This is a genomic window from Burkholderia sp. BCC1208 (assembly GCF_902833095.1).
Classification (GTDB): domain Bacteria; phylum Pseudomonadota; class Gammaproteobacteria; order Burkholderiales; family Burkholderiaceae; genus Burkholderia.
Window position 1 is genome coordinate 969,253 of the sequence record NZ_CADFDY010000001.1, and the last position, 55,697, is coordinate 1,024,949.

The window sequence follows — 55,697 nt, forward strand, 5'->3', positions numbered from 1 at the left end:
AGCCGCTCCGCTCGATGTCCCGCGCCACCGGCGCGCATCGTGACGGAGGCGTCCGTCAACAGACTTGGCCGTTCGGCCATGGCGGACGCAGCCACGTTGGCCTGGCGAGACCGATGGTTCACAGTGCGCCGCATCAGGGCCCGGCGCGCCGTGGATCGTCGCTCGCACGTACAACAACGGCCCGTGGAATCCCATCCGTGTCTCAAGCCTTCCTGATCTCCACCGGCGCCGTCGCCCTCGCTGAAATCGGCGACAAGACCCAACTGCTTTCCCTCGTTCTGGCCGCGCGCTATCGCAAGCCGGTACCGATCATTCTCGGCGTGCTCGTCGCGACGCTCGTGAATCACGGGTTCGCCGGCGCGCTCGGCGAATGGCTGGGCGTACTCGTCACGCCGTCGATCATGCGCTGGGCACTCGCGTTCTCGTTCATCGCGATGGGGCTGTGGATTCTCGTACCGGACAAGCTCGACGAGAACGAAGCCAATGCGACCCGCTCGCGGCTCGGCGTGTTCGGCGCGACGCTCGTCGCGTTCTTCCTCGCGGAAATGGGCGACAAGACGCAGATCGCGACCGTTGCGCTGGCCGCGCGCTTCCAGGATTACATCGGCGTGGTGGCCGGCACGACGTTCGGAATGATGCTCGCGAACGTGCCGGCGATCCTGCTCGGCGACCGCTTCGCGCACCGTCTGCCGACGAAGCTCGTACACGGGATCGCGGCCGTGCTGTTCGTCGTGCTCGGCGCGCTGGCGCTGCTGGGTATCGGGGTCTGACGGAAAGGCAGATAGCCGGCGCGGCCGGGCGGCCGCGCCGAGACGAATGCAGCGTTACTTCGCGACGGTCGGGCCCGACGAGGGCGCCGCCGGCACCGCGCGTTCATTGGCAGCCGGCGCCGCCGGCCCGCCGCGCTTGTCGACCGGCAGCCGGACCGAGCGAACCGCCCCGTTCGACAACGGGAAATCGGCGAGCGCGCTGCGCGCGAGGAACGGCATCGCGTACAGCAGCGTGCCGTTGTCGCCGGTCGTGCGCGCGGACACGTTGTAGACCTCCTTGCCCGTCGCGCGCTCGGTGATGCGAATGCCGAGCATGTAGTCGAACACCTGGTACGTCTGCGCGACATAACCGGCCGGCATCGGCCCCCAGGGCCCCCACGGGCCCCAGGGGCTCCACGGCCCGCGCCGCCAGTACGGCCCGGGCGCGAACCACGGATCGTAGTAGACCGGCTGCGGCACCGTCACGAGATCGCTGCCGACCGCGTAGGTCAGCCCGACGAGATAGCGTGCCTGCGACTGCGGCACCTGCCGGAACGCATATGCGGACAACTCGTTCGCGACGATCGGCTCGTAGGTCGACTGCTCGATGCTGTTCTTCTGCGCATCCGTACGCGTGAACGCATAGGTGCGTGTCGCGTCGCTGCCGCTCCAGTCGGAGAAGGCCGTGACCTGGGTGGTCACGTAGCTGGTGCAGCCGGTCAGCAGCGCGACGCACAGCGCCGCCGCCCAGCGCGCCCTGCCCAAAATCCATTCGCGTTTCATGTCGATCCTCGTCGATCCGTCACCCGTTCGTCGCACCGCGCGAACCACAACGGGATGTCGATAATACGCGGACTCCCGAAAGCGGTAAAAAGTTCGCCCGACACGCAGCCGCCAGCCTTTGTACAATGGCCCGGTTCGCCTGGCCCGCGCGACGGGCCCGTCCCCCACTCCACCGATCTCGACGACCATGTCCGACAACGCCTCCTCCACCGTGATCCGCCGCGCCGACTACACGCCGCCGGCCTTCCTCATCGATTCCGTCGCACTCGAATTCGATCTCGCGCCGGCCCGCACGATCGTCAGGAATACGATGCGCGTGCGCCGCAATCCGGATGCCGCGCCCGCGCCGCACCTGGAACTGATGGGCGAGGCGCTCGAATTCCTCGGCGCGCGGCTGGATGGCGCACCGCACGGCGCGGTGCGCGCGCACGAACATGGCCTGACGGTCGAGAACGTGCCCGAGGCATTCGAGCTGACGCTCGAAAGCGCATGCGCGCCCGATCAGAATACGACGCTGTCGGGCCTGTACGTGTCGAGCGGCAACTTCTTCACGCAATGCGAAGCCGAAGGCTTTCGCCGCATCACCTACTTCCTCGACCGCCCCGACGTGATGGCGTCGTACACCGTCACGCTGCGTGCCGACAAGGCCGCATACCCGGTGCTGCTGTCGAACGGCAACCTCGTCGATTCGGGCGACCTGCCCGACGGCCGCCACTTCGCGAAATGGGAAGACCCGTTCCGCAAGCCGAGCTACCTGTTCGCGCTGGTCGCAGGCAAGCTCGTCGCGATCGAGGAAACGATCACGACCGGCTCCGGCAAGGAAAAGCTGCTGCAGGTGTGGGTCGAACCGGCCGATCTCGACAAGACGCGTCATGCGATGGATTCGCTGATCCACTCGATCCGCTGGGATGAAAAGCGCTTCGGCCTCGAGCTCGATCTCGACCGCTTCATGATCGTCGCGGTCGGCGATTTCAACATGGGCGCGATGGAAAACAAGGGGCTCAACATCTTCAACACGAAGTACGTGCTGGCGAACCCCGAGACCGCGACCGACACCGATTTCGCGAACATCGAGTCGGTGGTCGGCCACGAGTACTTCCACAACTGGACCGGCAACCGCGTGACCTGCCGCGACTGGTTCCAGCTGAGCCTGAAGGAAGGCCTGACGGTGTTCCGCGACCAGGAATTCTCGGCCGACATGGCCGCGGGCGACGACGTCGAATCGGCGGCCCGCGCGGTGAAGCGCATCGAGGACGTGCGCGTGCTGCGCCAGTTGCAGTTCGCCGAGGACGCGGGCCCGATGGCGCACCCGGTGCGCCCGGAGAGCTACGTCGAGATCAACAACTTCTACACGATGACGGTCTACGAGAAAGGCTCGGAAGTCGTGCGGATGTACCAGACGCTGTTCGGCCGCGACGGCTTCCGCAAGGGAATGGATCTCTACTTCAAGCGCCACGACGGCCACGCGGTGACCTGCGACGACTTCCGTCACGCGATGGCCGACGCGAACGGGCGCGACCTCGCGCAGTTCGAGCGCTGGTACAGCCAGGCCGGCACGCCGCGCGTGTCGGTGCGCACCGCGTACGACGCGGCCGCACGCCGCTATACGGTCACCCTCGCGCAAGGCTACGGCGACGCGTCGCCGGCCGCGCGCGAAACGCAGCAGGGGCCGCTCCTGATCCCGTTCGCGATCGGCCTGATCGGCCGCGACGGCCGCGACCTGCCGCTGCGTCTCGACGGCGAAGCCGCCGCATCGGGCACGACGCGCGTGCTCGATTTCACCGATACCGAACAGACCTTCACGTTCGTCGACGTGCCGGAAGCGCCGCTGCCGTCGCTGCTGCGCAACTTCTCGTCGCCGGTGATCGTCGAGTACGACTACAGCGACGACGATCTCGCATTCCTGCTCGCGCACGACAGCGATCCGTTCAACCGCTGGGAGGCCGGCCAGCGCCTCGCGACGCGCGCGCTGCTGACGCTCGCCGCGCGTGCCGCCGCCGACGCGCCGCTCGCGCTCGGCGAGAACTTCGTCGCCGCGTTCCGCCGCGTGCTGACCGATGAAAGCCTGTCGCCGGCATTCCGCGAACTCGCGCTGACGCTGCCGTCGGAAACCTATCTCGCCGACCAGATGGCCGAGGCCGACCCGGCCGCCGTGCATCGCGCGCGCCAGTTCGTGCGCCGCCAGCTCGCGAGCGCGCTGCGCGCCGACTGGCTCGCCGCGTACGAACAGCACCAGACGCCCGGCGCCTACGAGCCGACGCCGGAGGCCTCGGGCCGCCGCGCGCTGAAGAACCTCGCGCTCGCGTATCTCGCCGAACTCGACGATCCGGCCGATGCCGTACGCCTCGCCACGGCCCAGTACGACGCGGCGAACAACATGACCGATCGCGCGGCCGCGCTCGGCGCCCTGCTGTCCGCGGCCGCCGCAGGCGCGAACGGGCCGGCCGAGCATGCGCTCGACGACTTCTACCGCCGCTTCGAGAAGGAAGCGCTCGTGATCGACAAGTGGTTCGCGATGCAGGCGGCGCAGCGCGGCACACCCGCGCAGCCGACGCTCGCGAAGGTGCGCAAGCTGCTCGCGCACCCCGCGTTCAACCTGAAGAACCCGAACCGCGCGCGCTCGCTGATCTTCAGCTTCTGCGGGGCCAACCCCGCGCAATTCCACGCGGCGGACGGTTCGGGCTACGCGTTCTGGGCCGAACAGGTGCTCGCGCTCGACGCGATCAACCCGCAGGTCGCGGCACGCCTCGCGCGCTCGCTCGAACTGTGGCGCCGCTTCACGCCGACGCTGCGCGACCGGATGCGCGAAGCGCTCGAACAAGTCGCCGCCGGTGCGAAATCGCGTGACGTGCGCGAGATCGTCGAGAAGGCGCTCGCGTAAGCCACGCGATCGACGCTGTCGCGTCCGCGCGATCGAGCCCGCGCCGCCCGACGCGGCGCCGGCTTTTTTATTGCGCGAGCGCGGCTGAAGCCACGCGCAATCGCGGGGTCGGACCGCGCAGTGTGCCTGCACCGTACTGCGCGCCCGGCCTTCGCCGCCGCCCGACATCGGCCCGATTCGGCGGCCCGGCCATGTAACCGGACGAAAAAAGCCGGTGGCTACGGAGGCTCGACGGGTAAAATTGCGGCCATTCAAGGATTCTTTGGCCTTTCGGAGTCTGTCATGTCCATTGCCCGCCGCACCACGCTGTCGAAGTTCCTGATCGAACAGCAACGTGAGACCAACAACCTCCCCGCCGACCTGCGCCTGCTGATCGAAGTCGTCGCCCGCGCGTGCAAGGCGATCAGCTACAACGTGTCGAAGGGCGCGCTCGGCGAGGCGCTCGGCACCGCCGGCAGCGAGAACGTCCAGGGCGAAGTGCAGAAGAAGCTCGACATCCTGTCGAACGAAATCCTGCTCGACGCGAACGAATGGGGCGGCAACCTCGCCGCGATGGCGTCGGAAGAAATGGAAACGTTCTTCCCGATCCCGGCGAACTACCCGCGCGGCGAATACCTGCTCGTGTTCGATCCGCTCGACGGGTCGTCGAACATCGACGTGAACGTATCGATCGGCACGATCTTCTCGGTGCTGCGCTGCCCGGACGGCAAGCAGGCGACCGAAGAATCGTTCCTGCAGCCCGGAACGGAGCAGGTCGCGGCCGGCTACGCCGTCTATGGCCCGCAGACGGTGTTCGTGCTGACGACCGGCAACGGCGTGAACTGCTTCACGCTCGACCGCGAAGTCGGCTCGTGGGTGCTCACGCAGAGCAACATGCAGATCCCGGCCGACACGCGCGAATACGCGATCAACGCATCGAACGCCCGCCACTGGTACGACCCGGTCAAGCGCTACGTCGACGAGCTGAACGCCGGCAAGGACGGCCCGCGCGGCGACAACTTCAACATGCGCTGGATCGCGTCGATGGTGGCCGACGTGCACCGGATCCTGAATCGCGGCGGCATCTTCATGTACCCGGCCGACAAGCGCACGCCCGATCGTCCGGGCAAGCTGCGCCTGATGTACGAAGCGAACCCGATGTCGTTCATCGTCGAACAGGCGGGCGGCGCCGCGACGACCGGCACGCAGCGCATCATGGAAGTGCAGCCGACCGGCCTGCACCAGCGCGTGCCCGTGTTCCTCGGCTCGAAGAACGAAGTCGAGCGCGTGACCGGCTATCACGGCGAAGCAAAATAATCGCACTGCAGCACTGGACGGAGGTGCGAGACATCAGTACAATCGCGCCTTCGCGATGTGGCCCTAAGGGGTCGCGTCACAGTGAAGTGAAAGCGGAAAATCCGCCGGATCGGTTTCGCGAAGCAGCCGCAGCAAGCTGAAAAAATTTCGCAAAACCTATTGCCAAGATCGCGGATTTCACCATATAATTTCATTTCTCTGCTGCCGGTGTAGCTCAGTTGGTAGAGCAGCGCATTCGTAATGCGAAGGTCGTAGGTTCGACTCCTATCTCCGGCACCAAGACATAAAGGTCTGACAAGCATCGCTTGTCAGACCTTTTCTCTTTTCCGGCGCCGAAATCCTGAAGTCGTTCGCTGACGCACTGCCCCATCACGCCGTGCATGACCTTCGCGTACACGTCGGCAACCGCCCGCGCATGTTGCTTTGCTCGTCACCGGTCCGTTGCGGTGGCCGTTATCCGTGCAACCTCGCCGACACATCGGCACGACATTTCTATGCCCTCGACGACCACCGGTCGATCGAATCGCCGCTCCCGATGTGCAGCGGCACGGGCCTGCGGCGGTCAAGGTGAAGATGGCCGGCGGCTCGACCTCGACGGCGCACCCAACGGCTCCCTCTATCTCGTGCCCGGCCGCTGGCACGACGCACACACCAACAACGTGGTCGGCACGGTCGATCTCCCGCTCCATCCGTACACCTTGACCGAAGTCCATCTTTCAGGATACCAAATGATGATCCACATCGGATACGACCCGCTCTACACCGAGTTGGGCCACACGATGCTCCGGATCGGCGAAGCGCTGCGTCGTGCTCCCTCGCCCGTTTCGCACCGCTGTTGATCGACGCGATCTGCGACGCCGCGCGACCGATTGCCGACCTAGCCGACAGACTTCAGCGTCGGCCAATTCTTACAAATCCATTTCGCCAAGCGTCGAGCGCGCACGAATCGTGCTGTACGCAGACAAATCCCCTGGAAAATCTGCTTAAGGGTGCATAACATTACTTAACGATCCTGACCCGTCTATCGCGTTACATTGCGTGGGCCGCGCGGCGGTCGCAGCGGCTTTCAACCCGATTGCGGCGTGCGGCAACCGACGCCGGTCATTTCGACTCAACCCAAGGAGAGGACCACCATGACTCATGGCTTGATTATGTGGCTCATCATCGGCGCGATCGCCGGCTGGCTTGCCGGCTTGCTCGTGAAGGGCGGCGGCTTCGGGCTGATCGTCGACATCATCGTCGGGATCGTCGGCGCAGTGATCGGCGGCTGGCTTGCCGGAGTGCTCGGCATCAGCATCGGCAGCGGCTTCATCGGCTCGGTGATCGTCGCGGTCATCGGCGCGGTGATCCTGCTGTTCGTGATCCGGCTATTCAGGCGAGCGGCCTGACGTTTCTCTCCACGCGCCTTCGGGCGCGGTTTCGCATCGGGCCGGCGCGCGGCCGGTTCGCCGCGCGCCGCCGGCTCCGTCAGCGCTTCGCGTGCCGCAACCAGCCGTCGAGCACGTCGGCCGTCGGCAATTCGCTGTGCGCTTTGCGCACACCGTCGCGCCCGATCCACACGGGGTGCGACATCTCCCCTCTCCATCCCGCATCGAGCGGCGTCGACCACGACACGTATCCCGCGCGCCCGTCCGGGCTCGTCGCGCGCTTCGGGCGAGTTTCGGCGCTCGTGTAGATCGGCTCCGGCAGCGCGTTGACGGCGACGGGCGGGGACAGCGTGCTCCCCGCGTTGTCGGAATGCGCGACGACGACATGCGCGCCGCCGCCCCATGCGCCCCACGCCCGGTGCCGCGCATCGAACGCGGCGCCGGGCGCATCGTGCGCGCCGGCGGGCGACAGCGCCGCGAGCGATTTCACAGCGACCATTTCAGTTCTCCATAGAACGTGCGGCCCGGATACGGGTGGAACGTGTAGTAGCGGCGGTCCGTCAGGTTGTCGATGCCGGCCGACGCGCTCCAGTGACGATCGAAGCGGTAGCGCGCCTTCAGATCGACGACCGTAAACGAACTCGTGCCGCCGTAGACGTCCGGATTCACGTCGCTGTTGTCGAGCGTGTTGAACTGGCGGCCCGAATAGCGCACGCCGACGCTCGCGAGCCAGTGCTCGTCGAAGCGATACGACGCGAGCAGGTTCGCGCGCATGCGCGGAATGCGCGGGAAGCGCGAACCGACGTAGGCCGGGTTCGCGGCGTCGGCGAGGATCTGCGCATTGCTCGCCGATACGTTCGCATCGACATTGAGCCCGCGCAGCCCGACGTTCTCGCCGCTGAACGCGAGTTCGACGCCGCGTACGCGTACCCGGTCGACGTTCGAGATATTGGTGACGGTCGTCGCGCCCGACACCGTCGTCTGGCTGTAGATCGAATCGCGCAGGTCGCTCTGGAACACGCTGGCGCGCACGACGCCGACGCCCACGTCGCGCTCGGCGGTGAAATCCCAGTCGATTGCCTTTTCCGGCCGCAGGTTCGGGTCGTTGTTGACGATCGCGTTGTTCGAAATCGTGCCCTGGAACAGTTCGCCAACCGTCGGGAATCGCGTGCCGGTCGCGAACGACAGCCGGAAGCGCCAGACTTCCGTCGCGTCCCACTGCAGCGCGACTTTCGGCGACAGCGCATTCGCGCCGCGGTCCGCATAGCCGAGCGTGCCGTTCGCATTGCCGAGCGCGCCGCCGTACGCATCCCAGCGCTCGTAGCGCAGCCCGAGCGTCGCGAGCCAGCCCGGCGCGAAGCGCCACGCGTCCTGCCCGAACAGCGCCTGCGTGCGCGTGTCGCCGCGATAGACGCTCGCGAGCGACGTGGTCGGCCCGGCGAGCCACTCGGCCGTGTTGTACGTGACGTTGCGCAGGAAGTAGTTGTCGTAGTGATAGCCGAACGTGAACGCATGCCCCCTCACTTCGGGCGCCTCGGCCTTCAGGTCGAACGTGCGCCAGCCGGTGCCGTCGCCCTGGAACAGCGTGCCCGCCCCGCCCTGCACGGTCGAGGCCGCGCGCAGCACGTCGCGCGAGACGTCGTATGCGGACACGACGCCCGACAGCCGCCAGCCGGAGTCGAGCCGGCCGTTCAGCCCGAGCGCATACAGCCAGTTCTCCTGGTCGCCGCGCTGCGGCGCGAACGCATTCGGCGCGACGGTCATGTTCCGGCCGCCGATCGACACGTTGCCGCCGTAGACCGGATTGCCGGCGGCATTGCGCAGGAAGGTCTCGCCGTGCTGCCGGTAATGGTTCTCCCAATGACCGAGCGTCAGCGTCGCATCGACATGATCGGTGAACGCATAGCCCATCCGGACCGTCTCGTTGAGCTGCTCGGTCCGCTCGATCGTCTGCGCGCCGACGATCGTCCGCGGCTTGCCGTTGGGTCCGATGTCGGTCGCCGCGCCCGTCACGGGCACGGAGGCGCCCAGTTTCGGGTTGTAGGCCGAATTGGGGCTCGCGTACTGCATCGGCTGGCCGTCGTTCTCCAGCCGGTCGAGCGACAACGCGAACCAGAACCGGCCGACACGGTTCGCGATTCGCGCGGTCTGGTGATTGCCGCCGAAGCTGTCCGCGAACCCGTAGCCGTCGTGGTAGCGCTGCGTAAAGAACTGCGTCGACAGCGACGCCTCGAGCTGTTCCGGGCGGCGCGTGGTGAGCAGCACGGTCGAGCCGATCGCGTTGCCCGGATACAGCGCGGAAAAGGGGCCATAGAGCACGTCGACGCGCGCGATATCGTCGGGCGGAATCAGCGACCAGCGCGGCGGGTACGCATAGCTCGACCCGAGCAGGTTCGACAGCAGCACGCCGTCGGCATAGACGAGCCCGCGCGCACTCTGCAATTCGTTGAAATCGCGGCCCGCGAATACGCTGTTGCGGTCGCCGATGTAGCGCTTGCGGACCATCAGATTCGGCGCGTACTTCAGCGCGTCCTCGGTGGTGACGTTGGTGTGCGCATCGATCTGCTCGCGCGTGATCGACGTGACGACGGCGGGCGTATCCGGGTCGACCGGTTGCCGTTGCGCGGTCACGCTGACGGCGGTCAGCGTATCGCCGGCCGGTGCGGCCGATGCAGCGACGCCAGCGGCAGCCGGCGCGGCGCTGGCGGGACGATCGACGCCGCCACTGCGGGCGGCCTCGGCGCGCCCATCATCCGTTGAAGCCGCGTGAGCGGCCGACCATGCGAAAGCGCCCGCGCATGCGAGCGCGAGCCGGCCGCGCGACGGTCGCGCGGCAAAGGTAGACGACATGAGGGAGTTCCTGAAAACGTGATCGGGCGCCGCCGGACACAGGCGTGCGAGTCGCGCACGAACGGCGCGACGCGCGGACCGGGGTCGCGGGCGGCTCGCGCGCCACCGGGGCGCGCGAACGACATCAATCAGACCGGAACGTTTTCAGGCGGGGCGCGCGGCTGCGCGAGGCGGATGCCCTTGCGGGGCACATCGGGAACGATCGGCGCGGCCGCCCGATACGCGAACGTGCGCACGAAGCCCGGCATCGCGGGCAGGCTCGTGCCCAGTGCGACGTTCGCCGCGAAGCCCGGGCAGTACACGCAATGTGGCACGCCGGCATGGTCGAACGACGACGTGTCGCGGCCGTCGCCCGCTTGCGCCAGCACGACCTGACGGGCGCCGGCCGCGCTGCACAACTCGAGCGTGAGCGCGCCGGAGCCGCTCGACGCGAGACGCGCGTAGCCGACGACGGGCGACAGTACGTTCAGTACCAGCGCCAGCCATACGAGGCCGATCCATCGCGTCGTTCGTCTCATCGCGGTCCGGGAAAAAGTGCGCGCAAGTATAACAAGCGGTCCGATTGTTGCCGATTGCGCAGCCTGCAATACCGGGCATCGCACCTCGCCTCGGAGCCCATGTGCCGTTAATACAACAGAGACAAAATCTAACGATTCGCCGCTGGCATAAATCCGAGCGCGAGGTTGATAATCATTGAACCTGCTGGAGAAACGATCATGGACGAAAGACCAACTCGCATGCCACCGCCCGAGCAAGTGATGAGCCCGGATCCGGAACCCGTCGGCGTGGAATTCCTCGCCGAATTGCCCGAGCACGTTCGGGCATTCTTCGACGAGCAGCACAAGCTGTACGCGCCGAAGTGAACGTCAGTTCGATTCTGTAACCGCCACGTGTCGATCATCGCTATCGTGCGGTCCATTCGTGCGCTTCGCGCGCAATTCGCCTCGCACCCGGGCCGCAACAGCCTGACGGTGCCGGATCAGCTCGCCTGCTGATTCTCCTGTCGCGACGCTGCGCCGCGCGACTGTCTTCGTCTATTCTTCTGGTTTTCCACGTCCGGCCCGCCCGGCTCTCCCGATCGTTCCGATGAAGCAAGCCATTCGTGCCAGCCTCGCTGTCGCCGTGCTCGGCGTCACCTTCTTTTCGTCTGCGCCTACCGCCCGTGCAGACGGCGACGACACCGCCCTCACCAACGTCGTCGCGCTCGCGTCGCAGCGCCTCGCGCTCGCCGAACCGGTCGCGCGATGGAAATGGGCGAACCACAAGGCCATCGAGGACCAGCCGCGCGAAGCGGCACTGCTCACCGCGGTCGAAAAACGGGCCGCCCAGGCCGGCGTCGATCCCGCGTTCGCCCGGACGTTCTTCGAGGATCAGATCGCGGCAAGCAAGGACGTGCAGAACGCGCTGTTCGCGACCTGGCACACGACCCGGCCGCCGGAAGGCACGCCGCCCGATCTCGCGACCAGCACGCGCCCGGCACTCGATCGGCTGACGCAGAAAATGCTCGCCGGCCTCGCGCAGGTCGCCCCGTTGCGCGATGCGCCCGATTGCCAGGCGCGGCTCGCGCGCAGCATCGCAAACTGGAAGACGCTCACGCGCTACGATTCCACGCAGACGCAGGCACTCGATACCGCGCTGTCGCATGTCTGTGCCGCCGGTGGAGCCAGCGCGATCGGCTAATGCGGCGGGCGCGGATCGCGCCGCGGCGCTCAGTCCGCGAGTGTCAGCGCCATGAGTGGAATCACTTGCAGACCGCGCGCGAGATGCGTCTGCAGCAGGCGATGGGTGAAGGGTTCGAACGCGCCGCCCGCCGCGTCGGCCGCAAGCCGCGCGGCCGCATCGAGCGATTCCGCCGAACCGAGATAGCACCAGCCGTCGATCACATGAAACAGGCGGCGCTCGCCGCTTGCCTCGAACGCGACAGCGCCGTCGAACGGCCAGGGCGCGCCGCCCCCGCGCGCGGCGTCGGCCGCGGGGCGCCGGTTGTACGACGGGCGCAACCGGGTGATCCATTGCGCTTCGGCAAGCATCGCTCCCAGCTCGTTGCCGGTTTCGCGCCATTCGACGCGACGCACCTGCTGCGCCAACCGCATTTCCTTCGACGAGCGGCGCTCGCCGGTCAACAGCGCGCGCAGCCGCTGCCGTACGCGCACGCTGCGGCCGACATACAGCGCTTCGTCACGCTCTCCGAAGAGCGCATACGCGCCGCACCCTGCCGGCGCGGTATCCAGCCACGCCTCGGTCAGATCGCCGCCCAGCCGGAAGTGGCGTGTCGTCCGCGCGATCTGGTCGCGTAGCCGCTCGAGCGGCACGATGTCGTGCAACTGGCGCCAGAACTGCCAGAGCAGATCGGCATCGGCCAGCGCCCGGTGGCGCGCGGCCGGAACGAGCCCATGCCGTTCGATCAACGCATCGAGCCCGTGCCGCGATTCGCGCGGAAACAGCGCGCGCGACAGCCGTACCGTACAGAGCACATCGGGATTGAATGCGAGGCCCGCGCGCTCGAATTCGGCGCGCAGGAAGCCGCGGTCGAAGCTCGCGTTGTGCGCGACGAACAGCTTGCCGTCGAGCCGCTCGAACAGCGCCGGCGCGAGCGACGCGAACGTCGGCGCATCGCGCACCATCGCGTCCGAGATGCCCGTCAGTTGCTGGATGAACGGCGGGATCGCCTGCCCCGGATTGACGAGACTCGTCCACGTCGACACGCCGAGCGGTCCGATTTCGACCACGCCGATTTCGGTGATCCGATGGTCGGCGGACGAGCCGCCGGTGGTTTCAAGGTCGACGAAGACGAGCGGCTGCTCGCTGGCGGGATCGGACGGACGGGAATCTGACATGAAAAGACAGGAAAACGATGCTTCCGTGAGTATGCACCGGTATGCGTACTCGCGGCCAGCCCGGACCGGATTGTTCCGTCCCCGGAAAACAAAAAGCCCCCGCGATGCGGGGGCCGGACGTGATCGGCAATGCGTGGCGCGTCAGACCGCCTGGATATTCGCCGCCTGCTTGCCTTTCGGCCCGACTTTGACCTCGAACGAAACACGCTGGTTTTCCTTCAGCGTCTTGAAGCCGTCCATTCGAATTTCGGAAAAGTGCGCAAACAAATCTTCACCGCCATTGTCCGACGTAATAAAGCCGAAACCTTTAGCATCGTTAAACCATTTCACGATACCGGTATCCATGTCTTCGTTCCCCACTCGATAAGATCAAAAAAGCTATTTTTATAGCCGTTTCCCGAAATCCCGAAACATTGCGCCAGCACCCGCACCAGCACGCCGCCCGAGGACGGAGTGCTGACTTTATAAATTGGACAATCCGGGTGCGTCAAGAAAATTTTTAGCGACCGCTTTCTTGAAAAGACGCTAATACCACTGGAATCGGTACACTATCTCCCTTGATTAATTGATTTGCACTAAAAACCTGTCAATATTACCGGGACTCGATCGCCAATAATTCAGGGTATGAAATTCCTACCGGGGACAAATCGACTCGGTAAAATCCTCGGGTTTTTTCCGGGTTGCGGAAATCCGCGGACGTTGCGATCCTGAATCAACGCTGAAAGGAAGGAGAGGGTCATGTGGTTGGACGGAATCAAGCGCTTCGCGAGCCGGCTCGGACGCGTACGTCGCAAGTCCCGCGCCCTGGCCGAGTCCGCGCGCGAAGCGCCGTGCGATACCGAATTCGATATGACGTGGCACGGCGATCACTGGCAGAACCTGCTCGCATCGCCACTCGATGCCCGTCACTACGTGATGGAAGACTGGACCTACACGCCGCCGCCGGTCGAAGCGAAAGATGTTGCGCCCGCGGGCAAGCGTAAGCGCCGCTCGTACACGCCGTAGCGCACCGGGCAGCGGGGCAAAAAAAAGCGCGACTGGGAAGTCGCGCCGACAAAGGTTTGGAGATCTTTTCCGTCAACGAAAAAGTCTGCTTCGGAAAGCAGAGATCGCAGTATAGCGAGAGAACCACCTTTCATTATCCATGCTCCACACAAACCTCTATTGCCGATGTGTCAATAATCGCGCTACAGCCCCCTCCCGCCGCTGACCAGCTGTCGCGATCACGCAACGCCCAATCCGTAGTCCTGATCGTTATTTCCGCTCGCTGCACCGCCGCAAACCCTTACAGCGCAACCGTTTACACGGATTTTTCGATTCTTGTGGATTCCAAAATACATTGTTTCTTAAAGCGTAAGACACGCCCGCTCCGCACACTCCGTACACTGCAGATGGCTTTCTGATACGCGCCCTGCCGCTCTGACGGACCGGCTATAGCGTCAAGCAAAACACGGCCAGTCCGCCCCAGGCTCGATCGACAATCATCCTGTTTGGAGACAGATCCATGAAAAAAACGCTGATCGTCACCGCGTTGTCGGGTGTATTCGTTACTGCAGCCCATGCTCAAAGCAGCGTGACGCTGTACGGGCTGATCGACGCAGGCATCACCTACACGAACAATCAGGGCGGGCACAGCTCATGGTCGGAACGCAGCGGCCAGATCAACGGCAGCCGCTGGGGCCTGCGCGGCACGGAAGATCTCGGCGGCGGCCTGAAAGCGATCTTCGTGCTGGAAAACGGCTTCAACATCGCCAACGGCACGCTCGGCCAGAATGGCCGCGAATTTGGCCGCCAGGCGTTCGTCGGCCTGTCGCAAGACCAGTTCGGCTCCGTCACCCTCGGTCGCCAATACGATAGCGTCGTCGACTACATCGGGCCGCTGTCGCTGACCGGGACGCAATTCGGCGGCACCCAGTTTGCCCACCCGTTCGACAACGACAACCTGAACAATTCGTTCCGGATCAACAACTCCGTCAAATATACGAGCGTCAATTTCGGCGGCCTGAAGTTCGGCGCGTTGTACGGCTTCTCGAACAGCACCCAGTTCTCGAACAATCGCGCATACAGCGCGGGCGTGTCGTATAGCTACGCCGGCTTCAATATCGGCGCCGGCTATCTGCAGTTGAACAATGACATCTCGGGGCTCACGTCGGCTGCGGTCACCAACAGCGGCGGCGCGGTGGCAGGCGACAACACGTTCGTCGGCAAGCGTCAGCGCGTGTTCGGCGGCGGCCTGAACTACACGTTCGGCCCGGCCACGGCCGGCTTCGTATTCACGCAATCGCGCGTGAACCGGGCGCTCGGCATCTCCGCGGGTGCCTCGGGCGTGTCGAACGGTCTGGCCCTCGACGGCACGTTTGCCCGCTTCAACAACTACGAAGTCAATGCGCGCTACGCGCTCACGCCGGCCTTCTCGCTGGCCGGATCGTACACGTACACCGCCGGCTTCCTGGACGGCCGTCATCCGGGCTGGAACCAGTTCAACCTGCAGACCGACTATGCGCTGTCCAAGCGGACCGACGTGTACGTGCAAGGCGTGTATCAGCGAGTCAGCACGGACGGCCTGGGCCTCGGCGCCTATGTCAATGGCCTCGGCGGCGCTTCGTCGACCAACAAGCAGATCGCGGTGACCGCCGGGCTGCGTCACCGTTTCTGACCGAAGTTGTTTCGGCACGAAAAAGCGCCTCGCGAGGCGCTTTTTTTTGGAATGCAGGTTTCGCGGACGGCCGGCCGGGCCCGGTGCCGACCATGCGGCTCACATCCGGCTGTCCGCGGACGGGTAACGCACATCGAGGATATCGATCGGCTGCGGGCCGGCGGGCGTCAGCAGCGTGACGGTATCGCCGATCCTCGCCTTGATCAGCGCGCGCGCGACCGGCGAAATCCAGCTGACGCAGCCGCGGTCGAGATCGACCTCGTCGATCCCGACGATCGTCACCGTGTGATCCTCGCCGTCCGGCGTCTCGTAATCCACCGTCGCGCCGAAGAACACCTGGTCGACGTTCTCCTGCCGGCTCGCGTCGACGACTTCGGCGAGGTCGAGCCGCTTCGTCAGGAAGCGGATGCGGCGATCGATCTCGCGAAGCCGCCGCTTGCCGTAAATGTAGTCGCCGTTTTCCGACCGGTCGCCGTTCGACGCGGCCCACGATACGAGCCGCACGACCTCGGGACGCTCGACGTCGATCAGGTTCAGCAGCTCGTCCCGCAGCCGCTTGTGGCCGGCCGGCGTGATGTAGTTCTTCGCGCCCGCCGGAATCGCGGGTTGAGCCTGGTCGAGATCGTCGTCGTCACCGTCCGACTCTTTGACAAACGCCTTGTTCATGATGCAGATTCAACGTGGATGACTGATCCTCCAAGGGTACACGAAGGGCGGCCGGCCAAGGTCATGCCGCCTTATTCGCGAATAAGGCTTCCCTTTTTATATGACTCTGCTATACTTCCGCTTCTGCGTGCGGCTGTAGCTCAGTTGGATAGAGTACTTGGCTACGAACCAAGGGGTCGTGGGTTCGAATCCTGCCAGCCGCGCCACTTTTTCGAGGGCCTTCCCAACCGAAGGCCCTTTCAGTTCAAAGCAGTAGAAGTTCGTTTTTGCGTGCGGCTGTAGCTCAGTTGGATAGAGTACTTGGCTACGAACCAAGGGGTCGTGGGTTCGAATCCTGCCAGCCGCGCCACCTTTTTGGGGGCCTTCCCATCGCAGAAGGTTCCGACAGTTGAAGCAGTACCGTTTTGCGTGCGGCTGTAGCTCAGTTGGATAGAGTACTTGGCTACGAACCAAGGGGTCGTGGGTTCGAATCCTGCCAGCCGCGCCACCTTAAAAGGGCTTTCCTCCGGGAAAGCCCTTTTTCTTTTTGCGCCCGCCTCTCCTCGCCCGCATCATCGCCCCGAATGCCCTCCTCGACAAGCGCCGGCAACATCCTCCGCGCTTTCGGCCGCCCCAATGAAAACGGCGGCCATAGGCCGCCGTCCGTCGAGCGTCGAATTCGCCCGCCACCGCGGGTGGCGTCAGTAATCCTGCCGCTCGCGCTCGATACGCATGCCGCCGTCGTGGCGCGCGTGCGCACCGTCGTCGGTCGAGCGCTCGCGCATGATCCGCATCACGTCCGGATTGGTTCTCACGCGCCGCATCACGTTCGCGAGATGCACGCGATCGCTGACCTGGATCACGAAGCGCAGCACCGTCGATTCGTGCGTCAGATCCTCGTCCATCGCGATATGGACGATGTTCGCGTCGGCCGACGTGATGTCCGCCGCGACGCGCGCGAAGATGCCCTTCGTGTTCTTCACGAGCGCCTTCACCGCGACATCGAACAGGCGTCCCGGCTGCGGCGCCCATTCGACGTCGATCCAGCGACCTGGATCGCGGCGATGGATGCGCTGCGCGACCCGGCAATCCGTCGTATGAATCGCCATGCCCAGACCGATGCCGATGTAACCCATGATCGCGTCGCCCGGGATCGGCCGGCAGCATGCGGACAACTGCACGGACATCCCTTCGGTGCCGGTGATCACGACCGGCGGCGCGTGATGCGCCGGATGCCGCTCGGACTTCGGCAGATCGTCGTCCGCGTCGCGGCCGCTCATCAGCACCTCGATGCGCTTGGCCATCACCGCGGCGACGCGACGGCCGAGGCCGATGTCCGCGAAGATTTCCTGGCGGCTCTTGTTGCCCGTCCACTGCACGAGCTTCTCCCACACTTCCGGCTCGACATCGGCCAGCGCGAGACCATAGCCCTTCAGGCTCTGGTCGACGAGCCGCTCGCCCAGCTGCACGGACTCGTTCAGGCGCATCGTCTTCAGGTAGTGGCGAATCGCCGAGCGCGCCTTGCCGGTACGCACGAAGCCGAGCCACGCGGGGTTCGGCTTCGAATACGGCGCGGTGATCACCTCGACGATGTCGCCGCTCTTCAACTCGGTGCGCAGCGGCAGCAGCTCGTTGTTGATCTTCACGGCCACGCACTGGTTGCCGAGATCGCTGTGGATCGAATACGCGAAATCGAGCGCCGTCGCGCCGCGCGGCAGCGCCATGATCTTCGACTTTGGCGTGAACACGTAGACCGCGTCGGGGAACAGGTCGATCTTCACGTGCTCGAGGAATTCGCTCGAATCGCCGGCTTCGCTCTGGATGTCGAGCAGCGACTTCAGCCACTGGTGCGCGCGCTTCTGCACGTCGCTGAGATCCGCGCTGCCGTTCTTGTACAGCCAGTGCGCGGCGACCCCCGCCTCGGCGATCTCGTGCATCTTGCGCGTGCGCACCTGGAACTCGATCGGCGCGCCGAACGGGCCGACGAGCGTCGTGTGCAGCGACTGATAGCCGTTGATCTTCGGGATCGCGATGTAATCCTTGAACTTGCCGGGTACGGGCTTGTACAGCGCGTGCAGCGCGCCGATGCACGTGTAGCAGTCGAGCGGGCTGTCGACGACGACCCGGAAGCCGTACACATCAAGCACCTGCGAGAACGACAGCTGCTTGTCGCGCATCTTGCGGTAGACGCTGTAGATGGTCTTCTCGCGGCCGGTGATCTCGGCGTCGATCTTCGCGTCGGCCATCGCGCGCTGCGCGGCCTCGAGGATCTTGCTGATCACTTCGCGGCGGTTGCCGCGCGCGGCCTTCACGGCCTTCTCGAGCGTCGCGTAGCGATGCGGGTTGAAGTTCGCGAAGCTCATGTCCTGCAGCTCGCGATACGTGTTGTTCAACCCGAGCCGGTGCGCGATCGGCGCATAGATGTCGAGCGTTTCGCGCGCAACGCGACGGCGTTTTTCCATCGGCACCGCGCCGAGCGTGCGCATGTTGTGCAGGCGATCGGCGAGCTTGACGAGGATGACGCGCACGTCGCGTGCCATCGCGAGCAGCATCTTGCGGAAATTTTCCGCCTGCGCTTCCTCGCGGCTGCGGAACTCCATCTTGTCGAGCTTCGACAGGCCGTCGACCAGCTCGGCGACCTTCGGGCCGAACCGCTCGGCCAGCTCGTTCTTGGTCACGCCCTGGTCTTCCATCACGTCGTGCAGCAACGCGGCCATCACGGCCTGCGCGTCGAGCTTCCAGCCGGCGCAGATTTCCGCGACGGCGACGGGATGGGTGATATAGGGTTCGCCGCTCTGGCGATATTGACCGAGGTGGGCTTCGTCGCTGAAGTGGAACGCCGCCTTGACCTCTTTGATTTCGTCCGGAGCGAGATACTCGGCAAGTGCGGCCGTCAGTTTCGCGATCGAAACGACGCCGTGCTTGCGCGGCTGCTCCGGTGTGGCGGTCGGCCCGAACAGATGCCGGAAGGACTGTTCGAGGACCGCGTCGATGTACTGGCGCGCAGGCGACTGAGCCGTGGCTTCGGTGGTCGGATCCGCGGAGGCGGACGATGGGGTGGTGCTCATATTCGCCTCCAGGTCGAGTCGTTGCGCGCGTGGACTACATGGCTGGAACGGGCCGGATGCGCGTTACACCGGCACCTTCTTCAGCATCTCGACGCCGACCTGGCCGGCGGCGATTTCGCGCAGCGCGACGACGGTCGGCTTGTCGCGGCTTTCGATTTTCGGCGTATGGCCTTGCGCGAGCTGCCGCGCGCGATAGGTGGCAGCGAGCGCCAGTTCGAAGCGATTCGGGATTTGCTTCAGGCAGTCTTCGACGGTAATGCGAGCCATGGTGGTAATTCCTTCTGAATATAGTGCTTATTCTACCTTATGTCCCTCGTGCCCCGCGTCATTCCGCGTGGGGCAGATGGATGCCGAGCTCGATGAACAGCTCCGTGTGTCGCGCGTACTGCGAAGCAAAACGCAGGCGCGTCGCCGCGACGATGCATTCGAGTTCCGCGAGCGCACGCTCGAAATTCTCGTTGATCACCACGTATTCCGCTTCGGACGCGTGCGCGATCTCGCTGCCCGCGGCCAGCAGGCGTCGCGTGATCACGTTCGGTTCGTCCTGGCCGCGCTTCTTCAGACGCTCCTCGAGGGCATCGAGCGACGGCGGCAGAATGAAGATGCCGACCGCGTTGCGGAACTGCTTCTTCACCTGCAACGCACCCTGCCAGTCGATTTCGAGCAGCACGTCGTGGCCGTTCTTCATCTGCTCTTCGATCCAGACGCGCGACGTGCCGTAGTAGTTGCCGTGCACTTCCGCGCTCTCGAGGAATTCGTGCGCCGCGTGACGCGTGCGGAAATCCTCGACGGTCGTGAAGTGGTAGTGCTGACCGTCCTGCTCGCCCGGGCGCGGCTTGCGCGTCGTGTACGAGATCGACAGGCAGATGTCGCTGTCCTTCGACAGCAGCGCATTCACGAGCGTCGACTTGCCGGCGCCCGACGGTGCGACGACCATGAACAGGTTACCGGGATAGACGCCGCCGTGCAGCGAATGCGACGCGTGGCCGTCGCGATGGGATTCGATCATGACAGCCTCCGCCGGGCTGCCCCCTCGTGGGGCAACGAACGTAGTGAGCGTGGGGGTCGTTTCATCTCTTTTACTCCAGGTTTTGCACTTGCTCGCGCATCTGCTCGATCAGCAGCTTCAGCGCCATCGACGCGTCGGCAAGTTCCTTCGCCGCCGCTTTCGAGCCAAGCGTGTTCGCTTCGCGATTCAGTTCCTGCATCATGAAATCGAGGCGCTTGCCGACGCGGCCGCCCTTCTCGATCACGTGACGCGTTTCGTTCAGGTGCGCGGTGAGCCGCGACAGCTCTTCCGCGATGTCGATCCGGATCCCGTACATCGTCACTTCCTGACGGATGCGCTCCGCGGCTTCCTCGCGCGTGACCACCGTCGAGCCGCCTTCGGGCGCGGCGAGGCCGAGCGCTTCCTGCAGCCGCTCGACGATCTTCTGCTGGTGCTTCGCGATCAGCTCCGGCACGAGCGGCGTGATGCGCGCGACGATCGCCTCCATCTCGGTGACGTTCGACAGCAGCATCGTCGCCAGTTGCGCGCCTTCGCGCGAACGCACGACGACGAGCTCGCCGATCGCTTCCTTGCCGCATGCGAGCACCGCGTCGCGGATCGCTTCGGCCGACACCCCGCTCTCGGCGAGCACGCCGGGCCAGCGCAGGATTTCCCCCGCGCGCAGGCGGCCGACGCCCGGGAACGAATCGAGCACCGCGCGTTCGAGATCGGCAAGCTGGCCGAGCGCCGACTGGTTCAGCGCGCCCGCGCCGATGCTCTGCTCGCCGCGCTGCAGGTTGATGCGCACGTCGACCTTGCCGCGCGACAGCTTGTTCATCAGCATTTCGCGCAGCGCGGGTTCGCACGCGCGCACGTCGTCCGGCATCCGGAAATTGAGATCGAGGAAGCGCGAGTTCACGGTGCGCAGTTCGACCGACACGCTGGTGCCGCCGTTGCCGGTGGCCGTCGCGAGTTCGCGCGTCGCGCTCGCGTAGCCCGTCATGCTGTAGATCATGGTTCGTCTCGCCGTCTGGTGCCCTCGCGGGCGGGGGATACATCGAGGCGCCCGGCGCATCGGAAGGCGCGGGGCGAGAAGCGCGCATTATCCCATTTTTGCGGACCATCCCGCCGGGCACGCCCGCCGTTCGGCGCTAAAATCGGGGTTTCCTCCCCTTCCGCGATTTCCCCATGACGTCTTCCGTTTCCCGCCCGAGCGGCCGCCGCGCCGACGAACTGCGCAAGGTCGCCCTCACGCGCCACTACACGAAACACGCCGAAGGCTCCGTGCTGGTCGAATTCGGCGACACCAAGGTGCTCTGCACCGCAAGCGTCGCCGAGCGCGTGCCCGAGTTCCTGCGCGAGCGCGGGCAAGGCTGGCTGACCGCCGAATACGGCATGCTGCCGCGCGCGACCCACACGCGCAGCGACCGTGAAGCCGCGCGCGGCAAGCAGACGGGCCGTACGCAGGAAATTCAGCGCCTGATCGGCCGCGCGCTGCGCGCGGTGTTCGATCTCGAGGCGCTCGGCCCGCGCACGATCCACATCGACTGCGACGTGATCCAGGCCGACGGCGGCACGCGCACGGCCAGCATCACCGGCGCGTTCGTCGCCGCGCACGACGCCGTGTCGACGCTGATCGCGGCCGGCAAGCTCGCGCGCTCGCCGATCACCGACCACGTCGCCGCGATCTCGGTCGGCGTGTACGAAGGCGCGCCCGTGCTCGACCTCGACTACGCGGAAGATTCGCGCTGCGACACCGACATGAACGTCGTGATGACGGGCGCGGGCGGCTTCGTCGAAGTGCAGGGCACGGCCGAAGGCGTGCCGTTCTCGCGCGCCGAGATGGATGCGCTGCTCGACCTCGCACAGGGCGGGATCGCCGAGCTCGTGCAGTTGCAGAAAGACGTCCTGGGCGCGAGCCATGCCTGACGACCTGATCCTTGCGCCGCTGTCGCGCATCGTGCTCGCATCGAACAACCCGGGCAAGCTGCGCGAATTCACCGCGCTGTTCTCGACGGTCGGCATCGAGATCGTCCCGCAGGGCGACCTCGCGGTGCCGGAGGCGGAAGAGCCGTTCGGCACGTTCATCGAGAACGCGCTGACCAAGGCGCGGCACGCGTCGCGACTCACCGGACTGCCGGCGATCGCGGACGATTCCGGCCTGTGCGTGCGTGTGCTGCGCGGCGCGCCCGGAGTCTATTCGGCGCGCTATGCGCAGCGCGCGGACCGCGACAAGGGCGACGCGGCGAACAATGCGTATCTCGTCGAGCAACTGCGCGGCGTCGACGACCGGCGCGCCTACTACTGCTGCGTGCTCGCGCTCGTCCGCCATGCGGACGATCCGGAACCGCTGTTCGCCGAAGGGCGCTGGGCCGGCGAGATCGTCGATACGCCGCGCGGCGAACACGGATTCGGCTACGACCCGTATTTCTACCTGCCGTCGCTCGGCGCGACGGCCGCCGAACTCGAGCCGGCCGTGAAGAACGCGCACAGCCATCGCGCGCTGGCGCTGAAGGCGTTGCTCGCGCGGCTCGCGGAGGAAGCATGACCCTACCCGATACCCCTTCGCCGCGGGAGATAACATGAGCCAGGCCGCGGAAACCGGCGCGCGCGTCGTCGCGACCTTCACGTCGCCCGGCCAGGTGCGCCTCACGTCGTTGCCGCCGCTCGCGCTGTACGTGCATTTCCCGTGGTGCGTGCGCAAGTGCCCGTACTGCGATTTCAACTCGCACGAATGGAAAGGCGAGCGGTTTCCGGAAGCCGAATATCTCGACGCGCTGCGCGCCGATCTCGAGCAAGCGCTCCCGCTCGTGTGGGGCCGGCAGGTGCATACCGTGTTCATCGGCGGCGGCACGCCGAGCCTGCTGTCGGCGGCCGGCCTCGACCGGATGCTGTCCGACGTGCGCGCGCTGCTGCCGCTCGACGCCGATGCCGAGATCACGCTCGAGGCGAATCCGGGTACGTTCGAAGCCGCGAAGTTCGCGCAGTTCCGCGCAAGCGGCGTGAACCGCCTGTCGGTCGGCATCCAGAGCTTCAACGAAGCGCACCTGAAGGCGCTCGGCCGGATTCACGACACCGCGCAGGCACGCGCGGCCGTCGAGATCGCCGCGAAGAACTTCGACAACTTCAACCTCGACCTGATGTTCGCGTTGCCGAACCAGACGCTCGACGAATGCCGCACCGACATCGAGACCGCGCTGTCGTTCGCGCCGCCGCACCTGTCGCTGTATCACCTGACGCTCGAGCCGAATACGCTGTTCGCGAAGTTCCCGCCGGTCGTCCCCGACGACGACGCGTCGGCCGACATGCAGGAATGGATTCATGCGCGCACGGCCGAAGCCGGCTACGGGCGCTACGAAGTATCCGCGTACGCGAAGCCGAATCATCAGTGCAAGCACAACCTGAATTACTGGCGCTTCGGCGACTATCTCGGGATCGGTGCGGGCGCCCACACGAAGCTGTCGTTTCCGAACCGGATCCTGCGTCAGGCGCGCTACAAGCATCCGGCGACCTTCATCGAGCAGGCGAAGGCCGGCACGGCCGTGCAGGAGGAGCGTGAAGTCGGCGCGCGCGACCTGCCGTTCGAATTCATGCTGAACACGTTGCGGCTCGTCGAGGGCTTCCCCGTGCACAGCTTCGCGGAACGCACGGGCCTGCCGATGAGCACGATCGAGCCGGCGCTGAAGGAGGCGGAGCGGCGCGGACTGATCACGCGCGATTTCACGCAGATCGTGCCGACGCCGCTTGGTCAGCGTTTTCTCAACGACCTGCAGGAACTGTTCCTGCGCGACGACTGAACGAATGAACGAGGCGGCATTTCGGTTACAATGCCGCCTCGTGTGGAAGCGTGGCCGAGCGGTTTAAGGCACTGGTCTTGAAAACCAGCGACGGGAAACTGTCCGTGAGTTCGAATCTCACCGCTTCCGCCAGGAAGTTCGCCCAACCCCGTCCATTCCCGGAATGACGGGGTTTTTGTTTGTACGCACGCGTGCACTTCGCACGTTCCGACGCGCCCCGCCGGATGCCGTTACAATCCCGCGCTCCGATTCGCGAAACGGGAACCCCACGTCATGAAGCCATTCATCGTCTCGTCGCTCGCCGCGCTGCTGGTTGCCGTCAGCACGCATGCAGCGGCCGACACCGCCTCCGGGAGCGACGCCCAAGCATCGTGCGCGATCGCCTATGTGACCGGCGTCGGCGGCTCACCGCGCGGCCTGAGCGAATACCTCGCGAGCCCGTCGCCCTACAACTACCTGAAGGACAACGACCTCCAGTGCAAGGTGGGCGACGACGGACGCACGTCGAACTGCACCGGCGTGACCTACCTCCGGAACGAACAGGTCAGCGTGTACGACGATTCCGATCCTGCAATGCTGACCGTCGTGGCGCGCGTGGAGCTCGACCACGGCCAGAAGTACCCGGTGATCATCGTCGTGCAGCGCAAGGACGCGCGCTGCAAACAATGACGCAGCGCAGCGCGCGAACCCGTCCTTCGAAACGGCACGCGCGGTCGTGCCCAACCTCGCGCGGCACCTGAGCCACGGGCCCGGGCAGCAACCCATCGTTGCGTCGCACCGCGCCGGAAGCCTCCCGGCCGGCCGCTCGATCATCTAGAATTCGTTCAACACGGCGACACGAACGCCGCCGCGTATTCGATGCCGCACGCGCCACCCTTGCGTGCGGCACACGGAGATCGCCATGACCGACCTGTCGACCGCGACGGACCACGTCGATTACGAAGGCTTCGAGATCCATGTCGTGCCGGCCGCGATGCCCGGCAGCGACACGCGCTATACCTACACCGGCTACGTATGCCATCCGGGCGTGAATCCCGCGTTGCCCGGCCATGCGGTGCCGTTCCATGCGGACGGCGAGGAAAGCTTCGCGAGCATCGACGAGGCCGCCCACGAAGCCGTGCACATCGGCAAGAGCATCATCGACGGCACGCACCCCGACCTGTCGGTACTGTCGCTCGTGACGCACGGCTTCTGACGCGGCCGGCCCGCATCGCTTGCGATCGCGCGGGCGGCGAGCCGAGGTTGCCGCACAGCTGACCGCGCCGCTCCGTCGGACGATCGCGGCGTGCGGTGGTTTTCAATCTCGCAACACGCACGTGCCCGTGGACGCTGTCACATGTCGCGTCACATCGCGACGCACACGCACGACGCACGTTGCCCGACGCGGCGCCCGGCCGTCGTCATCAGCGATCGCAACGACCGGTTCCGCTCGCTATGCGTTTCTCCCCATATCGCCGCGCGTCGGTGCGTCTATCATTTTTTTATCGTCCCTCCTGGCCATCACCTCATGCGCCCCCTTCTCCATCCGCGGGTCGCCCGGCTGCGTGTTGCGACGCTGGCCGCCGTCGCCCTGCTTGCCGCGTGCACGATCACACCGCCTTCGTCGCTACGCTCGGTCCTGACGATTCCATCGGTCACACGCAGCGGCAGCCTCGACCAGTATCGCGTCGAGGTCGCCCATCGTGTCGCCGAGCGCAATCCGTCCGGCATGCTGCACGGCACACCGCAGGCCATGCTGCGTTCGCTCGTCGTCGTGGCCTTCACCGTCGATGGCAGCGGCCGCGTGATCAACGCATCCGTCTATCGCAGCAACGGCGACAGCGAAGCGGAAGCGCTCGCGCTCGCGTCGCTGCGCCGCTCGGCTCCGCTGCCGGCGCCGCCGTCGCGGCTGCTCGACGGCAACGGCCGGCTCGAACTGATGGAAGGCTGGCTCTTCAACGACGACGGCCACTTCCAGTTGCAGAGCACCGCCTCCGCACAGGCGCAATCGATCGATTGACGCCCCGCCGCGGCCCCGATTGCCGGTGGGCTGCTGCGCTGGCTATAATTTTCCGCACTCGCGCGGCCATCCCGCCGCGCGTGCGTTCGCGCGCCCCACCCGGCAAGCGAGCCGACCACGCCGGCACCGGGCGGCGGCGACGTACCCGTCTCCATCGTCGACCGGCGGGTGACGTCCGCGCCCCGGCGCGCGCCCACGCCGCCACCGCGTCACCCGCATCATCCTCTGCTCGGCAGCGCCGGCAGGCAGTCGCCTGCCCGAGCGCACGCTCAGCCGACCGCCCCAACGACAAAACGGAGACATCCATGTCCGCATCCCCCCCGGCCGTTGCACACGCAACCGGTTCGGCCGGCGCCGTCAGCCACCGGCGCATCGTGTTCGCGAGCTTCATCGGCACCGCGATCGAGTTCTACGATTTCTACGTGTACGCGACGGCCGCCGCGCTCGTGATCGGCCCCGTGTTCTTCCCGCATGGCTCCGCGACCGCACAGGCGCTGTCCGCGTTCGTCACGTTCGGCATCGCATTCATCGCGCGCCCGATCGGCTCGTTCCTGTTCGGGCACTTCGGCGACCGTATCGGCCGCAAGTCGACGCTCGTCGCATCGCTGCTCGTGATGGGTGTATCCACCACCGCGATCGGCTTCGTGCCCGGCTACGACGCGATCGGCGCGCTCGCGCCGGTGCTGCTGTGCGTGCTGCGCTTCGGCCAGGGGATCGGCCTGGGCGGCGAATGGGGCGGCGCGGCACTGCTCGCGACCGAGCATGCGCCGCAGGGCAAGCGCGGCTGGTTCGGGATGTTCCCGCAACTGGGGCCCTCGGTCGGCTTCCTGATGTCGAACGGCCTGTTCTTCGCGCTCGCGCTGTCGCTGTCAGACGAGCAGTTCCGCAGCTGGGGCTGGCGCATTCCGTTCCTCGTCAGCGCGGTGCTCGTCGCGCTCGGCCTGTACGTGCGGCTCAAGATCACCGAAACGCCCGCGTTCCAGGCGGCCCTCGACCGCAACGAGCGCGTGCGCGTGCCGGTCGCGACGCTCGTCACGCAACACTGGCGGCCGACGCTGCTCGGCGCGCTCGCGATGGTCGTGTGCTACACGCTGTTCTACATCTCGACGGTGTTCTCGCTGTCGTACGGCGTGTCGGCGCTGCATATTCCGCGCCAGAGCTTCCTCGGCCTGCTGTGTTTCGCGGTCGTCTTCATGGGCCTCGCGACGCCGCTGTCCGCATGGGCGTCGGACCGCTTCGGGCGCAAGCCGGTGCTGGTCGCCGGCGCGATCGCGGCGCTGCTGTCGGGGTTCGCGATGGAACCGCTGCTCGGCAGCGGCTCGATGCCGCTCGTCGCGCTGTTCCTGACGATCGAGCTGTTCCTGATGGGCGTGACGTTCGCGCCGATGGGCGCGCTGCTGCCGGAATTGTTCCCGACCAACGTCCGCTATACGGGCGCGGGCGTCGCGTACAACCTCGGCGGGATTCTCGGCGCGTCGATCGCACCGTATATCGCGCAACTGCTGGCTGCGCGCGGCGGGCTGTCGTGGGTCGGCGGCTATGTGTCGATTGCGGCGGCGATCAGCCTGATCGGCGTACTGCTGATGCGCGAAACGCGCGACGCGTCGCTCGTCTGACCCTCCGGGGCGACCCGGGTTGTACGGCGGCGAGCGCTCTCTATACTCGATTCTGGGCGCGTCGCTGCGCGCCCGGGGATCCCGCCCCGACAGGAGCCGCCGCCATGAATATCCGCCTCGGCAATGCCGATCTCATCATGATCCTCGCGCTCGCGCTGGGAGGCGCGCTACTGCTCGCGCTGCGGTTCCGGCCGAAGACCTGGCGCGGCCTCGTGTTCGAGGCGCTGCTGGCGAATCTGGCGGCCATTGCCGCCGTCGTCACGGTCGAGGTGTTGCTGGCCTGAACGCGGCCGCCGCGCCGCGTCAGGCCGACAGCCGCGCGCGCAACGCGCCGTAGGCCGGGCAAACCGCATCGATCGCGTCCAGCGCCTCGTCGACGGTCGGCATCGCGCCCGGCTCGCCGATCGACAGCGCAGTCGGTGCGCCGCCGATGCCGCAATGGTGGCGCGACGTCGCGACGAAAATCATCACGGTCGGCCGCTGCAGCGCGTGCGCCATGTGCACGAACCCCGTATCGACGCCCACCACGAGCGCGGCCCGGCCGAGCGCCGCACCGAGCTCGCGCACCGTCATCGCCGGTAACACGATCGCGCCCGGCGCACGGGCGGCGATATCCCGCGCATCGTCGTGCTCGGCCGCCGATCCCCACGGCAGCAGCACGCGCACGCCGCGCGCCATCATCTCCGTGGCAAGGGCGGCCCAATGCTCGGCCGGCCACTTCTTGTCGGGATTGGACGTCGCATGGAACAGCAGCACGAACGGCTCGCCGTCGGTCACGGCGGCCGGCAGGCTCGCATCCTGCGGCGCGACCACGCCGTACGTGGCAGGCCCTTCGGGCACGTAGCCGAGCGCTTCGCCGGCACTCACGCGCATCCCGTGCCATGCATCGCAGTCGGGCCGCGGACCGAAACGGTGCGAATACGCGAAGCGCGCACCCGTTTCGCCGAGATCCTGCGTCTGGTAGCCGACGCGGCGCGCGGCACGCGCCAGCGACGCAATGATCGCGCTCTTGTAGACACCGTGCAGATCGATGACCGCGTCGTACCGATGCGCACGCAACGCACCGATCGATGCCGAGATCGCCTTCAGGTCGCCGGCATTGCGCAGTTTCTTGAAGCGGCGCAGCGGCGCGCACAGGACGGCGCTCACGCCCGGATGCCAGCGTACGACCTCCGCGCACGATTCGTCCACGGCCCAGTCGACCGTCACGCCGGGGAAGGCGCGATGCAGGTCGGCGACGACGGGCAGCGTCTGGACGACGTCGCCGAGCGACGTCACTTTCACGATAAGGATGCGTTTCACGATTTGCGGGAATTCTCGACTGGCCATCTCGGCATGCTAACGACGGTTGCTATGTGCAGACATTACGCGCGCATTACATTTGCAACAAATTGCATCTCTTTTGTGAATTTTTGTCGCTTCACGCGGGCTTTTGTCGTCCCCGCTGGTATCCGGTTCTTTTTATAATCCATTCTTTGCCTCCCGGCCCGCCCCAATGCCGCGCCCCGCCCTCCCCGCGCTGTTTCCCGCCCTCACCCGCCGCTCGCTGCGAATCTGGCGCCAATATGGTGTTTTCTGGCTCGGCGCGATCGTCGTCGGCCTCGCTGCCGTACTGTACGCCCGGTTGATCGACTGGGGTTACGAGACCTTCCGCGCGATGCGCGATCACGCCGTCTGGCTGCCGCTGTTGCTGACGCCGGCGATCGCCGCGATGTCGGCATGGATCACGCGGCGCTTTTTTCGCGGCGCCGAGGGCAGCGGCATCCCGCAGGTGATCGCGACGCTGCATGCGCGCCCGAGCGCATTCGGCGCGCGGCTGCTGACGCTGCGCATCCTGTTCGGCAAGGTGCTGATCTCGTTCCTCGGCATCCTGGGCGGCTTCACGATCGGCCGCGAGGGGCCGACGGTACAGGTCGGCGCGGCGCTGATGTTCAACCTGCGGCGCTTCTACCCGCGCTCGAACGCGCAGATCGAACGCCAGCTGGTGCTGGCCGGCGCGGCGGCCGGGCTGTCCGCCGCCTTCAATACGCCGCTCGCCGGGATCGTGTTCGCGATCGAGGAGCTGACCCGTAGTTTCTCCGCGCGCGCCAGCGGCGTACTGATCACCGCGATCATCCTCGCCGGCGTCGTCGCGCTCGGCCTGAACGGCAACTACACGTATTTCGGCACGATCGACACCGGCCTCCATTTCCCGAAGCTGCTGGCGGTCGCGGTGCTGGTCACCGCGATCGTGACGGGCATCGCGGGCGGCCTGTTCTGCTGGCTGCTGCTCAATACGGGCCGCTGGCTGCCCGCGCGACTGCTGGGCCTGTATCGCGAGCGGCCGATCACGTTCGCCGCGCTGTGCGGCTTCATGATCGCCGTCGTGGGCCTCGTATCCGGCGGCACGACGTTCGGCAGCGGCTATGCGGAGGCGCGCGGCCTGCTCGACGGCAGCCAGCAGCTGTCGGTGTTCTATCCGTTCCTGAAGATGATCTCGATGGTCGCGTCTTACCTGCCGGGCATCCCGGGCGGGATCTTCGCGCCGTCGCTGTCGATCGGCGCCGGCTTCGGCAACCTGCTGCATACCGTGTTCAGCAACATGAGCCTGCCGATGCTGATCGCGCTCGCGATGGTCGGCTATCTTGCCGCCGTCACGCAGTCGCCGATCACGTCGTTCGTGATCGTGATGGAAATGATCAACGGTCATGCGCTGGTGATTTCGCTGATGGCGACCGCACTGGTATCGAGCCGCGTATCGCGCTTTTTCGCGCCGCCGCTCTACGAAACGCTCGCGCAGCGCTATCTCGCGCCGCCCGTCGCGGCCGTCGCGCCGGCGGCGGCAACTGCAGCGGCCGCCGCGAGCAACGTGACCGACGTGACGGAACCCCAGGATGCAAACGCGGCCCCCGCCGATCCGCTCGACACGCTGCGCGATGAAGGCGGCGAGGAGCCGGCCGCCGCCGCGGCCGACAGCCCCGTGCATGCGCCGGCGCCGCACGATGCCGGGCCGGCTGCGACCGACGCGAACGATTCGGCGCAACGGCACGGCCCGCGCGACGCTCAGTAGATCACGACGGGCGCCGGCCGGTAGTAGACCGGCCGCGCCGGCACGACGATGCACCCGGCCAGCGTGATCGCGACGAGCACGATGGCGATTGCGGTTCTTTTCATCGCGCGCCTCCGTCAAGCCCAGTGGCCACGCGTCCAGAACCAGTTCGGGCCGCGCTGGTCCCAATGCCCGGGCACCCATTGCATGCCCACGCGCTCGGTTTCCCAGTGGCCGCCGATCCACACGTAGCGGCCATGATCCCAGTGCCAGTGCCCGCGCTCCCACACGTAGCCCACGCGCGTGGCCGGTACGATCTCGTAGCGTACGGGCGGCGGCGCATTCGGCGCGACGACGACGATTTCCTCGGTGCGCACGGCGACCGGCTCCGCGATGACCATACGCCCCTGCGGCGCGAGCACGGGCGTACCGACGAGGATCTCGTCCGCATGCGCGGCGAACGGTGCGACGACGGCTGACAGGCCCGCGGCAAACAGCGCGAGCGAAACGATACGACGTGAAGCGGTAGAGACGGCCATCACAACCTCCAGGTTGAACAAGTCACGCGAGCGTATTCGTTCAATGCGGGAGAGTCGATTACGGCCGACAGGCGCCGTGTTACGGCGTGCCCGAAAGTGCAACAGGGCGTAAGACGCGCACGGCGGCGGGCGCCGCCGTGCGGAGGGATACGCGCAAGCGTCAGGCTTGCGGAATCTCGATCTTCACTTCGAGGACTTCGAGGTCGTCCTGGCGCTCCAGGCTCACGCGGATGTCATCGTCCGAAATATGGACGTACTTCGAGATGACCGCGACGAGCTCTTTCTGCAGCGCCGGCAGGTAATCGGCCGGCGGCCGGCCGCCGACCCGCTCGTGCGCGATGATGAGCTGCAGGCGCTCCTTCGCGACCGATGCGGACTTCTTCTTCTCGCCGAGGAGAAACGAAAGGATGGACATGGGCGGCCTCCGTTACTTGCTGCCGAAGAGGCGCTGCAGCAGGCCCGGCTTCTGGTAATCGGTGAAGCGCAGCGGCTTGTCCTCCCCGAGAAAGCGCGAGACGACGTCCTTGTACGCTTCCGCGACGTCGGTGCCGTCGATGTGCACGGCCGGCAAACCCTGGTTCGACGCGTGCAGCACGGCTTCCGACTCGGGCACCACGCCGATCAGCTTGATGCGCAGGATCTCGCTGATGTCTTCCAGCGACAGCATCTCGCCTTCGCTCACGCGCTTCGGGCTGTAACGCGTGATCAGCAGGTGTTCCTTGATCGGCTCCTTGCCTTCGGTCCCGCGCTTCGTCTTCGACGACAGGATGCCGAGAATGCGGTCCGAGTCGCGTACCGACGACACTTCCGGGTTCGTGACGATCAGCGCTTCATCCGCGAAGTACATCGCATGCAGCGCGCCGGCCTCGATACCGGCCGGCGAATCGCAGACGATGTATTCGAAGTCCATCGCGACGAGGTCGTTCAGCACCTTCTCGACGCCGTCGCGCGTCAGCGCATCCTTGTCGCGCGTCTGCGACGCCGGCAGGATGAACAGGTTCTCGCACTTCTTGTCCTTGATCAGCGCCTGGTTCAGGTTCGCTTCGCCCTGGATCACGTTCACGAGGTCATACACGACGCGACGCTCGCAGCCCATGATGAGATCGAGGTTGCGCAGGCCGACGTCGAAGTCGATCACGGCCGTCTTGTGGCCGCGCAGCGCGAGGCCCGACGCGAAGCTCGCGCTCGTCGTCGTCTTGCCAACGCCGCCCTTGCCCGAGGTCACCACGATGATTTTTGCCATTTACCCAATACCCTGTGTTCGTCAATGAGAGCCGATCGATCCGGAGCGCACCGCGTGAATCACGTCAGGCGCAGCGGTTCGATCATCAGTTTTTCCTCTTCGAGCCGGATCTGCACCGATTTGCCCAGTACGTCGGCGGACAGCGGGTTCTCGGTCGTTCGATAGATACCCGCGATCGAAATCAGTTCCGGTTCGAGACACGTGCAGAAAATGCGCGCGTCGTGATTGCCGTGCACGCCCGCTAGCGCGCGGCCGCGCAACGGCGCGTAGATGTGGATATTGCCTTCCGCGATGATTTCCGCGCCGTGACTGACCGGCGCGAGCACCACGAGGTCTCCTTTCGCGTAAATCTGCTGCCCCGAACGCAACGGCCGGTCGATCACCAGCGTCTGGCCGCCGGCCTGCAAGAGCGTCGGCGCGGGCTCCGACGGCTGTTCGGGCGCCGCCGCGGCTGCGGGAGCGGCGGCGGTCGCGGCGGCTGGCACGGCCGCCGGTTCCGCTTCGTCGGCAGGTTTCGCCGCCGGCGCGCGGCGATCGCGCGCCTCCAGCAACGGCAGACCGGCTTCCCCCGCCCAGCCCTGCGTTGCCAGTGCGACGACGCCCACCGGGCGCATCCGCACGTCGTTCAGCATCTGCCGGATGTCCGCGAGCGCGACGCGTTCGCCGTCAGCCAGGCGGCGGACGTCGATCGCGACGACATCGTCGGCGAAAAACTCGGGAGTCGCTTCGAAGCGCTTGACCAGTTCGGCACGCAACGCATCGAGATCGGTCGTCTTCACGGTGAACAGCAACGTATCGACCGATCCGCTGCGCAGCTCGAAGAATGGCGATTTTTTAAGCGACATGGACACTCTGCAAAAATTTTTTGCGTATTTTACAGGCGTCCACGCACGCGGCCATTATTTTTGGGACGCGGGGTTGCGGCGGCACGGGCGGACGCGCCACCGGCCAACGGGCAGGCCAGCGGGCGAACGGGCCGTCATCGCGCCGCGCGGCTGGGTATTTTGAGGTCGCGTCAGTGCTTCACCTGCGACACGAACAGCGATTTCATCGCGCCCGGTATGCGCGCGATCGGCGCGTGTTCGCCGGTGTTGCCGAAACCGGCACGCTCGTAAAAGCGGATCGCGTTGCGGTTCGCATCGGCGATCCATGCGTAGACGTCGGTGGCGCCGCGCTCGGCGAGCCATGCGGTGGCCGTCTCCAGCAGCAGCACGCCGCCGCGCAGGTGACGCACCGCATGCGCCACCCACAATTCGCTGACGAACGCGCGCCGATCGGGCGTGTTGTCGAAATACGCGCCGATCATGCCGGCCGGGTGGCCTTCGGTGTACAGCAGGAAAGTCGTCGACTCATCAGAGACAGCGCGCTGCGCGGCAATCGCCGACGCCGCGTCCGTTTCGACGGTCAGCAATTCGGCCTCCGGCGCTTCGCCGGGTGCGTAGGGCTCACGCAGCGATGCGGCGCGGAGTTCGCGATACACACCGCCCTGATCGGCAGCGATACGACGAACGGTCAAGGTCGAACTCATGCAGGCACAGCCCCCTTCGGACAGCAAGCTAGTAGCTTCAACCGAAAGCGGGGCATGAGTCAAATCGTAATTTTCAAATGGCGGCGCGGATCGAAAGGCGGCAGATGTCATCAGCGACGATACGCGCCGCTCGATGTGCAGATGCAGCATCGATGCATCGACGCAGGCGGGCGGACGGTAAGCGCGATCTCATGCTCCGGCAATTCGCGTCGTTCTCCTTGCGATGCGCGGCCGGCCGGTTTTGACTCGCATTGCATTGCGTTGCCGCGACCGTAATGCTACGTAATATAAGCAGGCGGAAAGCGCGCGGTGCCCCTTCTTCGCCAGCCCGGTTATTGCGACGCAACATATGTTGCAGCCCCGTCATACCGGCCTGTGCACGCGGCACGGCGAGCCATTCGTCTGACAAACGCGTCGCCGCCGCGGGCCGATCCGCCGTCGGCGGCATGTTTCAATCGGCGCGTGCCGGCCCCTTCCCGACGCACGTTGCGCGCACCCCGTCGTTTGGAGCGACGCGCCTAGCGCCAGAGTTTGGCAAGCGCGCGCACCCAGTCGTATAACAGGCAGAACCGGGCAGCGATCCGGCGCCGCCGCGCACGCGGCGGACCACGACGATTCGAACAATCTGCATGCGGCCGCCCGCGGGCCGGCCGACTGGAGGGAGACAATGGCAACGACCGACGGATCGGCTTCGGGCTGGTCGGATGGCAAGCGTTACCTGTGGCTGCTCGGCGCGCTGACGATTACGCTGCCGATCCTCGCCGCGCAGCTCGCGCTGTCGACGGGCCTTCACGTGTTCTGGTGGTTCGGTCCGCTGTTCGCGTTCGGCGTGATCCCGATCCTCGACACGCTGATCGGCGACGATCGCGACAATCCGCCCGAAGCCGCCGTGCCGCATCTCGAACGCGAGCGCTATTACCGGTACATCGTCTATCTCGCGACTTTCGTCGAATACGTCGCGTTCTTCACGTGCGTGCGGATCGTCGGCACGCACGCGCTCGCGTGGTACGACTACGTCGGCTTCGCGCTGTCGCTCGGCGCCGCGACGGGCATCTCGATCAATACCGCGCACGAGCTCGGACACAAGACCGACCGCTTCGAACGCTGGCTCGCGAAGGTCACGCTCGCGCCCGTCGCGTACGGCCACTTCTACGTCGAGCACAATCGCGGCCATCACGTGCGCGTCGCGACGGCCGAGGATCCGGCGAGCGCGCGCTACGGCGAGTCGTTCTGGGCATTCCTGCCGCGCACGGTGACGGGTGGCATCCGCTCGGCGTGGCGGCTCGAAAAGGCCCGCCTCGAACGGCTCGGGCATTCGCCGTGGACCTGGCGCAACGAAGTGCTGCACGCGTGGGCGATGACCGCCGTCGTGTGGGGCATCGCGATCGCGATGGCCGGCAAGGTCGTGATCCCGTTCCTCGTGATCCAGGCCGCTTACGGCGCGTCGCTGCTCGAAGTCGTGAACTACGTCGAGCACTATGGGCTCGGCCGTCGCAAGCTGCCGAGCGGCCGCTACGAACGCTGTACGCCGCAGCATTCGTGGAACAGCAATCACGTCGTCACGAACCTGTTCCTGTACCAGTTGCAGCGACACGCCGACCATCACGCGAATCCGACGCGCTCGTACCAGGCGCTGCGCCACTTCGACGATGCGCCGCAATTGCCGGCCGGCTACGCGACGATGATCCTGTTCGCGTACGTGCCGCCGCTCTGGTATCGCGTGATGAACCCGCGCGTGGTCGCGCACTATCGCGGCGACATGGCGCAATCGAACATCAAGCCATCGATCCGCGACAGGGTGCTGGCGCAGTATCCGACGGCGGCGTGATCGTTCGGTAAGGATTGTGCGGAAGCCGGCGTGTGCCGCTTGAAACGGTCGGCGCGCCGGCATCCGGTTTTGCACGCACCCGGTGTCGCAGCGACGCCGTCACGCCTCATTGAACGTGGCCCTTGCCTGCGGCGCGCTCGACGCGCGTTGCGAACGCCCACGACCGCGATGGCCGCAATCCGCCATGCAATAACCGTCAGGACTTCCGACAGTCGGTTCGTCATCGGGCGGTGGCGGTCGTGATGCAGCGAGTCTGCATCGAAGCTGCGGCACGATCGTGCGCGCGGTGGATCGCCATCGTCTCGGCACGATCCGATCCGCCGGTAGCCGGCCTGTCGCCGCAGCATCGACAATCGACGCATTGCACCGGCGACCCAAAACGAAAAACCCCTTGATCCTTCCGGATCAAGGGGCTTCGTATTTTGGCGGAGAGGGTGGGATTCGAACCCACGGTACGGGGAAACCGTACGCCTGATTTCGAGTCAGGTACATTCGACCACTCTGCCACCTCTCCTTCCTTACTGCATTTCGCGGTTGGTCACTCCCGCGAAAGAAAAGATTATAAAACGATCTTTTCTTGGCTGACAAGCCCCCTCGGCAAATTTTTTTGCGGGGCTTCGGAAGGCCCGCGTTACGACGCCTGTGCAGGCGCGTCGATCCGCTCCATGCCGCCCATGTACGGACGCAGCACGTCCGGCACCGTGACCGAGCCGTCCGCGTTCTGGTAGTTCTCCAGCACCGCGACGAGCGTACGGCCGACCGCCAGGCCCGAACCGTTCAACGTATGCACGAGCTCCGGCTTGCCTTGCGCGTTGCGGAACCGCGCCTGCATCCGGCGCGCCTGGAATGCCTCGGTGTTCGAGCAGCTCGAGATTTCGCGATAGGTGTTCTGCGCGGGCAACCACACCTCGAGGTCGAACGTCTTCGCGGCCGAGAAGCCCATGTCGCCCGTGCACAGCGTGACCACGCGGTACGGCAGGCCGAGCTTCTGCAGGATCGCTTCCGCGTGGCCGACCATTTCGTCGAGCGCCGCGTACGACGTTTCCGGCGCGACGACCTGCACCATCTCGACCTTGTCGAACTGGTGCTGACGGATCATCCCGCGCGTGTCGCGGCCGTACGAACCGGCTTCCGAGCGGAAGCACGGGGAATGCGCGGTGAGCTTGATCGGCAGCGCGGACGCGTCGACGATCGACTCGCGCACGGTGTTCGTCAGCGAAATCTCGGACGTGGAGATCAGGTATTGCGTGACCGTGTTTTCCGCACCGCCCTTCTCGACGCGGAACATGTCGTCCGCGAACTTCGGCAACTGGCCCGTGCCGTACAGGATCTCGGGATTGACGATGTACGGGGTGTACGTTTCGGTATAGCCGTGCTGCTGCGTGTGCGTGTCGATCATGAACTGCGCGAGCGCGCGGTGCAGGCGCGCGATCGGGCCGCGCAGCATCGTGAAGCGTGCACCGGCGAGCTTCGCGCCCGTCTCGAAATCGAGGCCGAGCGGCGTGCCGACGTCGACGTGATCCTTCACCTCGAAATCGAACTGGCGCGGCGTGCCCCAGCGACGCGCCTCGACGTTGTCGGCTTCGTCCTTGCCGACCGGCACGCTTTCGTGCGCGACGTTCGGCATGCCCAGCATCAGGTCGGACAGGCGCGCCTGGATCTCGCCGAGCTTGGCTTCTCCCGCCTTCATCTCGTCGCCGATCCCGCCGACCTCGGCCATCACGGCCGACGTGTCCTCGCCCTTCCCCTTCATCGCGCCGATCTGCTTCGACAGGCTGTTGCGGCGCGCCTGGAGCTCTTCGGTGTGGGTCTGGATCGCGCGGCGTTCCGCTTCGAGCGCGGAGAACGCGGCAACGTCGAGGGTGTAGCCGCGATCGGCGAGGCGCTTGGCGACGCCGTCGAGGTCTTTGCGCAGCAACTGGATGTCGAGCATGGGAGGACTTGGAAAAATCGTTGTGTAAGACGGGAATTCTAACGCACCCGGCGGCGGCCACGGCGTCGTCCGGACGGACGATGCCGCAAATGGGCGGCCATGGCGGTATCGTATTGGCAGTCCGCGGCATCGGCGCCCGGCGAATTGCCGCGCGCCTCGCCATGACGGATCGCAACACGCCCGCGCCGTCTGGCGGCAACGAATCGAGCGGAGCGTCGGCTCCGCGTCACAGCCCCCGGGGAATCCGATGAGCATCGAACTCGACAAGGAGCTACGCGATCGCGCGATCGCGTCGCTGCAACGTTATTTCACAGAAAACATGGACGAGCCGATCGGCAACATCCAGGCCGGCGCGCTGCTGCATTTCTTCATCCAGGAAATCGCGCCGGCGGTCTACAACCTCGCGATCGCCGACGCGCAGGAACGCCTGCATGCGCGGGTCGCCGAACTCGACATCGAATGCCACGAAGAGCCGTTCGAATACTGGAAGAAACAACAGCCGGGCCGCAAGCGCTGACGCATCCGCGGCAGCGCCGTCAGTCCTTCTTGCCGGCCTCGCGATCGAGCTCGCGCAGCCATGCAAGCTTGTCGGCGATCTTCGATTCGAGCCCGCGCGGCACCGGCTGGTACCAGCGCGGCTCGCGCATCCCGTCCGGCAGGTACGTCTCGCCGGCCGCGTACGCGTTCGGCTCGTCGTGCGCGTATCGATACGCGTGACCGTAGCCGAGCTCCTTCATCAGCTTGGTCGGCGCGTTGCGCAGGTGCACGGGCACCTCGCGCGACTTGTCCTGCTTCACGAACGCCATCGCCTGGTTGAACGCGTTGTAGCCGGCGTTGCTCTTCGCCGCGCACGCGAGATAGATCACGGCCTGCCCGAGCGCGAGCTCGCCTTCCGGCGAGCCGAGCCGTTCGTAGGTTTCGGCAGCGTCGTTCGCCACCTGCAACGCGCGCGGATCGGCCAGGCCGATGTCTTCCCACGCCATCCGCACGATGCGCCGCGCGAGATACTTCGGATCCGCGCCGCCGTCGATCATCCGGCAGAACCAGTACAGCGCGCCGTCCGGGCTCGAGCCGCGCACCGACTTGTGCAGCGCCGAAATCTGATCGTAGAAGTTGTCGCCGCCCTTGTCGAAGCGCCGCGCGTTCAGCGTCATCGCGCTGCCGACGAAATCGGCATCGATCGTCGCGACGCCGGCCGACGTCGCCGCCGTCTGCGCCTGTTCGAGCAGGTTCAGGAAGCGGCGCGCGTCGCCGTCCGCGTAGCCGATCAGCGTATCGATCGCCTTGTCGTCGAACGCGAGGCCGCCGAGCGCGATGTCCTGCGCGCGCTTCAGCAACTGGCGCATCTCGTCGTCGCTCAGCGACTTCAGCACGTACACCTGCGCACGCGAGAGCAACGCCGAATTGACCTCGAAACTCGGGTTTTCGGTCGTCGCGCCGATGAAGGTCACGAGGCCCGACTCGACGAACGGCAGCAGCGCATCCTGCTGCCCCTTGTTGAAGCGGTGGATCTCGTCGACGAACAGGATCGTGTGGCGCCCGGTGCGATTCAGCGTGTCCCTCGCCTGCTCCATCGACTCGCGGATGTCCTTCACGCCGCTGAGCACCGCGGACAGCGCGATGAACTCGCAGTCGAACGCGAGCGCGGTGAGCCGCGCGAGCGTCGTCTTGCCGACGCCGGGCGGCCCCCACAGGATCATCGAATGCGGCTTGCCCGATTCGAACGCGAGCCGCAGCGGCTTGCCTTCGCCCAGCAAATGCGTCTGGCCGATCACCTCGGCGAGCGTTTTCGGCCGCAGCGCCTCGGCGAGCGGACGGCGCGGCTCGACTTGAAACAGGTCGGACATGAACCCTCGCTCCACATCAAACGATGGCGGCCGAACCGGCCGCCGGACCCGACATTATGACAGCCGCACGACGGCGCCGCCGGGCCTGGTGTCCGCGCCCGGTGCCTGGCGCCTGATGCCCGCGCGCAGAAACGACACGGGCCTGCCGTCGCCGGCAGGCCCGTTAGGGAAAAGCAGTGCGCGGCGCCCGTCAGCCGTTGATCACGTCCGCGCCCTTCGGCACGACGAACTTGAACGTATCGCCCTTCAGCGACGGATTCGTCTGGATGTTCGTGAAGGTCAGCAGCGTGACGTTGCCGAACACGTCGTGCAGCTCCATCGCGGCGAGCGTGCCGTTCCGGAAGCCGATGCCGATCCGCTGGAACTGCGTGTCCTGCGCCTTCGGCAACATCTCGAGCCACTCGATGCCGCCCTTCTCGCCGGCATCGCGCAACGTGTAGCTCTTGTCGAGGTCGTTGCTGCCGAACAGGATCGCGGCGGGGCTCGCGCCCAGCGCACCGTTCAGCTTGCGCTCGGTGACCTGGTTCAGGTCGCGGTCGTACACGTAGAGCTTGTCGCCGTCGGCCTGCAGGACCTGCTGATACGGCTTCTGGTACGTCCAGATGAACTTGCCCGGCCGCGCGAACACGAACGTGCCGCTCGAATTGTCGGTGGGCTTCGGCGCGGCCTGCGCGGCGCTCGCGCCCTTGGCCGGCGCCTTGACGATCTGCTGCGTGAAATCGCCCTTCGCCGAACGCACCTGCGACACGAAGGCCTTCAGTTGCTCGGTGCCGCCCGCGAACGCGTGCGTCGCCGCGAGCATCAGCGATGCGCCGGCGAGCGCCGCGCCGAGCCAGCGCCGCGTCGAACGAAGGGACATTGCGAACGAATGTTGCTGCATATAGCGGTTTTCTCCCTGGGTGGCCGGCGCTGCGGGCGCCGCGGACTCATTCCGCGTCGCGCGCCGGCACAAGAATTTCGCGGTTGCCGCTCGACGACATCGCCGACACGAGCCCCGACTGCTCCATCTGCTCGAGCAGCCGCGCCGCGCGGTTGTAGCCGATCCGCAGATGGCGCTGCACAAGCGAGATCGACGCGCGGCGGTTCTTGATGACGATCTCGACCGCCTGGTCGTACAGCGGATCAGACTCGCCGCCGCCTTCGCCGGTTCCCGCGCCGGCCGAGCCCTCGTCGCCGTCGGCGGTGCCGCCTTCGAGCAGGCCCTCGACGTAGTTCGGCTCGCCGTGTTCCTTGAGCTTCTCGACGACGCGATGCACTTCGTCGTCGGAGACGAACGCGCCATGCACGCGCACCGGCAAGCCCGAGCCGGGCGGCAGGTACAGCATGTCGCCCATCCCCAGCAGCGATTCGGCGCCCATCTGGTCAAGAATCGTGCGCGAGTCGATCTTCGACGACACCTGGAAGGCAATGCGCGTCGGCACGTTCGCCTTGATCAGGCCGGTGATCACGTCGACCGACGGACGCTGCGTCGCGAGGATCAGATGGATGCCGGCCGCACGCGCCTTCTGTGCGATCCGCGCGATCAACTCCTCGACCTTCTTGCCGACGACCATCATCAGGTCGGCCAGCTCGTCGATCACGACGACGATGTTCGGCAGGCGGCCGAGCGGCTCCGGATCTTCCGGCGTCAGGCTGAACGGGTTCGGGATCTTCTCCTCGCGCTTCGCCGCATCGTCGATCTTGTTGTTGTAGCCCGCGAGGTTGCGCACGCCGAGCTTGCTCATCAGCTTGTAGCGGCGCTCCATTTCCGCGACCGTCCAGTTCAGCGCGTGGCCGGCCTGGCGCATGTCGGTGACGACCGGGCACAGCAGGTGCGGAATGCCTTCGTAGACGCTCATTTCGAGCATCTTCGGATCGATCAGGATCAGGCGCACCTGCTCGGCGGTGGCCTTGTACAGCAGCGACAGGATCATCGCGTTGATCCCGACCGACTTGCCCGAACCGGTCGTACCGGCCACCAGCAGGTGCGGCATCTTCGCGAGATCCGCGCACACCGGCTTGCCGCCGATGTCCTTGCCGAGGCTCAGCGTCAGCGCCGACGAGGCGGCCGCATACACCTCGGAGCCGATGATCTCCGACAGGTGCACCGTCTGGCGGCGCTGGTTCGGCAGCTCGAGCGCCATGTAGTTCTTGCCGGGGATCGTCTCGACCACGCGGATCGACACGAGCGACAGCGAACGCGCGAGATCCTTCGCGAGGTTGACGATCTGGCTGCCCTTCACGCCGGTGGCCGGTTCGATCTCGTAGCGCGTGACGACCGGGCCCGGATACGCGGCGACGACGCTCGCCTCGACGCCGAAGTCCTTCAGCTTCTTCTCGATCAGGCGCGACGTGAATTCGAGCGTATCGGCGGAAATCGCCTCCTGCGTCTTCGGCGCGGGATCGAGCAGCGACACCGGCGGCAGCGTCGAATCGCCCGGCAGGTCGGTAAACAGCGGCACCTGGCGCTCGCGCTCGACGCGCTCGGACTTCGCGGGCGTGACGACCGGCGGCACGATCGTCACCGGCTCGTGATCCTCGATGCGCACGCGCTCCTCTTCGACCTTGCCTTCGCGGCGCACCGCCGCGGCCTCGCCGAGCTTGCGGTCGCGCTCGGCCTCGCGGCGCAGCTTCGCGACGTTGACCGCGGACAGGATCGCGCCGCCGACACGCTCGGCGACCGACAGCCACGAGAAGCGGAAATAGAGCGACAGGCCGATCGCGAGCGCGATCAGCAGCAACAGCGTGCCGCCCGTGAAGCCGAACGCGTGCGACATCGCGCCCGCGACGGCCTCGCCGACGACGCCGCCCGGCGCACGCGGCAACTGCACCTTCAGCGACCACATGCGCAGCGCCTCGATGCCGTCGCATGCGAGCACGACCAGCACGAACGCAAGGATTTCGGTGAGCCAGCCGATCGGCCGCTCCGGTTCGTCGGGCATCGCGTCGTGGCGCGTGATGCGGCGGTAGTTGACGGCGATGCGCCGCCCGAGCGGCACGATCAGCCAGTAGGCCGACAGGCCGAACAGCAGCAGGATGATGTCGGCCGTCCACGCGCCGACGCGGCCGGCCCAGTTCGAGATGTGATCGACCTGGGCGGCGTGCGTCCAGCTTGGATCGCGCCGGCTGTAGCTCAGCAGGGCCATCACCAGAAAGGCGCAGAGCGCGACCTGGAGAATCCAGCGGATCTCCGTGAGGAGCTTCGACATCCGGTGCGGCAACGCCTGTGCCTGGGCGGAATAAGGAGCTTTTGCCATGAATCCGTATAAAGAGGACGGGCCGTGCGCCCGCCTGTCGTTCGATCGCGCTTATTGTAAACGCTGCACCGCGCCGCCAAGTGTAAATGACGGTTACATCACGGGGACGGGGCGCCGAACCGGCGCCGCCCGCGGCCGCAGGCCGGCCGAATGTTCGCCCCTGCGACAACTCGCCGCCGCGCGGCAAACCGCCGCCCGGCGCGCTGCCACGGTACGACGGCGCGCCGCGAAACGCTATCGGCGCGATTGAAACTCTCGTTCGGCAACGCAGCAACGGGGCCTTTATAATGCGCGTCTGATACCCATCTATGACGGCATCCCGGTCAACCGGAGCGTACGGCGAGCCCTACCCCGCCCGCCGCGCCGCCTTTTACGGATTCGCACATGTCCACGCCCAAACACGCCAAAGTCCTGATTCTCGGTTCCGGCCCCGCCGGCTACACGGCCGCCGTCTACGCGGCACGCGCCAACCTGTCCCCGGTGCTGATCACCGGCATCGCGCAGGGCGGCCAGCTGATGACCACGACCGACGTCGAAAACTGGCCGGCCGACGCGAACGGCGTGCAGGGTCCGGAGCTGATGGCGCGCTTTCTCGAGCATGCCGAGCGCTTCAACACCGAAATCGTCTTCGACCATATCCACACCGCGAAACTGCACGAGCAGCCGATCCGCCTGATCGGCGACTCGGGCGAATACACGTGCGACTCGCTGATCATCGCGACCGGCGCGTCCGCCCAGTATCTCGGCCTGCCGTCCGAGGAAGCGTTCATGGGCAAGGGCGTGTCGGCCTGCGCGACCTGCGACGGCTTCTTCTATCGCGGCCAGGAAGTCGCGGTGATCGGCGGCGGCAACACGGCCGTCGAGGAAGCGCTCTACCTGACCGGCATCGCGAAGAAGGTCACGGTGATCCATCGCCGCGACAAGTTCCGCGCGGAGCCGATCCTGATCGACCGCCTGCTGGAGAAGGAAAAGGAAGGCGTCGTCGACATCAAGTGGGATCACGTGCTCGACGAGGTGACCGGCGAAGCGTCGGGCGTCACGGGCCTGCGCATCAAGAACGTGAAGACCGGCGCGACGGAAGACCTGCACGTGCAGGGCGTGTTCGTCGCGATCGGCCACAAGCCGAACACCGACCTGTTCCAGGGCCAGCTGGAGATGAAGGACGGCTACATCCTGACGAAGAGCGGCCTGCAAGGCAACGCGACGTCGACGAGCGTGCCGGGCGTGTTCGCCGCGGGCGACGTGCAGGACAACGTGTACCGCCAGGCGATCACCAGCGCGGGCACGGGCTGCATGGCCGCGCTCGACGCGCAGCGCTACCTCGAAAGCCTGCACGACAAGAAGTAAGCCGGAAGCCTTGCCGCGGCGGGCGCTACAATGGCGTCCGCTGCCGCGAAGCGGGCTCGACCGGAAAGCCGCTGCCGCCGCGCAGCGGCTTTTTTTGTGCCCGCGCGCCCGAACGCGCCTGCCCCGTTACCGAATCATGGCGAAGAACCAGCCCCATCCGAGCGATCCCGCGAAGCGAAAGATCGCTGCCCGTCCCGTGACCCCGGCGCCCGAGGCGCCGCCGCCCGCGCCCGATGCGGCCGCCTTGCGCGGCCAGGGCCTCGCGGGCCTCGGCGCATTGCGCAAGTCGCTGCAAGGCGAAGCCGATCGTCGCGAACGCGCGCGCGTCGAAACCGCGAAGGCCGAGCGCAAGGCGGAAGCCGACGCGAATCTGTTCCGCAACGAAATCGGCACGATCCGGCCGCTGAACGCGCCGCCGCGCGCGTCGTCCGGCCGCATGCCGCCCGACCCGCTGCCGAAGCAGACGCAGCGCGACGAGGAAGCCGTGCTGAACGCGACGCTGTCCGACGAATTCGATCCGGAGACGCTGCTCGACAGCGACGACTCGCTGTATTACCACCGCCCGGGCATCAGCCGCGACGTCGTGCGCAAGCTGAGGAGCGGTGCGTGGATCGTGCAGGCGCAGATCGATCTGCACGGCATGCGGCGCGACGAAGCGCGCGATGCGCTCGCCGAATTCATCCGCGAAGCCGGCAAGAAAGGGCTGCGCTGCCTGCGCGTGATCCACGGCAAGGGGCTCGGCTCGATCGGCAAGGAGCCCGTGCTGAAGGGCAAGGTGCGCGCATGGCTCGTGCAGAAGGAAGAAGTGATCGCGTTCTGCGAGGCGCGCGGCCACGACGGCGGTGCGGGCGCGGTGCTCGTGCTGCTGCAGCCGCACCCGGCGCCGGCCGAGCGGGGGCCGCGTGCCGCATCCTAGGCTGACGCTCGCGATCGCGGTACTGGAGGCGATCGCCACGCTGGCTTTCGCGATTTCGGGGTTCATCGAGGCGCGCAAGAACCGCCTCGACTCGGTCGGCACGTTCGTCGTCGCGCTCGCGACCGCATTCGGCGGCGGCACGCTGCGCGACATCCTGCTCGAGCGCCGGCCGTTCTACTGGGTCGTGCACGACGACTACGTGATCGCGATCTTCGTGCTCGCCCTGTTCGCGCCGTTCGTATTGCGGATGCTGTCGCGGCTGTCGGCCGAACGGCTGCTGCTGATCGCCGATGCGATCGGGCTCGGCATCTTCAGCATCTCGGGCACGGCGATCGCGCTCGACGCCGAGATGCCGCGCTTCATCGCGGTGATGATGGGCGTGATTACCGGCGTGGTCGGCGGGATCGTCCGCGACGTGCTGTGCAACGACATCCCGCTGATCCTGCGCGATTCGCGGCCGTACGCGACCTGCGCGTTCGTCGGCTGCTGGTTCTACCTGCTGCTCGTGTGGCTGCAGTGCGACTCGGTGTACAGCGTGCTGCTCGCGACCGGCTTCATCCTCGTCGCGCGGCTCGCGACGTTCAAGTTCGACGTGCGGTTGCCGCATTGAGCGCCGCCACGGCACCAACCGCACCGCCGGAAACAAAAGGGGCCGCTCATTCGAGACGACCCCTTCTCCGTCGTTCAGCGCGAACGCCGCGTCACGCGATCCGCTCTTCCGACGCCGGATCGAACAGCACCGCCTTCGACACGTCGAACAGCAGCGACTGCGTCTGCCCCGGCTGCGGGTTCGCGGCTGGATGCACGCGGCTCACGATCCGCTTGCCGTTCACCTGCGCGAACACGTGCGTGTCCGGCCCGGTCGGCTCGGTCACGTCAACGCGCACGTCGATCGGCTGCAGGTTCGACGCCTCGCCGTTGTGCGCGTGGCGCGCGTCGGTGATGCGCTCCGGACGCAGCCCGAGGATCACCTCGCGGCCGACGTGCGACTTCAGCTTCGCGGCGTCGAACGGCAGGATCAGCGCGCTGCGCGCCAGGCCCGTATCGATCTCGAGCGCGATCCCGCCGCCCTGCTCGACCAGCCGGCCGTTGATGAAGTTCATCGGCGGCGCGCCGATGAAGCCCGCGACGAACAGGTTCGACGGCGAATCGTAGATCTCCTGCGGCGCGCCGAACTGCTGGACCACGCCGTCCTTCATCACCGCGATCCGGTCGCCGAGCGTCATCGCCTCGATCTGGTCGTGCGTCACGTAGACGATCGTCGTGCCGAGGCGCTGGTGCAGCAGCTTGATTTCCGCGCGCATCTCGATGCGCAGCTTCGCGTCGAGGTTCGACAGCGGTTCGTCGAACAGGAACAGCGACGGATCGCGTGCGAGCGCGCGGCCCATCGCGACGCGCTGGCGCTGGCCGCCCGACAGCTGCCCCGGCTTGCGGTCGAGCAGATGCTGGATCTGCAGCATCGACGACACACGGTCGACGATCTGCTGCTGCTCGTTCTTCGGCACCTTGCGGATGTTCAGCCCGAACGAGATGTTCTCGCGCACCGTCATCGACGGATACAGCGCGTACGACTGGAACACCATCGCGATGTCGCGATCCTTCGGCGAGAGGTCGTTGACGACCTTGCCGTCGATGCAGATCTCGCCGCTCGTCACGGTCTCGAGGCCGGCGATCATGTTGAGCAGCGTCGACTTCCCGCAGCCCGAGCCGCCGACCAGGATCAGGAACTGTCCGTCCTCGATCTCGATGTCGACACCCTTCAGGACCGGCACCCCGTTCGGGTAGGTCTTGTACACGTCACGGATGGAAAGGCTTGCCATGCTGTGAATCCTCTGTCTCGTCTCGCGCGGCGCATTCGGGCGCCGCGTCGGGTTCGTTTCGATGCGCCGCGCGTGCTGCGCGGCCGGTTCGTCGTATCGGATAAAGCCGCGCTTACCCCTTCACCGCGCCCGCCGTCAGCCCGCGCACGAAGTAGCGGCCGGCGACGATGTAGACGAGCAGCGTCGGCAGCGCGGCGATGATCGCGCCGGCCATGTCGACGTTGTATTCCTTCACGCCCGTCGACGTGTTGACGAGGTTGTTCAGCGCCACCGTGATCGGCATCGAATCGACGCCGGAGAACACGATCCCGAACAGGAAGTCGTTCCAGATCTGCGTGAATTGCCAGATCAGGCACACCATGAAGATCGGCAGCGACACCGGCAGCAGGATCTTCGTGAAGATCGTGAAGAAACCGGCGCCGTCGATGCGCGCGGCCTTCACGAGTTCGGCCGGCACGCTCACGTAGAAGTTGCGGAAGAACATCGTCGTGAACGCGATCCCGTACACGACGTGCACGAACACCAGGCCCGGAATCGTGTTCGCGAGGCCGAGCATCCCCTGCAGGCGCGCCATCGGCAGCAGGATCACCTGGAACGGGATGAAGCAGCCGACCAGCATCATCGTGAACAGCGCGTCCGCGCCGCGAAAGCGCCAGTGCGTGAGCACGTAGCCGTTGAACGCGCCGATCAGCGACGAGATCAGCACGGCCGGAATCACCATCTGCAGCGAGTTCAGGAAGAACGGCTTCATCCCGTCGCAGCGCACGCCGGTACACGCGCCGCTCCATGCCTTCACCCACGGGTCGACGGTCCACGTGGTGGGCGGCGTCAGCAGGTTGCCGGTGCGCAACTGGTCGAGGTCCTTGAACGACGTCGACAGCATCACGTAGATCGGAAACAGGAAATACAGCGCGAACAGGATCAGTGCCGCATAGATCACCGCCCGGCTGATCGTCATCTTAGGCTGCATTGCGGGTGCTCCTCGATTCCATATACATCAGCGGCACCAGCACCGCGACCACGGTCGCGAGCATCATCACCGAGGACGCCGCGCCGAGCCCGAGCTGGCCGCGGTTGAACGAAAACGTGTACATGAACATGGCCGGCAACGACGACGACGTGCCCGGGCCGCCGGCCGTCAGCGCGACGACGAGGTCGAAGGTCTTGATCGTGATGTGGCAGAGGATCAGCAGCACCGAGAAAAACACCGGGCGCATGCTCGGGATCACGATCTTGCGGTAGATGGTCGGCAGCGTCGCGCCGTCGACCTGCGCGGCCTTGAAGATCTCGCCGTCGACGCCGCGCAGCCCCGCGAGGAACAGCGCCATCACGAAACCGGTCGACTGCCACACGGCCGCGATCACCACGCAGAAGATCGCCTTGTCCGGATCGTCGAGCCAGCCGAACGAGAAGCTCGTCCAGCCCCAGTCGTGCATCACCTTCTCGAGGCCGAGGCCCGGGTTCAGGATCCACTGCCACGCGGTGCCGGTGACGATGAACGACAGCGCCATCGGGTACAGGAAGATCGCGCGCAGCGCGCCTTCGTTGCGGATCCGCTGATCGAGCAGGATCGCGAGGAACAGCCCGAGCCCGACGCAGATCGCGATGAACGGAATCCCGAACCAGCCGAGGTTCGCGGCGGAGGTCCACCACACGTCGTTCTGGAACAGGTCCGTGTAACGGCCGAAGCCGTCGAATTCGTAGTTGGGCAACAGCCGCGAGTTGGTCAGCGACAGATAGCCGGTAATCAGGATGAAGCCGTAGATGAACACCACGGCGATCGCGACGCTCGGCGCGAGCACGAGCTTCGGGATCCAGCGATCGGCGAAGGCCGACATCGGCGACGTACGCCGTGCGGCGGCAGCGCCGGATCCGTTTCCGCTAAGAGGGGCAGCCACTTGATTCGACTCCTGGAACGAGGGCGACGCAGGCCGGGCCGGCGCCGGTACGGCACGGGCCCGCGGGCGAGCCCGTTTGCTGCACATGCAAAAACGCCCGGCCGATGAAGCGTGTCCGGCCGGGCGCCTGGCGCGCGTTACTTGACCTTCGCGGCCTTCGCGAGCGCGGCGACCGCGCTCTTCGAATCCTGCTGCGAGTTCATGAACTTCGTCACGACGTCCGTGATCGCGCCGGCGGTCGCGTCGCTTTGCGCCATGCCGTGCGCGAGCGACGGCACGAAACCGCCCGACTTGATCGCGGTCTGCTCGTCGGCATACGACTTCTTCGCGCAGTCGTCGAACTTGTCCATCTTCACGCCGAGACGCACAGGCACCGAACCCTTCAGCAGGCTGAACTGCTCCTGGAAGTCCGGCGTCATGATCGTCTTCGCGAGCGCGAGCTGGCCCGGCGTCGCGTTCTTCTCGCCCTTCTGCTGGAAGAACACGAACGAATCGACGTTGAACGTGTACGCGTTCGCCGTGCCCGGCACCGGTGCGCAGATGTAGTCCTTGCCCGACTTCTTGCCGGCGTTCTCGAACTCGCCCTTCGCCCAGTCGCCCATGAACTGCATGCCGGCCTTGCCGTTGATGACCATCGCGGTCGCGAGGTTCCAGTCGCGGCCGTTACGGCCGGTGTCGAAGTAGCCCTGGATCTTGCGCACCGTGTCGAACACCGACAGCATCTGCGGCGACGTCAGCGTCGCCTGGTCGAGGTCGACCAGCGCCTTCTTGTAGAACGCCGGGCCCTGCGACAGCACGACGTCTTCCCACAGCGTCAGGTCCTGCCACGGCTGGCCGCCCATCGCGACCGGCTGGATGCCCGCGGCCTTCAGCTTGTCGGCCACCGCGAAGAATTCGGGCCAGGTGGCCGGCACCTTCGCGCCGACCTTGTCGAGCGCGGCCTTGTTGATGTACAGCCAGTTGACGCGGTGCACCGAGAACGGCGCGGCGACGGTGTGGCCCTTGTACTTGATGATCTTGTCGATTTCCGGCGGCAGGTTCTGCTTCCAGTCGCCGGCGACGGAATCGATGTTGACGAGCACGCCCTGGTCGGCCCAGTCCTGGATCAGCGGGCCCTTGATCTGCGCGGCCGACGGAGCGTCGCCGCTGATCACCTTGGTCTTCAGTGCGGTCATCGCCGCGGCGCCGGCGCCGCCCGCGACCGCGAAGTCCTTCCACACGTAGCCCTGCTTCTGCACGTCGTCCTTCAGCACGCCGACGGCCTTCGACTCGCCGCCCGACGTCCACCAGTGCAGCACGGTTACATTTTCGGCTGCCTGCGCCGCCACGGCGCCAGCCATCAGGCCTGCGGCGCAGAGCGCGCCCATGATCGAGCGAACTTTCATTACTTATCTCCTCCAGACTGAATCAACTCGTTAAGTTCCCATGGGGAACCGGCTTCTTGATAAACGACGGGGAAATCGAGCCGCGGGACGCATGCAGCGTACGGGCCGATGACCGGCCGGGCTCTTACAGAAAGCGTGAATCGAGATTCAACGGCGTGTCTCCTCTTTGTGTTTCTGGCCCGCCGCGATGCTGCGACGCGAGCCCGGGGTCGACGGTGCGCGGACGATGCGCGCCGTCAATGTCCGATACCATTCGGCACAAGGCGTTCCCGAAGGCGAAGCTCGCGCGGCTCGGCGACCGCACTTCTTTTTTTCTTCACCCGGGTGCTACCCCTTGCGGCGGATTGTAGTTAAACTACAATTCAGTGTCAAAAATATTTTTATCGCACTACGGATCGCTTCCCAGCACCCCCATTGGCGGAGACACATGCATACCGATTCCAGCTTTACCTTCGTACTTTTCGGCGGCACCGGCGACCTGTCGATGCGCAAGATCCTGCCCGCGCTGTTCGAAGCGCACCGCGGCAACATGCTCGCGGAAAGCGGCCGGATCGTTGCCGTCGCGCGGCACGAATCGGATCGGGCCGGCTATCTCGAATGGGTCGACACGCATGTGAAGCCGCATGCGGCGAAGGCCGCCGGCAAGGCATTCGACGAAAGCGGGTGGAAATCCTTCCTCGAACGCATCGAGTACGTGAAGCTCGACCTCGGCCGCGCGGAGGACTACGTCGTGCTGCGCGATGCGGTCGCGCACTTGCCCGGCATCCGCGTGTTCTATCTCGCGACGGGCCCGTCGCTGTTCGTGCCGATCTGCAAGGCGCTCGCGTCGGTCGGGCTGAACGAAGGCGCACGCATCGTGCTCGAGAAGCCGCTCGGCTACGACCTGAAGTCGTCGAATGCGATCAACGACGCGGTCGGCGAGATCTTCGCGGAAGGCCAGATCTACCGGATCGACCACTATCTCGGCAAGGAGCCGGTACAGAATCTGCTCGCGCTGCGCTTCGGCAATGCGCTGTTCGAGCCGCTGTGGCGCCGCGAATGGGTCGAGAGCATCCAGATCACGATCGCCGAGGAGCTCGGCGTCGAGGCGCGCGGCGATTTCTACGACAATACGGGCGCGCTGCGCGACATGGTGCAGAACCACCTGCTGCAGCTGCTGTCGATCGTCGCGATGGAGCCGCCGCACTCTATGGATTCCGACTCGGTGCGCGACGAGAAGCTGCGCGTGCTGCGCGCGCTGAAGCCGATCGATCCGCGCGACATCGGCAAGGTCGCGGTGCGCGGCCAGTATCATGCGGGCGTGATCAAGGGCGGGCAGGTGCCGGCCTACGCGACCGAGCCGGGCGTGAAGCCCGACAGCCAGACCGAAACCTTCGTCGCGCTGAAGGTCGAGATCGAGAACTGGCGCTGGGCCGGCGTGCCGTTCTTCCTGCGCACCGGCAAGCGTCTGGCCGACCGCGTGGCGGAGATCGTCGTCAACTTCCGCCCTGTGCCGCACTCGGCGCTCGGGCCGACCGCGCTGCGCCCCGGTGCGAACCGCCTCGTGATCCGGCTGCAGCCGAACGAGACGATCCGCCTGTACTGCCTCGCGAAGCAGCCGGGCGAAGGGATGAATCTCGCGAGCGTGCACCTTGATCTCGCGTTCGACCAGTTCTTCAAGGAAGGGCAGATGGAGGCGTACCAGCGCCTGCTGCTCGACGTGATCAACGGCCGGCTCGCCCTCTTCGTGCGTCGCGACGAACAGGAAGCCGCATGGCAGTGGGTCGAGCCGATCCTGAACGAATGGGCGCGCACGCTGAAGCCGCCGAAGCCGTATGCGGCAGGTACGTGGGGGCCGGCCGCGTCGAGCGCGATGCTCGCGCAGCACGACACCTGCTGGCTCGAAGAAGAAAATTGATGCAAACCGTTGCCGCGTACGCCACCGTACGCGGCAACGTGCCTCACGATTCGTACGATTTGAACAGACAAAGCAGTCCGGAGGAGATGTGATCGAGATCCACGCTTTCGACACCCAGGAAGCGCAAAGCGAAGCGCTCGCGCGCGCCGTCGGCGAGGCGCTGCGCGCGGCGCTCGCCGGCCCCGCGCGCCCGACGCTCGCGGTGTCCGGCGGCACCAGCCCGCGCCCGTTCCTGCACACGCTGTCGCATGCGGCGCTCGACTGGGCCGGCGTCGACGTCACGCTGGTCGACGACCGCTGGGTGCCGGACGACGACGCGGCCAGCAACGCGCAACTCGTGCGCGACACGCTGCTGCTGCACGCGGCGGCCCCCGCCCGCTTCCTGCCGCTCGTCGACACGCGCACCACGCTCGAGGCACACGTCGCCGCGCTCAACGCGAACGCCGACTACCGCGTGCCGAGCGTCGCGGTGCTCGGCATGGGCGAGGACGGCCACACCGCGTCGATCTTCGCCGACGCGCCCGAATGGGACCACGCGATCACGACGTCCGAGCGTTTCGTCGCCGTGCATCCGGGCGCGGCGCCCCATGCACGTGTGAGCTATTCGCTCGATGCGCTGAAGCGCGTCGACCGGCTGTTCCTGCTGATCGCGGGTGCCCGCAAACGCGACGTGCTCGACGCCGCGGCCGCGTCGCTGCAGAAGAACGCGATTTCCCAACTGGCCAACGACAAGGGGACCCAGCTCGATGTCTACTGGTGCGCAAAGTAAGGCGGTCGTCGCGGGTCAGCATGCCGACGGCCCGCGCCTGCTCGCGGACGTCGGCGGCACCAACGCGCGCTTCGCGCTGGAAACCGGCCCGGGCGAGATCACGCAGATCCGCGTGTATCCCGGCGCCGACTATCCGACGATCACCGACGCGATCCGCAAGTATCTGAAGGATGTGAAGATCAGCCGCGTGAATCACGCGGCTATCGCGATCGCGAACCCGGTCGACGGCGATCAGGTCACGATGACCAATCACGACTGGCGCTTCTCGATCGAGGCGACGCGCCGCGCGCTCGGCTTCGACACGCTGCTGGTCGTCAACGACTTCACTGCGCTCGCGATGGCGCTGCCCGGCCTGACCGATGCGCAGCGCGTCCAGATCGGCGGCGGCACGCGCCGCCAGAACAGCGTGATCGGGCTGCTCGGGCCCGGCACCGGGCTCGGCGTATCGGGCCTGATTCCGGCGGACGACCGCTGGATCGCGCTCGGCAGCGAAGGCGGTCATGCGTCGTTCGCGCCGCAGGACGAGCGCGAGGATCTCGTGCTGCAGTACGCGCGCAAGAAGTTTCCGCACGTGTCGTTCGAACGCGTGTGCGCGGGCCCCGGCATGGAGATCATCTACCGGGCGCTCGCCGCGCGCGACAAGAAGCGCGTCGCCGCGTCCGTCGATACGGTCGAGATCGTCGAGCGCGCACATGCGGGCGACGCGCTCGCGCTCGAAACCGTCGAATGCTTCTGCGGCATTCTCGGCTCGTTCGCCGGCAGCGTCGCGCTGACGCTCGGCGCGCTCGGCGGCGTCTATATCGGCGGCGGTGTCGCGCTGAAGCTCGGCGAGCTGTTCACGCGCTCGTCGTTCCGTGCGCGCTTCGAGGCGAAGGGCCGCTTCGCGCACTATCTCGAGAACATCCCGACCTACCTGATCACCGCCGAATATCCGGCGTTCCTCGGCGTGTCGGCGATTCTCGCAGAGCAGTTGTCGAACCGTTCGGGCGGCGCGTCGTCGGCCGTGTTCGAGCGGATCCGCCAGATGCGCGACGCGCTGACGCCGGCCGAGCGCCGCGTCGCCGATCTCGCGCTGAACCATCCGCGCTCGATCATCAACGACCCCATCGTCGACATCGCGCGCAAGGCGGACGTGAGCCAGCCGACGGTGATCCGCTTCTGCCGCTCGCTCGGCTGCCAGGGGCTGTCGGACTTCAAGCTGAAGCTCGCCACCGGCCTCACAGGCACGATTCCGATGAGCCACAGCCAGGTGCATCTCGGCGACACGGCCACCGATTTCGGCGCGAAGGTGCTCGACAACACGGTGTCCGCGATCCTGCAACTGCGCGAGCACCTGAACTTCGAGCACGTCGAGAACGCGATCGAGATCCTGAACGGCGCGCGCCGCATCGAGTTCTACGGGCTCGGCAACTCGAACATCGTCGCGCAGGACGCGCATTACAAGTTCTTCCGCTTCGGGATTCCGACGATCGCGTACGGCGACCTGTACATGCAGGCCGCGTCGGCCGCGCTGCTCGGCAAGGGCGACGTGATCGTCGCGGTGTCGAAGTCGGGACGCGCGCCCGAGTTGCTGCGCGTGCTCGACGTCGCGATGCAGGCCGGCGCGAAGGTGATCGCGATCACGTCGAGCAACACGCCGCTCGCGAAGCGCGCGACCGTTGCGCTCGAGACCGATCACATCGAGATGCGCGAATCGCAGCTGTCGATGATTTCGCGGATTCTGCATCTGCTGATGATCGACATTCTCGCGGTCGGCGTGGCGATCCGTCGCGCGTCGACCAACGGCGAGCTGCCCGAGGCCGTCGCGCAGGCGAAGGCGCGCGCCGCCGACGACGAAACGGCCGACGTGCTCGACTGGCTGAGCCACGGCGCATCGCCGGCGGCGAAGGACGTCGCGCGGGACTGACGCGCGGCGCGGCAACCGCCGCCGCCCGCGTCCCAACGAAAAACGCCACCGGCGCATCGCGCGCGGTGGCGTTTTTCATTGTGCGGCCCGACCGACGGTGCGCTTCAGGCGCCCGCTTTCACCGGCCGGCCGTGCCAGCGCAGCACGAGGTAGCGCCCGGCGAAACACAGCACGCCGGTGACGCCGATCGTCACGCCCATCGCGAACGGCGTGCCGTCCGCGAGTGCGCCGATCGCGACGCTCGCCAGCGCGCCGAGCGCGAGCTGCATCGCGCCGAACACGGCCGCCGACGCACCCGCGTTGTGCGGATAGCGGTGCATGAGGTCGGTCGTGCAGTTCGCGGACAGGATCCCGACCACGCCGACGACGAAGAACAAACACACGACGATCGACCACAGCCCGCCCCACCCCGTCAGCGCGACGAGCGCGACCGCGAGCGACGCGATGCAGCTCACGAGCGACGCGGCCGCGATGATGCGCAGCGAACCGATGCGGCCGACGAGGCGCGTGTTCGCGAAGTTGCCGATCATGATCCCGACGACGTTCAGGCCGAACAGCAGCCCGTAGTGCTGCGGCGACACGTGGAAATACTCGATGTACACGAACGGCGTCGCGGTGATGTACGAGAACATCGAAGCGAACGCCATCCCGCCGCACAGCATGTGCCCCCATGCGACGGGGTCGGACAGAATGCGCCCGTACGATGCGAACGACGCCAGCACGGCCGCGCTCTTGCGCCGCTCCTTCGGCCAGGTTTCGGGCACCCGCAGATACGCGGTCGTCGCGCAAATCGCGCCGAACACGGCCAGCACGACGAACACGCCGCGCCAGCCGGAGAAACGCAGGATCTGGCCGCCGATCAGCGGCGCGAGGAGCGGCCCGACCGCGGTCACGATCGCGACCATCGACAGGACCTTCGCCGCGTCGCTCGGCTCGTGCGCGTCGCGCGCGATCGCACGCGCGAGCACCGACGCGGCGCCCGCGCCGAGCGCCTGCAGGAAGCGCACGACGATCAGCATGTCGATCGAGCCCGACACGAAGCAGC

The 55,697-nt window shown here is 66.4% G+C and carries 51 protein-coding genes, 6 tRNA genes, 1 pseudogene and 1 riboswitch (2 of these 59 only partly in view); of the genes and pseudogenes, 31 read left to right on the top strand and 27 right to left on the bottom strand.

The window, feature by feature from the left end; genetic code table 11:
* A riboswitch (yybP-ykoY riboswitch) is annotated at nt 1–156 on the top strand (it extends 19 nt beyond the left edge of the window).
* Between the two features lie 41 nt (nt 157–197).
* The gene (locus HWX09_RS04400) at nt 198–770 is read left to right on the top strand and encodes a TMEM165/GDT1 family protein (RefSeq protein ID WP_027783838.1); all 573 of its coding nucleotides are present in this window, start codon (nt 198–200) and stop codon (nt 768–770) included.
* A gap of 54 nt (nt 771–824) precedes the next feature.
* Here the strand turns inward: HWX09_RS04400 and HWX09_RS04405 are convergent, their stop codons facing one another.
* Nucleotides 825–1,532, bottom strand: coding sequence for a DUF4136 domain-containing protein (locus tag HWX09_RS04405; RefSeq protein WP_027783837.1), 708 nt, complete (start codon nt 1,530–1,532; stop codon nt 825–827).
* A gap of 187 nt (nt 1,533–1,719) precedes the next feature.
* On the opposite strand from HWX09_RS04405, the gene pepN reads away from it, so the two are divergent.
* From pepN to HWX09_RS04430, 5 genes are all read left to right on the top strand, one after another.
* Nucleotides 1,720–4,413, top strand: a complete 2,694-nt coding sequence (gene pepN, locus HWX09_RS04410; RefSeq protein WP_027783836.1) for an aminopeptidase N — start codon at nt 1,720–1,722, stop codon at nt 4,411–4,413.
* Between the two features lie 282 nt (nt 4,414–4,695).
* Complete coding sequence (locus tag HWX09_RS04415) at nt 4,696–5,709, top strand: class 1 fructose-bisphosphatase (protein ID WP_027783835.1); 1,014 nt, start codon at nt 4,696–4,698, stop codon at nt 5,707–5,709.
* A gap of 203 nt (nt 5,710–5,912) precedes the next feature.
* Nucleotides 5,913–5,988, top strand: a tRNA-Thr gene (locus tag HWX09_RS04420).
* A 215-nt stretch (nt 5,989–6,203) separates the two neighbouring features.
* A complete protein-coding gene (locus HWX09_RS04425; RefSeq protein ID WP_155257344.1) occupies nt 6,204–6,548 on the top strand; it encodes a hypothetical protein in 345 nt (114 codons plus the stop codon).
* Nucleotides 6,549–6,842: 294 nt separating this feature from the next.
* A complete protein-coding gene (locus HWX09_RS04430) occupies nt 6,843–7,097 on the top strand; it encodes a GlsB/YeaQ/YmgE family stress response membrane protein (protein WP_027783833.1) in 255 nt (84 codons plus the stop codon).
* A 187-nt stretch (nt 7,098–7,284) separates the two neighbouring features.
* Here the strand turns inward: HWX09_RS04430 and HWX09_RS04435 are convergent.
* From HWX09_RS04435 to HWX09_RS04445, 3 genes and pseudogenes are all read right to left on the bottom strand, one after another.
* Nucleotides 7,285–7,575, bottom strand: a pseudogene (locus HWX09_RS04435) (exo-alpha-sialidase); the annotation flags it as partial.
* Nucleotides 7,563–9,926 carry a TonB-dependent receptor gene (locus tag HWX09_RS04440; protein WP_027783831.1) on the bottom strand — a complete coding sequence of 788 codons (2,364 nt, stop codon included), beginning with the start codon at nt 9,924–9,926 and terminating at the stop codon, nt 7,563–7,565. The pseudogene HWX09_RS04435 and the gene HWX09_RS04440, both read right to left, overlap by 13 nt.
* A gap of 128 nt (nt 9,927–10,054) precedes the next feature.
* On the bottom strand, nt 10,055–10,444 hold the full coding sequence (locus HWX09_RS04445) for a DUF2946 domain-containing protein (protein ID WP_027783830.1): 390 nt from the start codon (nt 10,442–10,444) through the stop codon (nt 10,055–10,057).
* Nucleotides 10,445–10,642: 198 nt separating this feature from the next.
* On the opposite strand from HWX09_RS04445, the gene HWX09_RS04450 reads away from it, so the two are divergent.
* Together HWX09_RS04450 and HWX09_RS04455 are read left to right on the top strand one after the other, a co-directional pair.
* Nucleotides 10,643–10,789 (top strand): hypothetical protein, encoded by a 147-nt coding sequence (locus HWX09_RS04450; protein ID WP_006476612.1) that lies wholly within the window; start codon nt 10,643–10,645, stop codon nt 10,787–10,789.
* Between the two features lie 223 nt (nt 10,790–11,012).
* On the top strand, nt 11,013–11,606 hold the full coding sequence (locus HWX09_RS04455) for a chorismate mutase (RefSeq protein WP_027783829.1): 594 nt from the start codon (nt 11,013–11,015) through the stop codon (nt 11,604–11,606).
* A gap of 29 nt (nt 11,607–11,635) precedes the next feature.
* On the opposite strand, the gene HWX09_RS04460 is transcribed toward HWX09_RS04455, so the two are convergent.
* A complete protein-coding gene (locus HWX09_RS04460; RefSeq protein WP_027783828.1) occupies nt 11,636–12,763 on the bottom strand; it encodes an exonuclease domain-containing protein in 1,128 nt (375 codons plus the stop codon).
* 141 nt (nt 12,764–12,904) lie between these two features.
* Nucleotides 12,905–13,108, bottom strand: a complete 204-nt coding sequence (locus HWX09_RS04465) for a cold-shock protein (protein WP_027783827.1) — start codon at nt 13,106–13,108, stop codon at nt 12,905–12,907.
* 393 nt (nt 13,109–13,501) lie between these two features.
* Here HWX09_RS04465 and HWX09_RS04470 point away from each other — a divergent pair, with 393 nt between their 5' ends.
* Nucleotides 13,502–13,768: a hypothetical protein gene (locus HWX09_RS04470; protein WP_027783826.1), complete on the top strand. Its 267-nt coding sequence runs from the start codon at nt 13,502–13,504 to the stop codon at nt 13,766–13,768.
* A gap of 499 nt (nt 13,769–14,267) precedes the next feature.
* Complete coding sequence (locus HWX09_RS04475; protein ID WP_027783825.1) at nt 14,268–15,419, top strand: porin; 1,152 nt, start codon at nt 14,268–14,270, stop codon at nt 15,417–15,419.
* A 99-nt stretch (nt 15,420–15,518) separates the two neighbouring features.
* On the opposite strand, the gene greB is transcribed toward HWX09_RS04475, so the two are convergent.
* Nucleotides 15,519–16,085 carry a transcription elongation factor GreB gene (gene greB / locus HWX09_RS04480; RefSeq protein ID WP_027783824.1) on the bottom strand — a complete coding sequence of 189 codons (567 nt, stop codon included), beginning with the start codon at nt 16,083–16,085 and terminating at the stop codon, nt 15,519–15,521.
* Nucleotides 16,086–16,214: 129 nt separating this feature from the next.
* Between greB and HWX09_RS04485 the strand changes: the two genes are divergently transcribed.
* The 3 genes from HWX09_RS04485 (at nt 16,215) to HWX09_RS04495 (ending at nt 16,572) form a co-directional block, all read left to right on the top strand.
* A tRNA-Arg gene (locus HWX09_RS04485) sits at nt 16,215–16,291 on the top strand.
* A 66-nt stretch (nt 16,292–16,357) separates the two neighbouring features.
* Nucleotides 16,358–16,434: transfer RNA gene (locus HWX09_RS04490), tRNA-Arg, on the top strand.
* A gap of 61 nt (nt 16,435–16,495) precedes the next feature.
* A tRNA-Arg gene (locus tag HWX09_RS04495) sits at nt 16,496–16,572 on the top strand.
* A 193-nt stretch (nt 16,573–16,765) separates the two neighbouring features.
* On the opposite strand, the gene HWX09_RS04500 is transcribed toward HWX09_RS04495, so the two are convergent.
* From HWX09_RS04500 to HWX09_RS04515, 4 genes are all read right to left on the bottom strand, one after another.
* Nucleotides 16,766–19,132, bottom strand: a complete 2,367-nt coding sequence (locus tag HWX09_RS04500) for a bifunctional (p)ppGpp synthetase/guanosine-3',5'-bis(diphosphate) 3'-pyrophosphohydrolase (protein WP_027783823.1) — start codon at nt 19,130–19,132, stop codon at nt 16,766–16,768.
* A 63-nt stretch (nt 19,133–19,195) separates the two neighbouring features.
* Nucleotides 19,196–19,399, bottom strand: coding sequence for a DNA-directed RNA polymerase subunit omega (rpoZ, locus tag HWX09_RS04505; RefSeq protein ID WP_006025620.1), 204 nt, complete (start codon nt 19,397–19,399; stop codon nt 19,196–19,198).
* 58 nt (nt 19,400–19,457) lie between these two features.
* The gene (gene gmk, locus HWX09_RS04510) at nt 19,458–20,141 is read right to left on the bottom strand and encodes a guanylate kinase (RefSeq protein WP_027783822.1); all 684 of its coding nucleotides are present in this window, start codon (nt 20,139–20,141) and stop codon (nt 19,458–19,460) included.
* A gap of 70 nt (nt 20,142–20,211) precedes the next feature.
* Nucleotides 20,212–21,135 carry a YicC/YloC family endoribonuclease gene (locus HWX09_RS04515; RefSeq protein ID WP_027783821.1) on the bottom strand — a complete coding sequence of 308 codons (924 nt, stop codon included), beginning with the start codon at nt 21,133–21,135 and terminating at the stop codon, nt 20,212–20,214.
* A 173-nt stretch (nt 21,136–21,308) separates the two neighbouring features.
* On the opposite strand from HWX09_RS04515, the gene rph reads away from it, so the two are divergent.
* The 9 genes from rph to HWX09_RS04560 all read left to right on the top strand — a co-directional run bounded on the left by rph (nt 21,309) and on the right by HWX09_RS04560 (nt 27,816).
* Nucleotides 21,309–22,049, top strand: coding sequence for a ribonuclease PH (gene rph, locus HWX09_RS04520; protein ID WP_027783820.1), 741 nt, complete (start codon nt 21,309–21,311; stop codon nt 22,047–22,049).
* The gene (gene rdgB / locus HWX09_RS04525; RefSeq protein WP_027783819.1) at nt 22,042–22,668 is read left to right on the top strand and encodes an RdgB/HAM1 family non-canonical purine NTP pyrophosphatase; all 627 of its coding nucleotides are present in this window, start codon (nt 22,042–22,044) and stop codon (nt 22,666–22,668) included. Before rph ends, rdgB begins: the two co-directional genes overlap by 8 nt.
* Nucleotides 22,669–22,702: 34 nt before the next feature.
* Nucleotides 22,703–23,917 (top strand): radical SAM family heme chaperone HemW, encoded by a 1,215-nt coding sequence (gene hemW / locus HWX09_RS04530; RefSeq protein WP_027783818.1) that lies wholly within the window; start codon nt 22,703–22,705, stop codon nt 23,915–23,917.
* A gap of 44 nt (nt 23,918–23,961) precedes the next feature.
* Nucleotides 23,962–24,049: transfer RNA gene (locus HWX09_RS04535), tRNA-Ser, on the top strand.
* 141 nt (nt 24,050–24,190) lie between these two features.
* Nucleotides 24,191–24,586 carry a hypothetical protein gene (locus HWX09_RS04540; protein ID WP_027783817.1) on the top strand — a complete coding sequence of 132 codons (396 nt, stop codon included), beginning with the start codon at nt 24,191–24,193 and terminating at the stop codon, nt 24,584–24,586.
* Between the two features lie 232 nt (nt 24,587–24,818).
* Nucleotides 24,819–25,112: a hypothetical protein gene (locus HWX09_RS04545; RefSeq protein ID WP_027783816.1), complete on the top strand. Its 294-nt coding sequence runs from the start codon at nt 24,819–24,821 to the stop codon at nt 25,110–25,112.
* Between the two features lie 312 nt (nt 25,113–25,424).
* Nucleotides 25,425–25,916: an energy transducer TonB gene (locus HWX09_RS04550; RefSeq protein ID WP_027783815.1), complete on the top strand. Its 492-nt coding sequence runs from the start codon at nt 25,425–25,427 to the stop codon at nt 25,914–25,916.
* Nucleotides 25,917–26,221: 305 nt separating this feature from the next.
* Nucleotides 26,222–27,532, top strand: coding sequence for an MFS transporter (locus HWX09_RS04555; RefSeq protein WP_027783814.1), 1,311 nt, complete (start codon nt 26,222–26,224; stop codon nt 27,530–27,532).
* A 104-nt stretch (nt 27,533–27,636) separates the two neighbouring features.
* Nucleotides 27,637–27,816 carry a hypothetical protein gene (locus HWX09_RS04560; RefSeq protein WP_027783813.1) on the top strand — a complete coding sequence of 60 codons (180 nt, stop codon included), beginning with the start codon at nt 27,637–27,639 and terminating at the stop codon, nt 27,814–27,816.
* 19 nt (nt 27,817–27,835) lie between these two features.
* Here HWX09_RS04560 and waaC read toward each other — a convergent pair whose 3' ends face one another.
* On the bottom strand, nt 27,836–28,834 hold the full coding sequence (waaC, locus tag HWX09_RS04565; protein WP_027783812.1) for a lipopolysaccharide heptosyltransferase I: 999 nt from the start codon (nt 28,832–28,834) through the stop codon (nt 27,836–27,838).
* A gap of 193 nt (nt 28,835–29,027) precedes the next feature.
* Between waaC and HWX09_RS04570 the strand changes: the two genes are divergently transcribed.
* Nucleotides 29,028–30,581 (top strand): chloride channel protein, encoded by a 1,554-nt coding sequence (locus HWX09_RS04570; protein ID WP_027783811.1) that lies wholly within the window; start codon nt 29,028–29,030, stop codon nt 30,579–30,581.
* A gap of 116 nt (nt 30,582–30,697) precedes the next feature.
* Here the strand turns inward: HWX09_RS04570 and HWX09_RS04575 are convergent, their stop codons facing one another.
* The 5 genes from HWX09_RS04575 to HWX09_RS04595 form a co-directional block, all read right to left on the bottom strand.
* Nucleotides 30,698–31,099, bottom strand: a complete 402-nt coding sequence (locus HWX09_RS04575; RefSeq protein ID WP_027783809.1) for a YXWGXW repeat-containing protein — start codon at nt 31,097–31,099, stop codon at nt 30,698–30,700.
* Between the two features lie 160 nt (nt 31,100–31,259).
* Nucleotides 31,260–31,514 carry a cell division topological specificity factor MinE gene (minE, locus tag HWX09_RS04580; protein WP_006476634.1) on the bottom strand — a complete coding sequence of 85 codons (255 nt, stop codon included), beginning with the start codon at nt 31,512–31,514 and terminating at the stop codon, nt 31,260–31,262.
* A 12-nt stretch (nt 31,515–31,526) separates the two neighbouring features.
* Nucleotides 31,527–32,342 carry a septum site-determining protein MinD gene (gene minD / locus HWX09_RS04585; protein ID WP_027783808.1) on the bottom strand — a complete coding sequence of 272 codons (816 nt, stop codon included), beginning with the start codon at nt 32,340–32,342 and terminating at the stop codon, nt 31,527–31,529.
* Nucleotides 32,343–32,401: 59 nt separating this feature from the next.
* Entirely contained in the window at nt 32,402–33,187 is a 786-nt protein-coding gene (minC, locus tag HWX09_RS04590) for a septum site-determining protein MinC (RefSeq protein ID WP_027783807.1), read from the bottom strand.
* Nucleotides 33,188–33,357: 170 nt separating this feature from the next.
* Nucleotides 33,358–33,981 (bottom strand): GNAT family N-acetyltransferase, encoded by a 624-nt coding sequence (locus tag HWX09_RS04595; protein ID WP_227789552.1) that lies wholly within the window; start codon nt 33,979–33,981, stop codon nt 33,358–33,360.
* A gap of 556 nt (nt 33,982–34,537) precedes the next feature.
* Between HWX09_RS04595 and HWX09_RS04600 the strand changes: the two genes are divergently transcribed.
* On the top strand, nt 34,538–35,698 hold the full coding sequence (locus HWX09_RS04600; RefSeq protein WP_027783805.1) for an alkane 1-monooxygenase: 1,161 nt from the start codon (nt 34,538–34,540) through the stop codon (nt 35,696–35,698).
* Between the two features lie 423 nt (nt 35,699–36,121).
* Here HWX09_RS04600 and HWX09_RS04605 read toward each other — a convergent pair.
* Both HWX09_RS04605 and serS read right to left on the bottom strand, forming a co-directional pair.
* Nucleotides 36,122–36,212, bottom strand: a tRNA-Ser gene (locus tag HWX09_RS04605).
* A 117-nt stretch (nt 36,213–36,329) separates the two neighbouring features.
* Entirely contained in the window at nt 36,330–37,631 is a 1,302-nt protein-coding gene (gene serS / locus HWX09_RS04610; RefSeq protein WP_027783804.1) for a serine--tRNA ligase, read from the bottom strand.
* Nucleotides 37,632–37,878: 247 nt separating this feature from the next.
* On the opposite strand from serS, the gene HWX09_RS04615 reads away from it, so the two are divergent.
* Entirely contained in the window at nt 37,879–38,148 is a 270-nt protein-coding gene (locus HWX09_RS04615; RefSeq protein ID WP_027783803.1) for a DUF2164 domain-containing protein, read from the top strand.
* 19 nt (nt 38,149–38,167) lie between these two features.
* Here HWX09_RS04615 and HWX09_RS04620 read toward each other — a convergent pair whose 3' ends face one another.
* From HWX09_RS04620 to HWX09_RS04630, 3 genes are all read right to left on the bottom strand, one after another.
* Nucleotides 38,168–39,478: a replication-associated recombination protein A gene (locus HWX09_RS04620; RefSeq protein ID WP_027783802.1), complete on the bottom strand. Its 1,311-nt coding sequence runs from the start codon at nt 39,476–39,478 to the stop codon at nt 38,168–38,170.
* A 190-nt stretch (nt 39,479–39,668) separates the two neighbouring features.
* Complete coding sequence (gene lolA / locus HWX09_RS04625) at nt 39,669–40,358, bottom strand: outer membrane lipoprotein chaperone LolA (RefSeq protein WP_027783801.1); 690 nt, start codon at nt 40,356–40,358, stop codon at nt 39,669–39,671.
* A gap of 46 nt (nt 40,359–40,404) precedes the next feature.
* A complete protein-coding gene (locus tag HWX09_RS04630; protein WP_027783800.1) occupies nt 40,405–42,714 on the bottom strand; it encodes a DNA translocase FtsK in 2,310 nt (769 codons plus the stop codon).
* Between the two features lie 384 nt (nt 42,715–43,098).
* Between HWX09_RS04630 and trxB the strand changes: the two genes are divergently transcribed.
* From trxB to HWX09_RS04645, 3 genes are all read left to right on the top strand, one after another.
* Nucleotides 43,099–44,061 (top strand): thioredoxin-disulfide reductase, encoded by a 963-nt coding sequence (gene trxB, locus HWX09_RS04635; RefSeq protein WP_027783799.1) that lies wholly within the window; start codon nt 43,099–43,101, stop codon nt 44,059–44,061.
* Between the two features lie 136 nt (nt 44,062–44,197).
* Entirely contained in the window at nt 44,198–44,977 is a 780-nt protein-coding gene (locus tag HWX09_RS04640; protein ID WP_027783798.1) for a Smr/MutS family protein, read from the top strand.
* On the top strand, nt 44,964–45,587 hold the full coding sequence (locus HWX09_RS04645; protein ID WP_027783797.1) for a trimeric intracellular cation channel family protein: 624 nt from the start codon (nt 44,964–44,966) through the stop codon (nt 45,585–45,587). Before HWX09_RS04640 ends, HWX09_RS04645 begins: the two co-directional genes overlap by 14 nt.
* 91 nt (nt 45,588–45,678) lie before the next feature.
* On the opposite strand, the gene ugpC is transcribed toward HWX09_RS04645, so the two are convergent.
* The 4 genes from ugpC to HWX09_RS04665 all read right to left on the bottom strand — a co-directional run bounded on the left by ugpC (nt 45,679) and on the right by HWX09_RS04665 (nt 50,080).
* Nucleotides 45,679–46,797: a sn-glycerol-3-phosphate ABC transporter ATP-binding protein UgpC gene (ugpC, locus tag HWX09_RS04650; RefSeq protein ID WP_027783796.1), complete on the bottom strand. Its 1,119-nt coding sequence runs from the start codon at nt 46,795–46,797 to the stop codon at nt 45,679–45,681.
* Nucleotides 46,798–46,909: 112 nt separating this feature from the next.
* The gene (locus HWX09_RS04655; protein WP_011544828.1) at nt 46,910–47,767 is read right to left on the bottom strand and encodes a carbohydrate ABC transporter permease; all 858 of its coding nucleotides are present in this window, start codon (nt 47,765–47,767) and stop codon (nt 46,910–46,912) included.
* Complete coding sequence (locus HWX09_RS04660; RefSeq protein ID WP_027783795.1) at nt 47,757–48,695, bottom strand: sugar ABC transporter permease; 939 nt, start codon at nt 48,693–48,695, stop codon at nt 47,757–47,759. Before HWX09_RS04660 ends, HWX09_RS04655 begins: the two co-directional genes overlap by 11 nt.
* A 137-nt stretch (nt 48,696–48,832) precedes the next feature.
* Nucleotides 48,833–50,080: an ABC transporter substrate-binding protein gene (locus tag HWX09_RS04665; protein ID WP_027783794.1), complete on the bottom strand. Its 1,248-nt coding sequence runs from the start codon at nt 50,078–50,080 to the stop codon at nt 48,833–48,835.
* Nucleotides 50,081–50,507: 427 nt separating this feature from the next.
* On the opposite strand from HWX09_RS04665, the gene zwf reads away from it, so the two are divergent.
* From zwf to HWX09_RS04680, 3 genes are all read left to right on the top strand, one after another.
* Nucleotides 50,508–51,977, top strand: a complete 1,470-nt coding sequence (zwf, locus tag HWX09_RS04670; protein ID WP_027783793.1) for a glucose-6-phosphate dehydrogenase — start codon at nt 50,508–50,510, stop codon at nt 51,975–51,977.
* An 88-nt stretch (nt 51,978–52,065) separates the two neighbouring features.
* Entirely contained in the window at nt 52,066–52,746 is a 681-nt protein-coding gene (pgl, locus tag HWX09_RS04675) for a 6-phosphogluconolactonase (protein ID WP_027783792.1), read from the top strand.
* Nucleotides 52,724–54,652 carry a bifunctional transcriptional regulator/glucokinase gene (locus HWX09_RS04680; protein WP_027783791.1) on the top strand — a complete coding sequence of 643 codons (1,929 nt, stop codon included), beginning with the start codon at nt 52,724–52,726 and terminating at the stop codon, nt 54,650–54,652. Before pgl ends, HWX09_RS04680 begins: the two co-directional genes overlap by 23 nt.
* Before the next feature lie 104 nt (nt 54,653–54,756).
* Here the strand turns inward: HWX09_RS04680 and HWX09_RS04685 are convergent, their stop codons facing one another.
* Nucleotides 54,757–55,697 carry the 3' portion of a Bcr/CflA family multidrug efflux MFS transporter gene (locus HWX09_RS04685; RefSeq protein WP_027783790.1) on the bottom strand. Its footprint extends 277 nt past the window's final position, so only the last 941 of its 1,218 coding nucleotides appear in the window; the start codon falls outside the window, past its right edge — the gene reads right to left on this strand; the stop codon is at nt 54,757–54,759.

Bases quoted from the DNA above. Each gene is read 5' to 3' on its own strand.
- HWX09_RS04405 (WP_027783837.1), bottom strand. From the start codon at position 1,532: ATGAAACGCGAATGGATTTTGGGCAGGGCGCGCTGGGCGGCGGCGCTG.
- pepN (WP_027783836.1), top strand. From the start codon at position 1,720: ATGTCCGACAACGCCTCCTCCACCGTGATCCGCCGCGCCGACTACACG.
- HWX09_RS04415 (WP_027783835.1), top strand. From the start codon at position 4,696: ATGTCCATTGCCCGCCGCACCACGCTGTCGAAGTTCCTGATCGAACAG.
- HWX09_RS04425 (WP_155257344.1), top strand. From the start codon at position 6,204: ATGCCCTCGACGACCACCGGTCGATCGAATCGCCGCTCCCGATGTGCA.
- HWX09_RS04430 (WP_027783833.1), top strand. From the start codon at position 6,843: ATGACTCATGGCTTGATTATGTGGCTCATCATCGGCGCGATCGCCGGC.
- HWX09_RS04440 (WP_027783831.1), bottom strand. From the start codon at position 9,926: ATGTCGTCTACCTTTGCCGCGCGACCGTCGCGCGGCCGGCTCGCGCTC.
- HWX09_RS04445 (WP_027783830.1), bottom strand. From the start codon at position 10,444: ATGAGACGAACGACGCGATGGATCGGCCTCGTATGGCTGGCGCTGGTA.
- HWX09_RS04450 (WP_006476612.1), top strand. From the start codon at position 10,643: ATGGACGAAAGACCAACTCGCATGCCACCGCCCGAGCAAGTGATGAGC.
- HWX09_RS04455 (WP_027783829.1), top strand. From the start codon at position 11,013: ATGAAGCAAGCCATTCGTGCCAGCCTCGCTGTCGCCGTGCTCGGCGTC.
- HWX09_RS04460 (WP_027783828.1), bottom strand. From the start codon at position 12,763: ATGTCAGATTCCCGTCCGTCCGATCCCGCCAGCGAGCAGCCGCTCGTC.
- HWX09_RS04465 (WP_027783827.1), bottom strand. From the start codon at position 13,108: ATGGATACCGGTATCGTGAAATGGTTTAACGATGCTAAAGGTTTCGGC.
- HWX09_RS04470 (WP_027783826.1), top strand. From the start codon at position 13,502: ATGTGGTTGGACGGAATCAAGCGCTTCGCGAGCCGGCTCGGACGCGTA.
- HWX09_RS04475 (WP_027783825.1), top strand. From the start codon at position 14,268: ATGAAAAAAACGCTGATCGTCACCGCGTTGTCGGGTGTATTCGTTACT.
- greB (WP_027783824.1), bottom strand. From the start codon at position 16,085: ATGAACAAGGCGTTTGTCAAAGAGTCGGACGGTGACGACGACGATCTC.
- HWX09_RS04500 (WP_027783823.1), bottom strand. From the start codon at position 19,132: ATGAGCACCACCCCATCGTCCGCCTCCGCGGATCCGACCACCGAAGCC.
- rpoZ (WP_006025620.1), bottom strand. From the start codon at position 19,399: ATGGCTCGCATTACCGTCGAAGACTGCCTGAAGCAAATCCCGAATCGC.
- gmk (WP_027783822.1), bottom strand. From the start codon at position 20,141: ATGATCGAATCCCATCGCGACGGCCACGCGTCGCATTCGCTGCACGGC.
- HWX09_RS04515 (WP_027783821.1), bottom strand. From the start codon at position 21,135: ATGATCTACAGCATGACGGGCTACGCGAGCGCGACGCGCGAACTCGCG.
- rph (WP_027783820.1), top strand. From the start codon at position 21,309: ATGACGTCTTCCGTTTCCCGCCCGAGCGGCCGCCGCGCCGACGAACTG.
- rdgB (WP_027783819.1), top strand. From the start codon at position 22,042: ATGCCTGACGACCTGATCCTTGCGCCGCTGTCGCGCATCGTGCTCGCA.
- hemW (WP_027783818.1), top strand. From the start codon at position 22,703: ATGAGCCAGGCCGCGGAAACCGGCGCGCGCGTCGTCGCGACCTTCACG.
- HWX09_RS04540 (WP_027783817.1), top strand. From the start codon at position 24,191: ATGAAGCCATTCATCGTCTCGTCGCTCGCCGCGCTGCTGGTTGCCGTC.
- HWX09_RS04545 (WP_027783816.1), top strand. From the start codon at position 24,819: ATGACCGACCTGTCGACCGCGACGGACCACGTCGATTACGAAGGCTTC.
- HWX09_RS04550 (WP_027783815.1), top strand. From the start codon at position 25,425: ATGCGCCCCCTTCTCCATCCGCGGGTCGCCCGGCTGCGTGTTGCGACG.
- HWX09_RS04555 (WP_027783814.1), top strand. From the start codon at position 26,222: ATGTCCGCATCCCCCCCGGCCGTTGCACACGCAACCGGTTCGGCCGGC.
- HWX09_RS04560 (WP_027783813.1), top strand. From the start codon at position 27,637: ATGAATATCCGCCTCGGCAATGCCGATCTCATCATGATCCTCGCGCTC.
- HWX09_RS04570 (WP_027783811.1), top strand. From the start codon at position 29,028: ATGCCGCGCCCCGCCCTCCCCGCGCTGTTTCCCGCCCTCACCCGCCGC.
- HWX09_RS04575 (WP_027783809.1), bottom strand. From the start codon at position 31,099: ATGGCCGTCTCTACCGCTTCACGTCGTATCGTTTCGCTCGCGCTGTTT.
- minE (WP_006476634.1), bottom strand. From the start codon at position 31,514: ATGTCCATCCTTTCGTTTCTCCTCGGCGAGAAGAAGAAGTCCGCATCG.
- minD (WP_027783808.1), bottom strand. From the start codon at position 32,342: ATGGCAAAAATCATCGTGGTGACCTCGGGCAAGGGCGGCGTTGGCAAG.
- minC (WP_027783807.1), bottom strand. From the start codon at position 33,187: ATGTCGCTTAAAAAATCGCCATTCTTCGAGCTGCGCAGCGGATCGGTC.
- HWX09_RS04595 (WP_227789552.1), bottom strand. From the start codon at position 33,981: ATGACATCTGCCGCCTTTCGATCCGCGCCGCCATTTGAAAATTACGAT.
- HWX09_RS04600 (WP_027783805.1), top strand. From the start codon at position 34,538: ATGGCAACGACCGACGGATCGGCTTCGGGCTGGTCGGATGGCAAGCGT.
- serS (WP_027783804.1), bottom strand. From the start codon at position 37,631: ATGCTCGACATCCAGTTGCTGCGCAAAGACCTCGACGGCGTCGCCAAG.
- HWX09_RS04615 (WP_027783803.1), top strand. From the start codon at position 37,879: ATGAGCATCGAACTCGACAAGGAGCTACGCGATCGCGCGATCGCGTCG.
- HWX09_RS04620 (WP_027783802.1), bottom strand. From the start codon at position 39,478: ATGTCCGACCTGTTTCAAGTCGAGCCGCGCCGTCCGCTCGCCGAGGCG.
- lolA (WP_027783801.1), bottom strand. From the start codon at position 40,358: ATGCAGCAACATTCGTTCGCAATGTCCCTTCGTTCGACGCGGCGCTGG.
- HWX09_RS04630 (WP_027783800.1), bottom strand. From the start codon at position 42,714: ATGGCAAAAGCTCCTTATTCCGCCCAGGCACAGGCGTTGCCGCACCGG.
- trxB (WP_027783799.1), top strand. From the start codon at position 43,099: ATGTCCACGCCCAAACACGCCAAAGTCCTGATTCTCGGTTCCGGCCCC.
- HWX09_RS04640 (WP_027783798.1), top strand. From the start codon at position 44,198: ATGGCGAAGAACCAGCCCCATCCGAGCGATCCCGCGAAGCGAAAGATC.
- ugpC (WP_027783796.1), bottom strand. From the start codon at position 46,797: ATGGCAAGCCTTTCCATCCGTGACGTGTACAAGACCTACCCGAACGGG.
- HWX09_RS04655 (WP_011544828.1), bottom strand. From the start codon at position 47,767: ATGCAGCCTAAGATGACGATCAGCCGGGCGGTGATCTATGCGGCACTG.
- HWX09_RS04665 (WP_027783794.1), bottom strand. From the start codon at position 50,080: ATGAAAGTTCGCTCGATCATGGGCGCGCTCTGCGCCGCAGGCCTGATG.
- zwf (WP_027783793.1), top strand. From the start codon at position 50,508: ATGCATACCGATTCCAGCTTTACCTTCGTACTTTTCGGCGGCACCGGC.
- HWX09_RS04680 (WP_027783791.1), top strand. From the start codon at position 52,724: ATGTCTACTGGTGCGCAAAGTAAGGCGGTCGTCGCGGGTCAGCATGCC.